This window comes from Krasilnikovia cinnamomea (assembly GCF_004217545.1).
GTDB lineage: Bacteria > Actinomycetota > Actinomycetes > Mycobacteriales > Micromonosporaceae > Actinoplanes > Actinoplanes cinnamomeus.
The window spans coordinates 5,859,309-5,916,979 of the sequence record NZ_SHKY01000001.1 but is presented as its reverse complement, the minus strand read 5'-3'; the positions used below and the strand labels follow the sequence as shown (position 1 = coordinate 5,916,979).

Here is a 57,671-nt window from a genome sequence, read left to right as displayed (position 1 = left end):
GGTTGGCCCGGGTGACCGACGGATCGTGTTTGGCGAACTCGCGAGCGAGCGCGTCGTGCAGCGCATGCCGGACGGCCTCCGCGCGGGCCCGCCCGGTTGCGGTCGCCTGGGTCTGCGCAATGCCGAACCGTGCGAGACGACTACCGTTCCCACCGGCCTCGATGCGGATCCGCAGCTCGGCCTGGCCGGTCCGCTTCCGGCTCAGCACTTCGGCGGCCAGCCGCTGGGCGAACGGTTCGAGCCTCGCACGTTCGCTGGCGCTGACCCCGTGCTCGCCCTGGGCGAAGGAGATCTGCACCCGCTCACGCGCCTCCATGCTCGTGCGTACGGCGATGGCCTCCTCGACGGTCACGTCGAAGTCCTCCGCGACCACTGCGATCCAGTCATCGACCGCCTCGATCCGATCCTCGGGGTGCGCTGACGGGCCCTCGTGAGTGCCGGAGCTGTCCGGGAGGCCCGGCGCGTCGGAGACCCCGCCCGGGTGCAGCGGCCGTCCCTGGGCGTCCAGTCCGATGGACCACACCCCGGTCAACCCGTCCCGCCAGATCGGTCCGGTGTCCGACACCATGCCGTTCTGCGGGTCGACCCACACCAGCGTGCCGCCGCTGTTCACCGCGGCCCAGGTGTGGCTCGGCGCGGCCTGCGGCGCCTGCCCCGTGGTCAGGATCAGCACCGAGGACCCCGGTCCCGCGGCGAGCAGTTGCGCCGCCACCGCGTCCAGCCCCGGGATGCCCGCGCCGTGATGGACGAACCGGGCGCCCAGGTATGTCTCCTGCCGGGCCGTGCTGCCCGCCTCGCCGAACGGCAGATTCGTGCCGGCTGGCCCGCTGGTCCGGGGCGCCGACACCTCCGGACGCCCGTACCACGTGTTCAGGAACGCCAGCCCGGTGTCGGCGCAGTTGTTCCACCGGCCCGCCACGGTGGGGCCGCCGTCGTTGACCAGTGTGGCCCAGGTGCCGACCCGCGGGTCGGGATGGACCAGGAACGATCCGCCGTCTGCCCGCGGGGTGGCCGCCTCCAACGCCCGCTGGTCGACCGGATCGACGGGCCCCAGTCCGCCGGTCCGCCCGAACGGTCGCGACGCCGACAACGGCACACCAGCGCTCAGCCCGGTGGCGGCGCCCGGCACCGTGGTGGCCGAGGCGTTCGGTGGTGGTGGCCCGATTCCGGCAGTGTTTCTCGGCGCCTCCATCGGGATGTCGGACTCCGAATCGGAGTCCACGCTGGCGCATGCCCCGCACAGGCACCCGCTGATCCACTGCCACAGGCCGCCGCTCCGGTGGGCGTGCGGGCGACGACCATCCGGTGGTGTTACCGGCGGGGCGGGCACGACAGCGGGCAACGCGGCGACCGGCGGCGGATCGATGCGGCGTGCCACCCGCATGCCGGGATCCTCGTGATGCGGCCGCACCGTCAGCGTCCCGTCGGCCTGCCGGACGATCTGCACTGCGGGCAGGCGCAGCAATTGCGACAGCCCCGGGATACCGTTCGGCTGGGTGGGTTCGGCGATGGCCGACACGTAGTCGTTGGGGTGCGTGTGGCTGTGCGCCGCGCCCACCAGCACCACGTACCGGCCCGGCGACGGACGCCCGAAACGGTCGGTGTCGATCGTGCGCTCGGCGAACACGTTCATTTTCCGGACCCGGGTGGTCAGGGCGGACGGTCCCACTCCCGGTCGCCGCGCCGTGACGTCGTCGATGCCCACCACCCGCATCCCGCTGTTACGGGCCTCCTCCAGCACCCGCCGCGGGCCGCCGTCGGGCCCGAGCCCGCGGTTCGCCTCGTACGCATTCAGGAACCTGTGCAGCGGTGCCGGCATCTCCCCGTTCACCAGGTAGCTGTCGACATCGCGCTGATAGTCGCCGTGCCGGATCGTCTCCAGGTAGAGCGTTTCCACCCCGGCGGCGCGCAGGTCCTGCATGTGCTCGGCCAGGAACCGCCACGCCGCCTCCTGGCCGTGGTGCTCGCCGATGATGAACCCGGGCACGTCCGGATCGCCCAGCAGGGCGTCCAGTGCCGCATGCGGCAGGACCGGCTCGGCCAGCGGATGCGGTGCAGGCGCCGCCGAAGTCAGGGCGAAATCCCTGACCCGCCGCGCGGATGCCACCTCCAGCGCGGCGTCGGCCGCATCCCAGTGGAGGCGGTACTCGTCGGTGGCGAAGGCGTCATGGAACCGCTCGGGCGTGGACCGCGCGTCCATCTCGACCAACCGCCCGACGTACGCGTTCATCGCATGCTTCAGCGGCGCGTAGATGTCGGTCAGCGTCTGATAACTCAGGCTCAGTACCAGCCGGTGGTTGCCGTCGTCCCACTGCACCCGCTCGTCGCCCTGGGTGGAGTCCAGATGGGTGCTCTTGAACGCCAGGTACTGCACCCTCGCGTCACCGTCCAGCCGGTGGAAGTCCAGCACCAACCACGTCGCGGGCGGGTCCGGCAACAGCGGGCCGGTGTGCGTAGCCAGCTCGGTCGAGGTGGCGCCCGACCACGGCGGCGGCAGGGCGCCCGCCCCGGTGGCCTCGCCCGCCGGTTCCCGGGCCGGGCCGCCCGGGGTGGTGTCGCCCCGCAGCGACAGCGGCTGGGCCACGGCGGTGGCCGAAAGGCGGGTGCCGGTCGTGGACTCGGTGCCGGTCGTTGACTTTGTACCGGTCGGGGCTGGATCGCCGTCCCGGATCACCCGGGTGAATTCCTCCTCGGGCAGCCTGCCGGGCACCCGGCCGTCCCCGCGTTCGGTGACCCGGCCCTCGCCGGATGGCGTGGGGTCCGGCCTGGACTGCCGCGCGGGACCGTTCACCACTCGGGGTCCGGGCACGGCGGCGGCCGGGCGCACCGGCGGCACCGCTGATCCGGTGGGGGTCACGGTGACGGGGGTGGCGGTCGGGGCCACCGCCGTTGACGACCCGGCCGGGGACACGACGATGTTCCCGGCCGGAATCGCGCCGGACGCGCCGGGCGGCGACGCCACAGTCGGCACGGCCGTCGCCGGCGCCGCGCTCCCCGAGACGGTCGTCGGCGGTGCGGCGCCGCCGACGGCCGTCCCCGGGCCTCCCGGCGCCCCGGCGCCGACCGCAACCAGCGGTCCCGACGCGCCGTCGCCGGTCGTCACCGCAGCGGCGGCGCCGACCAGGGCCGGATTGACGGCGTCGACGTCCCCGGACATCTCGGTGAAGCGGGCATCGCTCGCCGGTCCCGGCGTGAACTGGCCGGACAGCTCGAAGTGACCGGTGAGGCCGCCGGAGGCCGCCAGCCGCACCGCCACGGCGTTGTGCTCGACGGACCCGAACGCCACCGGGCCGACGGTGCCGTCGAACCGGCCGCGGAACGTGCCCGTCCCGGTGAAGGTGCCGGTGACCGAGGTCCCACCGGAGGGTGTGAACGTGCCGGTGGCGGTGACGGAACCGACGAAGGTGTCCTGGTCCACGAAATGGCCGTCAAAGCTGACGTCCCCGATGATCCGGGCGGGTCCGGTGAAGGTGTCCGGTCCGGCGCCGAGATCGATCCGCGGGGTGGTGGAGCCGCCCGGGCCGTCCAGGCCGGGGATGGTGATGTCGCCGATGTCCGGGCCCGGGCCCAGTCCCCCGTTGCGCGCGAACCCGCCCCGGGTCTTGCCGCCGAGCCAGTCCACCGCCCCTTCCACCGCCCCCGCGCTGGCGGACCAGCCCGACGGTGCCTCCCGGCGGCCGTTGTAGATCAGGTCCGACAGGCCCTCGGTGCCCCATTCGTGCAGGGCTCCCTTGGTGACCTGGCCGAAGAAGGACTGCATGAACTTGTGGCCGAACAGCTTGTTGCCGAAGCCGTGCAATCCCACGCCCAGGATCCCGGCGAGCCCGGCGGAGACCGCCGCGCCGCCGGTCTTCTTCGTGTCCCAGGTGCTGAAGGTGCGGTTGCCGGCGGCGATCTGCCCGAGCTGGATCGCCACATCCAGGCCCACCTGGATGACCATGTTCCACGCGATCGCCTTCACCAGGTTCTTGACCAGGTTCACGACGACGACGCGTGCCGTCGCGATCAGCGAGCTCATCGTCGCCGCCGCCCCGGGCGCCGTGGGCGGGAAGAACAGCATCGGCAGCAGCCACACGATCTGCGTGGCGAGAATGACCACCTGGCCGATGATGGAAGCCTTGGTGTACTCGACGGTCAGCGCGGTGTTCTCCGCGTACTGGCCGAGCTTGCGCGCGCCGTCGGTCAGCTTCTCCAGCGACCCGCTGGTGAGCAGCGCGTTCAGCGTGCTCCTGGTTCGCTGGGCGGCGTCACCCTCCCAACCGTTCGCGGCCTTGGCCGCGGCGGCGATGTCCGCGTCGACGCCGGTCAGCGCGTCGGCGAAGGTGTACCAGGCACGCGCCAGGTCGCGGAGCTTCGTCTCGTCGGCCTCGGGCCACTCTTCGCCGACGACGACCTTGAACAGGTCGCCGACCCACTCGTCGACCTCCATACCCATGCGTCGCTCCCGGATGCGCGGCTACGTGGACGGAGTGGACTTGGCGTCCCGGAGGTTCTCGTACTCGACTCCGGCGAGGAGGCCGATCGCCTTCTGCGCCCTCTCGCCTTCCTGCCGCAGCACCTTCTCCAGGTCGCGGCTGGCCTGGAGCACCTCGTCGCGGCCGGGCACGTACTGTTTCGCGAACTGCTTGGCGGTCTCGTCGGAGCTCCCCCAGCACGTGCCGGCCGCACTCAGGGCCGTCTCCAGGGTGCCCAGTGCCGCCTGCACCTTCTGGGCGGCGCCGAGCAGCAGCACACCCGCGTTCTGGACGCTGCCCTCGTCCACTGTGAGCTGCTGGGCCATCGTCGCCTCCCCCGCCTCAGCCGCGGCCGGGGGTGAGCGGCGGTGTGCCGAACTCGAGACGTTCGGGGAGCATCCGCTCGATGTCGACCCTGCCGGCCAGCACGTCCGGCAGGGCCATGCCGGCGAGGCGAGCCGCCGGCATGACCTCGGTCATCTGCTGCAGGACGCTCGCCCGGGCGCGCTTGACGGTGTCGAGGACGACGTGCGCCAGCTCGGCGGCGGCCATCCGGCGGTACTGCTGGGAGTTGAAGGTCAGCGAGGTGATCTCCGACCGGGCGTCAACGGTCACGGTGACCAGGCCCTGGGCCGAGGTCACGGTCGCGGACAGTGCGGAGATCCGCCGCTGGGTCTCCACCGCCTCGGCCCGGTGCCGGGCGTAGTCCGCGGCGACCTGGTCGGGGCGTCGTTGCGCTGTACTCATCACGTGCCTTCCGTGTCGGTGCTTCCGTGGCGTGCGTCGCGGCCGCCGTGACCCGGCGGCCGCGACGGTCACCGTCCGGTCTGGTAGTAGTGCTGCGCCGGGGCGGTCTGCGTCGCCCCGGTCTCGTCCGGTGCGGTGGCGAACGGTTCCACCACGTACTCGGGCTCCTCGTACGCATCGGGGTCGCCGCCGCGGATGACGCCGGGCGCGACGTCGGTGCCGACCCCCCAGATGTCGCGGTCCTCCTGCAGCCAGGTGGTGCGTTCACGCTCCTCCTCGTCCTGCTTGCCGCCGGGCGCCCCGGCGCCCATGCCCATCGGCGGGTACGGCATGCCGCCCAGCCCGCCCGGCGTGGGCGTGCCGCGTCCCGAGATCATCAGGTCCTGGGCGCGGGGGGACCCGGGCGGCGCCACACCGGCGGCCGGGAACCCGGACCGCACCGGTGGCGCGAACGGCGCACCGGACGACCGGCCACCACCCGGCAGCGATCCGCCGCCGGGCAGCCCGGCCTTGATGTTCGATCCACCGGGCAGCCCGGCCTTGAGGTTCGATCCGCCGGGCAGCCCGGACCGGCGGTTCGATCCGCCGGGCAGGCCCGGGATCCCCGGTGGAAGCTTTCCGGGTGGTACCCGCCCGCCGGGACGAACCGGTGGCGGGACGAAGCCACCGGGCGGAAGGATGGGAGGCGGCGGCGCTGTCGGCGGCAGCTTGACCTCCGGCGGGGGCTTGAACACATCGGACGGGTCCGGCGGCGGTTTCAGGTCCGGTGGTGCTTTCGGGTCCGGCGGGGGCTTGAGATCCGGGGAGTTGGGCGGCGGCTTGAGATTCGGCGGTGGGGGCGTGTTGGGCGGCGGCGTGTTAGGGGGTGGCGCCGCGGGCAGGTTCTTCGTCGGCTTCAGATACACCAGCGAGGCGTTCACGTCGCGGTACGCGGTCGCCAGGCGGGTCAGCACCACCCGGGCCTGCCGGGTCATGTCGTCGTCGATGTCCTTGTAGGCCGACGGGGTGTAGACGATCTCGCCCTTGCTGTTGGTGAACCAGGGCTCCTTCGGCTTCGTCCCCGTTCGGATGACATTCACCGTGCCGTGCGGACCCGCGACCGTCTTCGTGGACGCCTCGTAGGCCTTCAGGAGGTCGATGTATCTCTGCCGGGTGGCCTCCGCGCCCCAGTAGTTGATCTGGATGACGGCGTCGATGGCCAGCTTCAGCGCATCCCCGGCGACGTTGATCAGCTCGATGTAGTTCCGGTTGCGGGACAACAGGAGGTGGTTGGCGTCGAACTGGGCCTTGATCCGTCCGGTCAGCTCGTCGAACCTCGTGGCCGCCGCGCCGGTCCACGCTTCCCCGCCGATCAGGTCGCGGCGCTGCTTGGCCAGCGTCTCGATGGTGCTGGACAGGGCGTTCCGGACCGCCGCCAGCGAGTGTCCGGCACCCCACAGCGACTGCGGATCACTGGCGACCAGCTTGTTGATCTGGGTGTAGCCCTCGGCGGACACGTCGCCGACGAGGGCGGCTTCGATCTTGCGCCAGTCCCAGCCGCTCCAGTCCTTGTCGTCCGTGGGCTTTTCGTCGGGCATCGCTCACTCCTCACCGCTGTCCGGGCGCTGACCCGCCGGCTCGTCGAACCGGCGGGTCGGCCGTGAAACCCCTGTCAGGAACCCTTGGGATCGACACCGGCACTGGTGGTGTACCGGTTGTCGATCATCGTGAAGGGCTCGGTCGCCTCGCCGTCGTTCTTCTTGTCGGAGTCGGTGAGGATGACGACCGCCTTCTCCAGCCCGCCCGCCAGGTCCTCGAAGGTGAGCTGCCCCAGCTCCAGGATGCCGACGAAGTCGGTCAGGGTGCCGTGGATCGTCTTGGTCAGCGCCTCCCCCTCGGCGAACGCCCCGGCTCGCACCGTGATGTTCGGCAGTGGACCCTGTGCGGAGTCCAGGATCGGCGGCACCTCACGCAGCCGCGTCGCCGCGTTCCGCATACGCTCGTCGTCCACGGTGAGTTTCGGCTCGTGCCCGGGACCCGAGGAGTCGCCCATGTCATGTCCTTTCCGGATGCGGGCCGCATCGGCCCTTCGGGGTGCGGCATCACATGCCTTTGGCCGCCTGCGCGTCGCCGTCCTGGTAGCGGGCCACGATCTGGTACAGCCGGTGGATGTTCGTCTCGAGGTCGTTCTGCATCTCCGCCGCCTGCTTGTTCCATTTCATGTGCGCGTCGGTGTACGTCTCGACGGACATCGCATGCCACTGGGCGAAGTAGCGGTCGGCGGTCTTCCTCATGTCGCGCACCACGGCGTCGAGATTCCCGCTCTCGGTACGCAGTCGCGTGGCGGCCGAATTGACCGTCTCGTAGGTGATTCCGAATGCCATGACTTTCCTTCCGGAGGGGTCGAGGGGGTCAGCTCTTGGTGTTCGTCGCCTCGGCGTGTTCCATGATCTTGATCATGCGGTTGAACCAGGCGATCAGGTTCTCCAGCGGCACGCTGACCATGGACTGGTAGTCCCCCAGCCACTGCTGGATGGTGTGGTCGTACGCCGTTCGGGCCTCACCCCACCACCCGCCCCCGATGTTCCGGATCGAGCCGTCCACCGTCTTGCGGATCTGTTCTGCCTGCCCCTGGTAATGGTGGAAGTCCGCCAGCGCGGCCCTCAGTTCGTCCAGATGGATTTCCAGTTTCGGTTGCGACATGACCGATCACCCTTCGCGCCTGTGGACGCCGCTCATTCTTCGGCCGGAGGCCGGAATTCCGGCGGCGCCGGAACTGACAGAAACGAACGTAGCGACCGCACCCCGGCGCGGTGCAGGCCCAGAATTGCGATGAGACGGCGGCCCCGGCAGTGGGTCCGGGGGCCTATGCGCCCGCCGCCCGCGGATCGAGGGTCGGCCCGACCGGCAGCAACGACAGCAACGAAGGGGGCACGTCGAGGGCCGGCACGTCCGCGTAACCCAGCGCCGCAACGGCATCGGCGGACAGCGGGAAGCGCAGCCCCACATCGGTGATCAGCGAGAGCTGCGGGCCGGGATCGGACCGGGCCAGCACCCCGACCCCACCGGCGATCGCCACCCGGTCGAGGGCCGGCGCGCCGTCCGCACCGGGCGGCGCCGCACCGCCCGCAAGTGCCCCGGCATCGGCCCACACCAGGTCCTGACCGGCCGGGCCGAAGCCGGTGCGGGCGCACAGAGACTGGTTCCGGGCACCGGCGGGATCGATCAGCCGGGGCGGCCGCGGCGGCAACTCGCCGAGGTCCAGCCCGGCCGTGGAACGCGGCGCTGCGGCCACCCCGGCGGCGGAGACCACCGTCGCGCCCGGATCCCCTCCCGGGTACGCGCTGTGGCTGGCGGGGTCGGCGAGCACCAGACCGGCCACCGTGGTCGACAGCGGGCGCAGACCGTCGGCGAGCACGAGCCAGAAGTTCGCCGGACCCGTGCCGGTGGCGGCCTGGAGCACCTGCCCGACGCGGGTCGCCTTGCCACCGACGGTGGGTCCCGGAGCACCCCGCCCCGGGATCCGCGGTGGACTCAGGTCGGGTCCGTCCGGCCACACGCCGAGCCAGGCCGCCGTGACCCGCACCGGGGTGACCTGGTCGAGCTGCAACGCCACCGCGGCCGCCGGGCCGGCGACCCGCAGCCGACGGCCGTTCCAGATCAGATACCGGTCGGTGCCGTCGGCGACCAGTGCGGCGGCGTCGGGCTCCGCCGTCGCGGTCGTGCCGCGGTCCTGGCCGATCGCCAGGGTGACGCTGGGCGGTGCCGTGCCCGCGGCGGTGGTGACGCAGACCAGCCACGGCGCGGCGGTCAGCCGGTTCCGTGCTGGCAGGGCGTCCGGCGCGTTCGGGATGCCGAGCGGCAGGCCGTGGCGTACGCCGCGCAGTGACTTGGCGGACACCGATCGGATCCGGGCGTCGGCGCCGACCAGCAGGCGCGCGGAGGCGTGGTTGAGCACCGGTCGCAGCACCTCGTGCGCGCGGTCGTAGAGATAGCGGGTACCGGTCTCCTTCTCCACGATGATCGTGCCCGGCTCCCGCCAGGCGGTGTTCGCGCCCGGGAAGAAGAAGCCGTAGGCGCCGAAGCCCGCCACGATCAGCGCCGCGACGATGGCCCCCGCGAACGCCGCGACACTGAACCTGCGCGTGGGTGTCTCCAGAGCGTCCGCATCGCCGTGCAGCAGCGCCGACCGCAGCCGGCCCACCACGAAGTTGTGCGCCTGGAGCTGGTCACGCTTGGTCTGCATCGTCCACCCTCATCGCTTGACCTGGCCGGGCCGGGATCGGTCAGCCACCCAGGCCCCGCACGTAGGCGTACACACCGAGCACCGCGAGCACGGAAGGGACCAGCGCCACGGCCAGGGCGCTCTCGGCCAGCTCGGCGGCCCGGCCCCAGTACGGGCGGGGACGGCGGCTGTCCGGGGCCTGCGCGGCGGCGAGCAGGGCAGCCGACGTGGCCAGCGCGGCGGCCGGCAGGACCGTCAGCCGTACCGGCCAGTCCCATGCCGCGGCGGCCCGCACGACCAGCAGGGCAAGCCCGTACCCGGCCGGGACGAGCAGAGCCAGGCGCTGCCAGCCGCCGGTCAGCACCCGGAAGCGCAGCAGCAGCAGGGCACAGACGTTGAGGGCCAGCAGCGCCGACGCCCATCCACCGCCGGTCAGCGTCGTCAACGCGGCGGCCGCCACCAGCCCGATCGCCAGGTGCCCGGCGGTGACGTACCGGTCGGCGGCGGCGCTCTGGCGGGTCAGCACCGCGTCCGGCACGGGCGCCACGTCGTGGGTGATGTCGTGCGCCGTGACCGGTAGGTCGGGCAGCCGCATCCCGGCCAGGCGGAACGCCAGCGACGGCAGCAGCGGGCTGGCCAGCAGCACCGCACCGACGACGATCGCCGCGGCGGCATCCGCCGGCACGGTCCCGCCGGCCTGCAGCAGCCCGCCGACCACCGCGCAGGCGGCCGCCGGCAGCACGGTCGCCACCATGGGGCCCAACGCGCCGATGGCGATCGCCACGGCCGCGGCCACGGCGGCAGCGCAGGCCGCGGCGGCGGCCAGCCGGGCCCCACCGGCCGGAGCGGGCCCGGCGAGATCGGGCGCGAGCGCGCCGCCGAGCGCCGCGTAGGCGATGGCCGCGCCGCCGAGCAGCAGCGCGGCCGGCCGGTCCGCCAGCGTCCGCGAGGCGAGCAGCGCGCCCGCAAGCAGCACCACGGCCATGGTCAGCGCGGCCAGGATCCGCACCGGACCGGGACCGGCCATGGCGGGGGCGGCCAGGCCGAGCGCGAGCGGCACGGCCGCACCAGCCCGCAACGTACGGCGGGTGAACACCGGCGACCAGCGCATCGGGCGGTTCGCGACCGTGCCGGCCACCCCGTCGATGAGATCGTCGTGGGCGAACGTCGGCAGCGGTGTGTCGCTGGCGTTGAGGTACACGATGTCGCCGTCGTGCAGACCCAGCCCGGCGGCGGTCTGCTCCTCGTCGAGCACGCCGGAGCCCAGCCGCTGCAGCGCCAGGCTCTTGCCGGCGAACCGTTTGGTGGTCTCGGCGCCGAACAGGTCCACGATGGCGGGCAGCATGTCGACGAGCGGGATGTCCGCCGGCACGGCCAGATCCAATTGTCGTTCACCGGCCACGACGGTGATCCGGCACCGCTCCGCCGCCGCGCTGACGCTCACACCGAATCCCCTTCCGACGTCCTGGCGGCCCGAACAGTAGCCGCGGCGGCAGGGCCGAAACATGGGTCCGCGGACCCAGGTCAACGCGCCACGGCGGCACGCACAATGGCCGCGACATCGCGACGGAGCCCAGAAGGGGGTCAGGTGACCACGGTCGTCTTCCGCCGGCCCGCACGCCAGCCGGGGCCGCCGATGCCCCGGGGCGAGCTGGCCCTGCAGGAACCACCCGCCCTACCGGAGATCGCTGGTGGCGACATGTCGGCCGCCTTCACGTATCTGCCGATGATGCTGGGCTCCGCGGCGATGGCGTTGATCTTCATCCAGCCCGGCGGCAGCTCACTGTCGTACCTGGCCGCCGGGTTGATGGGGGTGTCGGGCCTGGGCATGCTGGTCGGGCAGTTGGGGCGCGGCGGTGGCGAGCGTAAGCGCCGGCTGCGCGGCGAACGCCGCGACTACCTGCGCTACCTCGCGCAGATGCGCCGCCAGGTGCAGAGCCTCGCGGCGCGGCAGGTGAAGGCCCTGGCCTGGGCTCATCCGGCGCCGCAGGCGCTGTGGTCGCTGACCGGCGAGCGGCGGATGTGGGAACGCCGGCCGAGCAGCCACGACTTCGGTGAGGTGCGGGTGGGACTGGGCAGTCAGCGCCTGGCGGTGACGCTCACCCCGCCGCAGACCAAGCCGGTGGAGGACCTGGAGCCGCTGTGCGCCCGCGCGCTGCGGCGGTTCCTGCAGGCACACTGGACCGTGCCCGAGCTGCCGATCGCGGTGCAGCTACGGGAGTTCGCCCGGATCCTGCTCCGGCCACAGGCGCCGACCGCGATTCCCACCCAGCCCCGGCTCCGGCCCTCGGCCACGGATCCGGCGCAGGCTCCGGCGGCCGCGCCGACCGACGAGGCCGTCCTGGGTCTGGCGCGGGCGCTGCTGGCTCAGCTGGTCACGTTCCACTCCCCCGACGATCTGCGCGTGGTGCTCTGCGCCCCGGCCGACCGCCAGCAGCGGTGGGACTGGATGAAGTGGCTGCCACACAGCCAGCACCCGGGCCAGACCGACGGCGCCGGGCCGGTACGGCTGGCCGCCGAGTCCCCGGCGGAGCTGGAGCGGCTGCTCGGGGCGGCGTTCATGGACCGGCCGCGCTTCAACGACCCGGCCCTGCCCGGCGTTCACGAGCCGTACACCGTGATCGTGGTGGACGGGGTGCCGTTGCCGGCCACGTCCCGGTTCGCCCTGGGTAGCGTGCGCAACGCCACGGTTGTCGACGTGTCGGGCACGCTGCGCTGGGTGGCCGACCCGCTGACCCTGCGGCTGCTGGTCGGCGACGGGAACGTGCAGATGGTCGGCGCCGATGACGAGGGCCGGGACTCCGCGAACGCGCTGGGCGCCCCGGACCACCTGAGCGCCGGGAAGGCCCGGATGCTCGCCCGCCGGCTGTCGCCGTACCGGCTGGGGTCCTCGGTGGAGTCGACCGACTCGCTCGCCGCGGACCTGGACCTGACGACCCTGCTGGGGCTGGGCGACCCGGAGACCTTCGACCCGGCCACCGTACGGGCCGGCCGCTCGCGCTGGAACCACCTGCGGGTGCCGGTCGGGGTCTCCTCCACGGGTACCCCGGTCGAGCTGGATCTCAAGGAGGCCGCGCAGGGCGGCATGGGACCGCACGGCATGCTGATCGGCGCGACCGGTTCGGGCAAGAGTGAGCTGCTGCGCACGCTCGTGCTGGCGCTGGCGGTCACCCACCCGTCCGAGGTGCTCAACTTCATCCTGGTCGACTTCAAGGGCGGCGCGACCTTCCTGGGCCTGGACGGCCTGCCGCACACCTCGGCCCTGATCACCAACCTCGCCGACGAGCTGCCACTGGTCGACCGCATGCAGGAGGCGTTGCAGGGCGAGCTGGTCCGCCGGCAGGAGCTGCTGCGTCAGGCGGGATTCAGCGGGTTGAAGGACTACGAGAAGGCGCGCGCCGACGGCGCGCCGCTGGCCCCGCTGCCCACCCTGTTCGTGGTCGTGGACGAGTTCAGCGAGCTGCTGGCGACCAAACGCGACTTCATCGACCTGTTCGTGATGATCGGGCGGCTGGGACGCAGCCTCGGTGTCCACCTGCTGCTGGCGTCGCAGCGGCTCGACGAGGGCCGCATGCACCAGCTCGAGTCCCATCTGTCGTACCGGATCGGCCTGCGCACGTTCTCGGCGGTGGAGAGCCGCGGCGTCATCGGGGTTCCGGACGCCTACGAACTTCCGTCGGCGCCGGGCAACGGCTACCTGCGGGCGGACACCAGCACCCTGGTCAGATTCAAGGCCGCGTACGTGTCGGCACCGCTGCGCCGGGCCCAGCGGCAGGCCAGGCGCGCCGAGGCGCGGCTGAGCGTGGTGCCGTACGTGGTGGGCGCCATCGCGTCGGCCGAGGAGCCCGCCGCGCCCGAGTCGCCGCAACCCGATGCGGCCGAGGAGTCTCAGCCGTCCGGCCCGCGCCTGCTCGACGTGGTCGTCGAGCGGCTGATGGGGCACGGCGCGCGGGCCCACCAGGTGTGGTTGCCGCCGCTGGAGGAGCCACCGACGCTGGACGCGCTGCTGCCGCCGGTCCTGCCCGACGCCGCGCGGGGCCTGTCGGTGCCGCGCGCTACCGGCCCCGCCGCGCTGCGGGTGCCGGTCGGAGTGGTGGACCGGCCCCTGGAGCAGCGGCGTGACCTGCTGGTCGCGGACCTCACCGGCTCCGGCGGGCACGTGGGCATCGGCGGTGGCACGCAGAGCGGCAAGAGCACGCTGGTCCGTACCCTGGTCACCGCGCTGGCGGTGACCCACACCCCGGTGGAGGCGCAGGTGTACTGCCTGGACTTCGGCGGTGGGAGCCTGGCCGGGCTGGCGGGGCTGCCGCACGTGGGTGAGGTGGTCGGCCGGCTGGACCGCGAGCGCGTCACCCGTACCGTCGCCGAGGTCTGCGACCTGCTGCTGGGCCGGGAGAAGCGGTTCGCCGCGAACGGCCTCGAGGGCATCGACACCTACCGGCAGGCCCGCGCCGAGGGCACGCTGCCCGCGGAGGCCGACGACGGGTACGGCGACGTGTTCCTGGTTGTCGACGGCTGGTCGACCCTGCACCAGGATTTCGAGGCGCTGGAGGCGGCGTTCTCCGACCTGGCCACCCGGGGCCTGAACTACGGCATCCACCTGATCGTCACCGCCTCGCGCTGGTCGGAGATCCGGCCCTGGTTGCGGGACCTGCTGGGCACCCGGTTCGAGCTGCACCTGGGCGACCCGGTGGATTCGGAAGTGGGCATGCGGCAGGCGGCGAACGTCCCGGACGTGCCCGGCCGCGGCCTGACCCGCGACGGGTTCCACTTCCTGTCCGCGTTGCCGCGGCTGGATGGGCTGGCCCGGACCGACGATCTGGCCGACGCGGTCCGGGCGACGGCGCTGCGCTGCGCCGCGGCGTGGCACGGCCCCGCGGCGCCTGGGGTCCGGCTGTTGCCGAGCCTGCTGCGCACGGCGGACCTGCCGGAGCCGGATGCGCCGCGCCGGGTCGCGATCGGCCTCGACGAGCAACAGCTCGCGCCGGTGTGGCACGACTTCGACGTGCATCCACATCTGATGGTGTTCGGCGAGGCCGAGTCGGGCAAGACGAACCTGCTGCGGCTGATCGCCCAGTCGGTCGTGCGCCGCAACACCCCCGCCGATGCCCGCGTCCTGCTGGCCGACTCCCGGCGCAACCTGTTCGACGCGGTGCCGCCCGCCAGCCAGGTGGGCTACGCGGTGTCCGGCCTGGCACTGGAGGAGTTGGTGACCGAGGCGATGGCGGCGATCCGCCCCCGGCTGCCGGGTGCGGACATCTCGCTGGAGCGGCTCAGCCGGCGCGACTGGTGGACCGGGCCGCACCTGTTCGTGGTGGTCGACGACTACGACCTGGTGGGCTCGGGCCACACCAGCCCGCTCGAACCGCTGCTCGACGCGCTGCCGCAGGGCGCCGACGTGGGCCTGCACCTGATCGTGGCCCGGACGACGGCGGGCGCGTCGCGCGCCATGATGATGGATCCGGTGCTGCGCCGGCTGTGGGATCTGGGCGGGAACGCGTTGCTGTTCTCCTGCGACCGCGACGACGGCGGATTCCTGGGCGACGCCAAGGCGCGCCGCCTTCCGCAGGGACGCGCCCAGCTGATCAGCCGCCGCCGGACGACGACGCTGGTGCAGACCGCGGTGGCGGACGACGCGGCCGCGCGAGGGGAGCACGCATGAACCGCCGGGTCCTGACCGTCTCGGCCACCGAGCCGGACTGCCACCGAAGCATCAACGCCGCGCTGGCGCTGGCGCAGCCGGGGTCGGTCATCAGTGTGCTGCCGGGCACGTACGCCGAGACGCTGACCCTCGCGGTGCCCTGCACCATCGCCAGCGAGCAAGGCCCGGGCACGGTCGTGGTGACCGCCGAGGACGGCGCCGCGGTGCTGCTGCACGCCGAGTCGGCCACGCTGAGCGGGCTGACCCTGACCAGCACCGACCCGCACGCCGCCACGGTCGACGTCGTGTCGGGCCGGCTGCGCGTCGACGACTGCGAGGTACGAGCCCGCTCGGCCGCCGCGGTGTACCTGCGCGGCGGTACCGCGCTGGCGATGAGCCGGTGCCAGGTGAGCAACCCCACCGGCGCCGGCATCATCGCCGTGGAGAACGCCACCGGGTCGATCGAGGAGACGACGATCAGCCGGATCGGCACCTCGGCGGTGGTGCTCCGCTCCGGCGCCGACCCGACGCTGCGGGACTGCACCATCGACGGGGTCGGCGGCAACGCCGTGTGCGGCACCGAGCACGCCCGGGGCACCGTCGAGCGCTGCACGATCACGCGGGTGCAGGGTCCGGCGATCGCCCTGGAGAAGCACAGCGCCACCGAGATCCGCCAGACTTCCATCACGGACACCGCGGACGCCGGCATCCTGGTCACCTCCGACGCCCAGCCGGTCATCGAGGACTGCCAGATCACCGGCACGGCCGGGGCTGGGCTGCAGGTGTCCGAGGGGGCTCATCCGCAGCTGGCCGGCTGCCGGATCAGCCGGGCCGGGAGCGGCGGGTCGGCGGTGCTGATCGGGGTCCGCGGGCGGGGCAGCCTGCGCCGTTGCCGGGTCACGGACGGCGCCGGGACCGGCGTCCGGGTCGGCCCCGACGCCGAGGTCGCGCTGGAGGACTGCCGGGTGCACGGCCACGAGGGCGACGGCGTACTGATCGAGCGGGACGGCGCCGCCTGGGTGACCGGATGTGAGGTGTACGCCAACCGCGGTGACGGGATCCGGGTGGACAGCGTCCGGCCCACCACGGTCAAGGGCTGCGCGGTGCACGACAACGGTGGTGCGGGCGTCCGCCAGGGCGCCGACGACGCCGAGCTGAGCGTGGTCGATGTGGACAGCCGCGCCAACGGCGCACCGGACACCCACCGGGACGCCACCGAGCCCGCTGCGGGAAACCGGCGGCAGCCCACGGCCCCCTCCGACGGCGAGCCGCCGCAGGCCGCGCCACACCCGTCCGGGGTGTCCCGGGCCCCGTCGGTGGCCGCCGCCGTGGACGTACTGCTGGACGAGCTGAACTCCCTGGTCGGCCTGGCCGGGGTCAAGCAGGACGTCTCCATGCTGGTCAACCTGCAGCTGCTGGCGCAGCGGCGACAGCAGGCGGGCCTGCCGTCCCCGCCGATGAGCCGCCATCTGGTCTTCGCGGGCCCGCCCGGCACCGGAAAGACCACCATCGCGCGCCTGTACGCGCGGATCCTGCAGGCGCTGGGAACCCTGCGCAAGGGTCACGTGGTCGAGGTGTCCCGGGCCGATCTGGTCGCCCAGATCGTCGGCGGCACCGCCATCAAGACCACGGAGAAGTTCGAGGCCGCCCTCGGCGGGGTGCTGTTCATCGACGAGGCGTACACCCTGTCGGCGGACAGCGGCGGCGGGGCCGACTTCGGCCAGGAGGCCATCGACACCATCGTCAAGCTGATGGAGGACCACCGCGACGACATCGTGGTGATCGCCGCGGGCTACTCCCACGAGATGCGCGCGTTCCTGGCCTCGAACCCGGGCCTGGCCTCGCGGTTCACCAAGAGCATCGAGTTCGAGAACTACGCCGTGGACGAGCTGGTCACCATCGTGGAGACGTTCTGCCGGCAACACCGCTACACCCTCGACTACGGTACGGGCCAGGCGCTGACCGACCTGTTCTCCCGGATCCCCCGCGACGCCAACTTCGGCAACGGGCGGACCGCCCGCAAGGTGTTCGAGGAGATGGTCGGCCGTCAGGCGCAGCGGCTGGCCCGGATCGAGGTGGCGTCCGCCCCCGAGCTGACCCGGCTGCTGCCCGAGGACGTCGGAGCGGTCCCGGCCGGTGGCATCCGGGCCGGTGGCACGAACCAGCGACCCGATCTCGAGCAGTTGCGGGCCAGGCTGGACGCGATGGTGGGCCTCGACGGGGTCAAGCGGGAGGTGACCGACATCGTCAACCTGCTCGCCACGGCCCGGCGGCGGGCCGCCGCCGGGCTGCCGGTCCCGTCGCTGAGCCGCCACGTGATCTTCGCGGGGGCGCCCGGCACCGGAAAGACCACCGTGGCCCGTCTCTACGGCCAGTTGCTGGCCGCGCTCGGAGTCCTGGCCAGCGGCCAGCTCGTCGAGGTCAGCCGCGCGGACCTGGTCGCCGAGTACGTCGGCCAGACCGCTGCGCGCACGCGCGACGCCTTCGACCGCGCCCGTGGCGGGGTGCTGTTCATCGACGAGGCGTACACCCTGGTGCCACCGGACCGTGGATCCGGCGCCGACTTCGGGCGCGAGGCCGTGGACACGCTGGTGAAGCTGATGGAGGACCACCGGGACGACGTGGTGGTGATCGCCGCGGGATACACCGCGGAGATGGCGGCGTTCCTCGACAGCAACCCCGGCATCGGATCCCGCTTCTCGCATACCGTCCATTTCGCCGACTACACCGCCGAACAGCTGGTGACCATCGTCGAGCAGCATGCGCAGGCCGCCGGGTACGAGCTGACGCTGGAGACCAAGGCGTTACTGCTACGTTCCTTCGCCTCGGCCGCACCGGAGCAGACGTCGGGCAACGGGCGATTCGCCCGCAAAGTTCTCGACGCCATGATCACGAGACAGGCCGGGCGCGTCTGTCAGATCCTCCATCCGACCCGGGAAGAGCTGAGCGCCCTGCTCCCCGGGGACTTCGTCACGCCCGCGAGATGACACCACGCGTCGGCGGGACCGGGGCCCGGTTCCGTCACGTCGATCACCGGGAGGCGAGTTCCCACTCCGCGTCACCGCGGGTGTGCGGTCGGTCACGGTGTGCGGTAAGCCATCGCGCGAGACGACTACGGACGGCGCACGGGCCGCATAGGATGAGCGCGAGCTGCTACCGCACAGATCGCGCTCGGCATCGTGTCCAGTGTGGACGTGCCGGTCGGCGATGTCTCAGGAGAGGGACCGGTCTCGCCCGTGGTGACGCGATTTCCGTCCGGTCAGGCCGGCATCGAGGAGTTCGGCCAGCTCGTGCTGCGCCACCGGCTGGCCTGCAAGCTCACCCAGGAGGAGCTGTCCGAACAATCCGGGCTCAGCACCCGGGCGATCAGCGACATCGAACGCGGCCGGGCCCGCCGGCCCCAGCGACGTTCCCTGGAGGCGCTGGCGGACGCCCTGCGTCTGCGCGACCTTGCCCGGGCCGAGTTCCTCGCCGCGGGCCGCAACCGTCAGGCCCGGGACACCGCGCCACCTGCCGACGGCACCGGTGAAGCCGTGGGGTCCCTGTGCGCCCTGCCGCCCGACACCGACACGCTGACCGGCCGGGACCCGCAGCTCGTACGGATCGAGGAGCTGGCGCGGGCCGCGGCGGACGGCAAGGCCGCCGTTCCGATCGTGGTGGTGATCAGCGGCCCGGCCGGGATCGGGAAGAGCGCGCTGGCCAACCACGTCGCGTACCGGCTGGCCGACCAGTTCCCCGACGGGCAGCTGTTCATCGACCTGCGCGCCATGGACACCTCGGTGCTGACCGCCGCGGAGGCGCTGGCCCGGCTGCTCTATTCGCTCGGGGTGGCCCCCGGTGACATGCCGGCCCAGGAGAGCGAACGAGCAAGCCTCTACCGGTCACTGCTGCGGGGGCGCCGGGTCCTGATCGTTCTCGACAACGTCGCCGACGAGGCCCAGGTCCGGCCGCTGCTGCCCGCCGAGCCACGCTGTCTGATCCTGCTGACCAGCCGCTACACCCTGCCGGGACTGGGCACGCCACACCGGGTCGGCCTCGAACTGCTCAGCCCAGACGATGCGCGCACCCTGCTGCGCGACTCCCTGGGCGCCGACCGGGTCGACGCCGAGCCGCAGGCCGCCGACCGGCTCATCACCCTCTGCGGCCGGCTGCCCCTGGCGCTGCGGATCGTGGCCAACCGGTTGCTGACCCGGGCCCACTGGTCGCTGGCGCAGTTCGCCGAACGCCTCAGCGACGAACGGCAACGGCTGGAGCTGCTGCAGGCCGGGGATCTGGCGGTGGAGAGCGCGCTGCACCTGTCCTACCGGCAGCTCGGCCCGGAAGCGGTGGTGTTCCGCCGGCTCGCGCTGGCCGCCGGCGGGGACTTCGATCGCCGGCTCGCCGCCACCCTGGCCGACATCTCGGAGATCGCCGCCGAGGACCAGCTGGAAGACCTGGTCGACGCCCACCTGCTGGAACCCGCCGGACGCCACGGCCGCTACCGCTTCCACGACCTGGTCCGGCTGTTCGCCGCCCGCCGGCTCGACGAAGACGACACCGTCCGCAGCCGGGTCGCGGCGCACCGGCGCATGGTCCGGTCACTGCTGCACACCGCCGTGCTCGCCGGTTCGTTCTACGAACGCGACCCGGACCGTGCCCGCCGGCTGCGCACCCGGCCCGCCGACGTACGCACGGTCCCGATCGCCGATCGGCAGCAGGCACAGAACTGGCTGGAGACGGAGTTGCCGCATTGGCTGCCGGCGCTGCGGGAGGCCGCCCGTCTGGGTCTGCACGACGAGGTCATCGAAGTCGGCGGGGCCATGCACTGGTACTCCGACGTACACGCCGGGCTGAGCGTCTGGATCGAGGTGTTCGGCCTCGCGGCGGCGGCGGCCCGGGCCAGCGGCCGCCGACACGACGAGGCCGTGCAGCTCAACTTCCTGGGCTGGGCGCACGGTGTCGTCGACGGGGGCTGGTCGGAGTGCGTCAGAACCCACGAGCAGGCGCTGACCCTGGCGCGGGAGATCGGCGACCGCAGGGAGGAGTCGTGGGCGCTCAGTGCCCTGAGCTACCAGTGCGCGCCGCGCGACCCTGAACGTTCCGAGCGGCGGGCCCGCGAGGCCGTGGAGATATCCGCCGGGCTCGAGGACAGCCACAACCATTTCCTGATCGAGGCGAACCTCGCCGCGGTGCTGTGCATGACCGGCAAGTTCGCCGAGGCCGCTGAACTGCATGGCCGCCTGGCCGCGATGCTGGCGGAGGCCGAGCGTGTCGAAGGGGCCGGCGGCACCGCGTCCAGCCTGCGCGGGGTCGTGGCGCGCTGGCTCGCGCAGGATTTGGAAGGCATGGGCCGCCATGCCGAGGCGGTCATGGCCGTCCGGACGGCGGTCGAACTCTTCGCGGTCACCGGGAACCGCTTGGCGCAGGCCCTGTCCCGGACTCTCGAGGCGGACCTGCTGCGCACGCTCGGCGACCAGGCCGGAGCCGGCGCATGCCTGCAGGAGGCGGTCGAGCTGTTCAGCGCCATGAAACGGTTCGAACGGGTGGCCGACGTCCTGCTGCGGGCCGCCGAACTCAGCGTCGCTGGGGACGACCGGGCAGCGGCCCAGACCTACGTCGACCGGGCGCGTGAGGTTCTGGTGCGGCTCGACCCCGAACCTGCGGGACGCCTGAGCGCCCGGATATCGACCCTCGTACAGCAGCCGCCGTTCGAGATGGAGCACAGGTCTTCGATGCCGTAGTGATGTTGCTCCCTGGTACCAAAGTGCTGCCTGCAACCGGTTCGTGCCAAGTGGTGCATGGGGATTGGCGGTGGATGGCCGCACTCGCGTACGGGGGCTGATAATCGGCCGATGGAGTCGGCACCGAAGGTCGTGGCCCTCTCGTTCTCGGCGCAGGATGTGGACGACGTCCGGGCGTTCTTCGAGCGGGTGGCGGTGCCCGTCTCGGCGGATTTCACCTTGGCCGATCGCCCGTTTCGGTATCGCTACGAGCAACTGGCATGCGGTCCCGTGGGCATCGCCCGCGCAGACTGCTCCGTCGGCATGCGGATACAGGTGCCGGACCTGCAAACCAGTTACGCCGTCGCGTTCGCCGACGGAGAGATCCATTCACGCCATCGGGGCATCTCCACCAGCGTCAGCAACACCTCCGCCGCGATCTACCGTCCCGTTGGCGAGGTGCGCTCGCATTCTGCATCCGGTTGCCAGTCCTACATGGTAACCATCGAGGGGCTTGCGCTGGAATCCACCCTGGGTGCGTTTCTCGGACGTAGCATTGCCGGACCGGTGAGGTTCGGCCCCAGCCTGGATCTCACCACCGGGCCGGGACTTAGCTGGGCCCGGCTCGTGCGCGCGGTGGCCATCGAGGCCGGTAGCCCGGACGGCCTGGGAGGCCAGCCTGCGGTGCTGCAGCCGCTGACTGACGCGATCCTGCGCGGGCTGCTGCTGGCCGCAGACCACCCCGACCGGCCGACGCTGCACGAACCCGCCCAGGCCTGCCAGCCAGGACCGCTGGGCCGGGCCGTTGACGCAATCCACGCCGACCCTGCTCACCCGTACACGCTGACTAGCCTGGCTGCCGTCGCGTCCGTCGGGGGGCGAGCCCTACAGCAGGGCTTCCGTGAGCAATTTGGCGTCTCTCCGATGGGGTACCTGCGGCAGGTTCGCCTCGCCCGCGCCCACGACGAGCTGCGCTCAGCCGATCCGTCCTGCACCGGGGTGGCCGCGATCGCGCATCGGTGGGGGTTCGCCCACTTAGGCCGGTTCGCGGGCTACTACCGGGCGGTTTATGGGTGTCCACCCTCTGTCACCCTTCACGGGTGACAGAGCGGTCGCCGCCATCGGTTTCGGTGGCCTGCGCCGCGACCTGTACGCAATCACCTTCAGGACGCTGTTCCGCGGCCCCGATCGGGTGGCGCACTACGGGCGTGGGCAGACCCGGCGAGCCGATGGAGGGCGTCTCGGCGCGGCTGACTCTGACCGAGGACGAGGCGGCCGTCGGTGCCGCCGTCGGAGTGCGCGCCTTCGTGCAGGCGCGTTCCACTGTCACGCGCAGCGAGCTGACCTCCGTGCACTGGAACCGGGCGACCAGCCAGGCTATGCCGTCGTCCAGGGCGAGGTGACCGTTGGGCGGCCGCAACCGTCGTGATCGGCCAGAACGGCGCCGGGAAGAGTCTGGACGGCCTGCTCGACTGAGATCAGCGCGGCGGCGAGGAGCACGGCCCTCCGCCGAGGTGACGTTGTCTTCATCGTCGCGAGCGGCTACGTTCCGGGCATGGGGAGCTCCTTCGTGGTCCGGGCGGCCCATGCGTTTGATGGAGAGGCCTTCCTTCCCGACGGGGCGCAGATCCACATCGAGGGCGATCGCATCGTGGAGATCCGGCCGCGCAACGCACCGTTACCTGAGGGTCAGCCGGTGGTGGAGCGGCCCGGTGCCACCGTGTTGCCCGGTCTGATCGACACCCACGTGCATCTGGTGGGCGGCGGCGAACCAGACGCCCTCTCGTTGGACGCCGGACGGTCCGCTGCCGAACGCGAGCACGTAATCCGCCGGGCGCTGTTGGCGCAGGTCCAGGCCGGCGTCACGACGGTGCGAGATCTAGGCGACAACCGATTCGCGGTCCTGGACCGAACGGTTCAGCACGACGAACCGTCGATAGTCGGATCAGGCCCGCCCATCACCACGGCCGACGGCCACTGCGCCGCACTCGGCGGCGGGGTGAGCGGAAGGGGTGCGCTGCGGGCCGCCGTCGCGGAGCGGTATGACCACGGCGCCCAGATCGTCAAGGTCATCGTGAGCGGCGGTGCGATGACCTCCGGTTCGGATCTGCTGCAAGTGCAGTTCGAGGTCGCCGACGTCCGCGTCGTGGTCGATGAGGCTCACCGTCGAGGGCTTCCGGTGACGGCACACGCCCACCCCGTGTCCGCTGTCGAGGTGTGTCTGGCCGCGGGCGTCGACGCCATCGAGCACTGCACGTGCCTGACCACGAACGGAATCCATACCCCGGACGCGGTGATCGCCGGCTTGGCCGCACGCCGGGTCACGGTGTGCCCGACCTTCGGCCGCCTGCCTACGCTGCCGCCGTCCCCGCAAGCGATCGAGGTGATGCGCCGCACCGGGATGACGTTGGAGGCCCGGTTCGCCCAGGTCGGCCGGCTCCACACCGCCGGGGTGCCCTTGCTCGCCGGCTCGGATGCAGGGATCCATCCGGCCAAGCCGCACGGCGTGCTCGCGCATGCGGTCGGCGAGCTGGCCGGGTCCGGGCTGCCCGTGCAAGTCGCGGTGGCGGCCGCAACCTCGGCGGCCGCCGAGGCATGCGGGCTGGCCGGCTCCGTCGGACGGCTCCGTCGAGGCATGGTGGCCGACCTGGTCGTCGTCGACGGCGATGTGGAGCGCGACGTCCTTGCCCTTACCCGGATCCGCGACGTCATCCTGCGCGGAAGCGCCGTCGTCAGCGACGCCGGGTCACGAGCACCGAGTTGACGACCTCTCCGAGCGGGTGCAGGAGCAGTTCCGGCGCCAGCCCGGCGTCCTGGACGTCGCTGATGTCGACCGTGGGATACAGCAGAGTACGCAGGCCGTCCGCACTGCGAATGAGGACGTGCGTGCCGGGCTCCACGGACCTGCCGATGGCTCGCAACGCCGCCCGCTTCTGCGCCCGGGTCGGACCGACGAGCGCGGCGACGACCACGACGTCGCAATCGGCGACTGCGCGCGCTATGTCGGACGGGGAGGCCGCATCGGCCAGGACGACGCTGATCTGCTCCGCCGGGACGAGGCGATCGACGAGGCGGCGGGAGAGCTCGACGGCTTCGCGGTCCCGGTCCACGACCGTGACACGGATCCCCAGCGCGCGGTACAGCAGGATGGCACTCAGCGGTAACGGACCGCCGCCGACGAAGCAGAGCCGGCGCGTGGTCTCGGGCCGGTGACCGGCTCCCGCCAGCGCGTGCAACTCGAGCCGGGCGAGTTGCTCGTAATTTCCGAGGTAGGGGAACTCGGCCGTCTCGGCGCCCGGGTGGTCGGCTGCGAGCACCCTTCGAGCCCATGCGTTCTCGAGCAGCGACTCGCCCTGCGCGCACAGCCGAATCAGGTCCGACCGCACCCCGGTGATCCGTGGATCGGACAGGACCGACGGAACATCCTCCGCATCGGCATGCACGCAGGCGTCGACCAGATCGGCGAACAGCGCATTGACCACAGGCGACGGAGCGAGATCGCTCTGCGCGCGCAGTTGCTCGTACAGGCGAAGAACGCGGTGGGACAGCGAACCAGCCGCAGTAACGTCCCAGTCGGGCGCGGCGGACAGGCTCAGCATCCGGGCGCCCGCAGGAACGCATCGACGTCGATCTCGAAATGCACCGTGTTGAACGGATCGGGCCGGCCGTCGTAGATCTCCCGGGTCGGCAATGAGCGCCAGAACGCCTCCGCGCCGGGGACGCCGGCATCGGTGTGCAGGTACACACGGCGGTATCCGCCTGGGCCGACGCTCCAGCCGACAGCCCGCTCGGCGAGGGCACGACCGACACCACGGCGACGCGCCCCGGCGGTGACCCACACTCGTACGAGTTGGCAGACGCCCGGCTGGTTGTACTCGCGCGCGAGCCAGTCCGGATTCGGCGGGCTGGCCAGCATGCACGGTTTGACGGCAGCGGTGCCCACGATGCCGCCCTCGTCCCGGGCAACGACCAGTACACACCCCGGACGACGCAGATAGGCCGCCTCGAGATCGTCGAGATCCCGGTGCCACGCTGCGTGGTATCCGCCGAGGTCGGCGCAGAGGACCTCCCGCATGACCGCCTCCGCCTCTGCCAAGTCCGCCGGCGCGGCAGGCGCGACGATCAGGTCCGAGGATTCGACCAGGCCCATTCTCTGAGGGCTTGACATTACTTCGACTTCTCCCATCGAGCGGTTCCACAGCTTCTGGCTTGTGCGACGCCCAGGCGAGCACGAACCTCGACCGGCAAGGTCCGGCGCAGGACCCCGCACGCCGCCGGTGACGGCACCGCATCAGCGTCGCTCATCACCTGCGTGATCGACATATCCCAAACTAGACATCAGCACCGTTAATGGCAACGATTTTCATTTGCTTAAGTGACGACGCCGCGCTGGCGCAGGATGCCGCCGGCCTGGTGGCCGTAGGCGTTGCGCTTGCGGTTCAGGGGGTCCGTACGCGTAGGCGATCAGATGCGTGGTGATGGTTGTCGATGGTGCGTGGGCGGGTCGCCTGACCCGCCCACGCGGTTGGCTCAGATCAGCTGGCCGTCGTAGTCCGGGAGTTTGAAGGTGCGCTCGGCGAATCCGCCGGACAGGTCGCTCGGGTTGTTGCCGATGTTTGCCACGATGCGGTAGCCGAGATCCTCGATCTGCTTGCGCGTCGCGGTCTTGAACCCGGCGTCGGGCTGGGTGTTGAACCACGGCCGCAGATAGGCATCGGCGACGGGGTAGCCCGCTCCCCTGAGGTTGACCGCGGTCTGCCAGCCCAGCACCTGGGGCCGGGCGGTGACGAAGAAGACGGCGGCGCCGTCGGCCGCGGCCTGCCGCGCCAGGGCCAGCACCGGCGCGGTCGCGGGCGAGACCAGGCCCGGCCGGTACGTGGTCTCCAGGGCGGTGTTGTCGATGTCGAGCACGATCGCCGGCTTCACCGACGAGTCCGGCAGGCGGTCGGCGAGGTACCGCTGCGCCGCGCTCGTCACGGCGGTCACGTCCGCGATCCAGGTCTGGTAGGGCGGCAGGCTGTGCCCGGCGATCGATGGGGCAGCCGGCGGTGCGCCATAAGCGGCGGCGGGCGCCCCGAGGGTGATCGTCGTGGTAGTGAGCAGGGCGAGCAGACCCGAACGCAGTCGTGGTGTCATGGCCAGCAACGTAGGGACATCGCCGGCATGAGCGCTGTACGTAGGCCGACGACGGAATAGATCACAGATGAATGATCATCTGTGCGCCGAACGGCCGGCATGGGTCGGCAGCGTGGTCCGGCCTGCACCAACCGTCGCCAATAGCACATATTGATGTCACATTGTCCGCTTACGCTGGGCGTGACAGTACACGTCCGTCCAATGGCGACATAGTGAACATGATGACCAGCACGGCGGGGTACACCCTCAACGCCAGCAATACCAGCCTGGAGGAGGCGGTGGGGCAGATGACCACCGAGGGGACGACGGGTAAGACGCAGCGAGGCGGTCGGCGTTCGACCGGCATCAAGTCGGCCAAGGCCCATGAGGTGAAGCAGGGCCGCTCGGAGGTGCGCAGCGACATGGCGGACGATGACGAGACCGCGGCGTCCGAGCACCCGGCAGAGACGCGGGAGCGCGGTGCCGACGGCCTTGACCAAGGCGCTGAGCACCCCGCCCGAGTGGTGCGGTTTCCGATCGTGACGGTGCAGTTCTCCACGCGCTGGGTGACAGCTGAAGTCGGCCGCTGGACGGACGCGGTCCTGGGAGGCGGACGGTGGGCCACGACGCGCGGATTCCATGGACTGGCCAAGGCCGGCGCCTGGGTCGCCCGTCTTGCCAGATCACGTTCGGAAGGACAGTCGGCAAGAGCCGCGCACCAACAGGACACCGAGGCGCATGCGACGAAGCAGGAGCCGCGGAAATACGACGCTGGCATTGCCACAACCAGGACGACCTCGCACAACGCCGCGGTGTAGAGCTGCGTGAGGTGACGATGCAGACCGCGACGCCGATCGTTGCGCCGTCGACCCATTCACCCGGAATCAACCAGGAAACGGCAGGGCCCACACCGGTCCGGGCCAGCACCCCACCGGTGTGGGCGCGCCCCGGTCGGGTCCACATCGGAGTTCCTGGCGTCAACAACGCGACGGCGGTGAAATACGCGGCGCACATGGCTACGGCCGCGCGGGGGTTACCAGGGGTACGGTGGGCCGCGGTCAACGCACCACTCGGGCGGGTGATCGTCGACTTCGACCCCCACGTGACCAGCGCGTCCGAGGTGATCGGGGCGGTGAACGGAGCCGACCACTTCCAACGCTCCGGCTCGGCGGACGCGTCCTACCCCGGGGACGTCCGGCCGGGGGTGCAGGCCGCAGGCTCGCTGGCCGGTCTGGTGCTGGGCGGGGCCACCGGGTTGCTGGGCCGAGCGCTGCGGATCCCCGCCTTACCGGGCGAAACGATGGCTGCGGTCCACGCGGTGGACGTGGTGCCAGGACTACGCCCGTGGTTGGAGCGGCGCCTCGGCGCCCGGACGGTGGACCTGGGCCTCAATGCCGCGACCGCGCTGGTGTCCGCCGTGGCACAGGCGCCCCTGACACCACTGGCGGAGGCCGCCGTCCGGGCGATGCAGGTGGGTGAGGCGCTGGCCGGCCAGCGAGTATGGCAGCGCCGGGAGCCTCGCTTGTGCGCCGACGCCGTCACGGCGGCGGCTGACCCGGTCGAGGTGGCGACCCGGCCCGCGCCGCTGCCGGACGGGCCGGTGCAGCGCCACGTACGGCGGATGAGTCGGCTGGTGCCGGCAGCGGCCGCCGCCGCCGCGTGGGGTGGGCTGCGTCGGGCCGCGCAGGCCGTGACGGTGGGGGCGCCGCGTGCCGCCACCGCCGGGCACGAGGCGTACGCCGCGCAGGTGGGTCGGCTGCTGGCCGAGCGGGACGTGGTGGTACGGGATCCCGCCGCGTTGCGTCGCCTGGACCGTATCGACACAGTAGTGATCGACGCGGCGTTGTTGCTGACCGATCGTTGGAAGGTCGTCGACGTGGGTGTCGTCGGTGGCGCCGACCAGGCCGCCGTGCGAGCCCGGGTCGCCGACATGCTGGAGGTGACGCGGCCCCGGGAGACCGTGCATCGTGGCCGGTGGCGGTTGGGGCCGCCGACCGCTGTCAGCGTCTCCGCCCCCGACACGGTCACGGCTGCTCGCCGGGCCGGCGCCCGGACCCTGGTGCTCACGCGCGAGGACCAAGTGGTCGCGGTGGCCACGCTGGAGCCGGAACTGCATCCACTCGCCGAGCAGGTCGTACAGGCGGCACGCACGGCGGGTCGCCTGATGGTGGCGGGCAAGAGCTCCGGGTTGGGAGACAGGCTGGGCGTCGAGACGGTGCCGGGCGGCTCCCGGATGGCGGCCTCGGTGCGCGAGCTGCAGGCCGCCGGAGCCGGGGTTCTGCTGGTCGCGGGCCGAAACGATGCGGCGCTGGCAGCCGCCGACTGCGGCATCGGTGTGGCGACCGCCGGGAAGCGGCCGCCCTGGGGCGCGCATCTGCTGGCCGGTGGCGAGCTGGCCGACGTGTGGCTGGCGCTGCAGGCGACGGCGCTGGCCCGCCGGTCCGATGAGCGCAGCGTCCGGCTGGCGTTGCTGGGCACCGCCACCGGGGCGCTGTTCAGCGTCGCTGGCCCGGCGGGCGGAGCGGGCCGCCGGGCCGGTGTCCCGGTGAGTCTGGCGGCCCTGGCGGCGGTCGGCGCCGCGGTGTGGTCGGTGTCCGGACTGGCCCGCCTCGCTGTCCCGGTGCCACTGGACACCACCGCGTGGCACGCTCTGCCCGTAGCGGAGCTCTGGCGCCTGCTGCACACGTCAGCGGCCGGGTTGAGTTCCGCTGACGCCGACGCGCGCCGGAGCGGCGTCCCCGGTGTCGACGGTTCGGACGCTACCGAGGATGGCCTGCTGGCCGCCACGGTCGCCGAACTCGACACACCGCTGACCGCGCCGCTGACGGCCGGCGCGGGAATCTCGGCGGCCACCGGCGCGGTCAGCGACGCCGGCCTGGTCGGCGGGGTGCTGGCCGCCAACGCGCTGCTCGGCGGCGTACAACGGCTGGCCGCCAGCCGGGCATTGCGCCGGCTGCTGCGCACCACGGCGCTGCGGATCCGGGTACGCCGCGACGGGGCGGAGGCCGAGATCGACGCCGACCAGCTCGCGCCGGGCGACGTGATCGTGGTGGCGCCCGGCGATGCGGTGCCCGCCGACTGCCGCCTGATCGAGGTTTCCGGCTTGGAGATGGACGAGTCCGCGCTCACCGGAGAGTCCCTGCCGGTGGCTAAACAGACCGCACCCAGCACGGCAACCGAGGTGGCCGAGCGGACCAGCATGATCTACGCCGGCACCACCGTGGCGGCCGGGACCGGCGCCGCCGTGGTCGTGGCCACCGGCCCGGCCACCGAGGCCGGACGCGGCGCGCACAGCGCCACCGGCCAGCAACCGGCCGCCGGCGTGGAGGTACGGCTGCAGAAGCTGACCGCCGCCTCGGTGCCGGTCGCGGTCGGTGCCGCCGGGATCCTGCTGGCCGCCGGTGCGCTGCGCGGACGTCTCGGCCGCAGTCTCGGCGAGGCCGTGGCCCTGGCCGTGGCAGCCGTCCCCGAAGGACTGCCGTTCGTCGCCACGGTGGCCCAGCTCGCGGCGGCCCGCCGGTTGTCCCGCCGCAACGTGCTGGTGCGCAACCCCCGCACCATGGAAGCACTCGGTCGCGTCGACGTCGTGTGCTTCGACAAGACCGGCACCCTCACCGAAGGCCGCATCTCCCTGCGCCGGATCAGCGACGGCCACGACGATCAAGACTGCGCGGACCTTACCGGCCACCACCGCGACGTGCTGGCCGCCGGACTGCGCGCCACCCCCGCCCCCGAGCCGGGACAACATCTACCGCACCCCACCGATCGAGCCGTCGCCGACGCGGGCGACCGCTGCGCCGTCACGATCACCGACGGCGCGCCGGGCTGGCGGATGCGCCGCGAACTGCCGTTCGAACCCGGCCGCGGCTTCCACGCCGTGCTCGGCGACGACGCCAACGGCCGGCGAATCAGCGTCAAGGGCGCCCCCGAGACCGTACTCCCCCGCTGCCTGCGCCGCTGCGACGAACACGGGGAGCGGCCGCTGACCGACGACGACCGCGCCGGCCTCGACGGGCACGTCGAACACCTCGCCCGGCAGGGCTACCGCGTCCTGGCGGTGGCCGAACGCTCCGCCTCCGACGCAGGTCACCTCGATGACGAGCGCGTCGACCGGTTGACGTTCCTCGGCCTGCTCGCCCTGGCCGACCCGGTACGCCCCACCGCCGCGGCCGCCGTACGGCAGCTGCGCGCCGCCGGGGTAGATATCGCCATGCTCACCGGCGACCACCCCAGCACAGCGGCCGCGATCGCCGCGGAGTTGGGCATCCTCAACGGCCACCGGCCGGTCACCGGAGCCGAGATCGACGCCTGCACCGACGACGAGCTGACCAAGCTGGTCGCCGAAGCCACGGTGTTCGCCCGAACCAGCCCGGCCCACAAGGTCACGCTGGTCCGCGCGTTGCGCCGCGCCGGCCGGGTCGTCGCGGTCACCGGCGACGGCGCCAACGACGCCCCCGCCATCCGCCTCGCCGAGGTCGGAATCGCCCTCGGCGACCGTGGCACCACCGCCGCCCGGGAGGCCGCCGACATCGTCATCACCGATGACCGGGTCGAAACGATCGTCGACACCGTGATCGAGGGCCGGGCCTTGTGGACCGCGGTCCGCGACAGCGTCGCGCTGCTGATCGGCGGCAACCTCGGCGAGATCGCCTTCACGCTCATCAGCGCACTGGTCTCCCCCCGCCCACCGCTCGGGGCCCGGCAATTGTTACTGATCAACCTGGTCACCGACCTGCTCCCCGCGCTGGCCCTGGCCGCCCGCCCACCCCGCAACATCAGCGCGAACGAGCTGCTGCATGCCGGCCCGGACACGGCCGTCGGCAAGGATCTCAACCGCGACATCGCCGTACGCGCCGCCGCCACGACGATCGCCGCCACCGGTGGATGGCTCGCCGCCCGCGCCACCGGAACGCATGGACGCGCCAGCACGGTCGCCCTCGCCAGCCTCGTCGGCGCCCAACTCGCCCAGACCGCCCTGGCTGGCCGCGGCGACCCGCTCGTGCTCGCCGCCGCCGCCGGGTCCGCCCTCGCCCTGGCCAGTCTCATCCAACTGCCGCCGACCAGCATCTTCTTCGGTTGCCGGCCGCTGGGCCCGGTGGCCTGGACCATCGTGCTGGCCGCCTCGGCCGCGGGTGGCGTTCTTGGCCGCCTCGGCAACCGCCTCACGACCGACCACGAACAGAAGCTGTCCGTATAGGCGAATGTCACTGAAACATTGCACACAGGTTAAGTGAACGGCGTACGGTGAGGACACCCGACCGCCCCGCCCCCGCCGGAGACCACCATGGAGCACATCCTCACCCAGGTTCTCATCCAGGTCCTCAGCGCCGCCGTTCTCGCCCTCGCCGCCGCGCTCGTCCGCCGCATCTTCAGCACCACCTGACGCTCCCACCAGCACCTGGGTTCCCTCGTCAGGACGGCGGCAGGCGTCCGGCTCACCCGGCGAGGACCAGGCCGCTGACTTCGCCGCCACCCGTCGGTCTCGATCGCGATCGTGGGTGGCGGATCGATGCGCGCTTCCGAAGAGGGTGCCATCCGCAGCGGTCTGCGCTGAGCCGATCGGTCAGCGAGGCGGGACGGGGACCGGGTCGGCGTGCCAGATCCGGTCCCGGTAATCGGCGACCGTACGGTCGGCGGAGAAGAACCCGCAATGCGCGGTGTTGCGGATCGACATCGCCGTCCAGCGGGCCGGGTCGCGCCAGGCGGCCGCCGCCGCGTCCTGCGCGTCCAGGTAGGCGCGGTAGTCGGCGAGGGTGAGGTACTCGTCGCGGCCGAGCAGCGTGTCCAGCACGTCGCCGAAGCCGGCGCCGTACCGGCCGTCCGCGATGGCCGCCAGCGCTGCGGCCAGCTCCGGGTCGGACCCGGCGATCTCCCCCGGCCGGTAGTCGCCTCGGCGCACCTCGGCCGCGCACGCCGCGTCCACGCCGAACAGGAAGAAGTTGTCGGCGCCGACGCGGTCGCGCAGCTCGATGTTCGCGCCGTCGAGGGTGCCGACGGTGACCGCACCGTTGAGCGCGAGCTTCATGTTGCCCGTACCGGAGGCTTCCTTGCCGGCCAGCGAGATCTGCTCGGACAGGTCCGCCGCGGGCACGATCAGCTCGGCGCGCGTGACGTTGTAGTCGGGCAGGAACACGACGGTGAGCCGCCCGGCGACGGCCGGGTCGGCGTTCACCACCTTGGCCACCCCGTTGATCAACTGAATGATTCGTTTGACCGCGTGGTAGCTGGGCGCCGCCTTGCCGGCAAACACCACGGTACGGGGGACGTCCGCGCCCGGGTCGGCGCGCAGCCGGTCGTGCAGCGTGATGACGTGCAGCAGCTTGAGCAGCTGCCGCTTGTACTCGTGGAACCGCTTGACGTGCACGTCGCACAGCGCGTCAGGATCGAGCACGACGCCGGTCGCGGCCCGGACGTACGCGGCCAGGTCCAGTTTGTTGTCCCGCTTGACCACCCGCCACCGCCGCTGGAACTCCGAATCGCCGGCCAGCGCCGCCAGCCCGCGCAGCTGGTCGAGGTCGGTGAGCCAGCCCTCGCCGCCGAGCCGCTCACTGATCAGCGCGGCCAGCCGCGGGTTGGCCAGACGCAGGAACCGGCGCGGCGAGACCCCGTTGGTGACGTTGCGGAAGCGCTCCGGCCACAGCCGGGCGAAGTCCGCGAGGGTGGTCTCGGCGAGCAGCCGGGAGTGCAGCTCGGCGACGCCGTTGACCGCGTGGCTGCCGACGACGGCCAGGTGCGCCATCCGGATCCGGCGCTCCGGTTCCTCCTGAATCAGCGACAGGCGGCGGCGCAGGTCCCCGTCGCCGGGGAAGCGGGATTCCACCTCGTCGAGATGGGTCTGGTTGATCGCGTACACGATCTCCAGGTGGCGCGGCAGCAGCCGCTCGAACAGGGCCACCGGCCAGGTTTCCAGCGCCTCGGGCAGCAGGGTGTGGCAGGTGTAGGCGAAGGTTCGCCGGGTGATCGACCATGCCGTGTCCCAGTCGAGCTCGTACTCGTCGACAAGCAGCCGCATCAGCTCGGGCACGGCCAGGGCCGGGTGGGTGTCGTTGAGCTGAATGACGGTCTTGTCGGCGAACACGGTCCAGTCGCTGTTGCGCAGGTGGAACCGGCGCACGATGTCCCACAGCGAGCAGGAGACCAGGAAGTACTGCTGCTTCAGGCGCAGCTCCCGGCCGAACTCAGTGCTGTCCGCCGGATACAGCACCTTGCTGATGTTCTCCGAGCGGAGCACCTCCTGCACCGCCTCGGCGGACCGGCCGGCGGCGAAGTCGGCCAGGTTGAACGCGTCGCTGTCGGCCCGTGCCCGCCACAGCCGGACGATGTTGACCGTCTGGGTGCCGTAGCCCGGGACCAGCATGTGGCTGGGCTCGCCGAGCACGGTCTCCTCGGGGATCCAGCGTCGCCGGCCCGCTTCGACCTCGACGCGTCCGTAGAAGCCCACCGCCTGCCGGTCGTCCTGCTGTGGAAACTCCCACGGGCTGCCGTCGAACGCCCAGTCGTCCGGGCGCTCGACCTGCGCCCCATCGACAATGGCCTGTCGGAACAAGCCCAGGTCGTACCGGATGCCGTAACCCACGGCCGGGATGTCCGCCGTGGCCAGCGCGTCGAGCAGGCAGGCGGCGAGGCGCCCGAGGCCACCGTTGCCCAGGCTAGGCTCGACGTCGAAGTCGGCGATCTCGTCCAGCGACACGCCCAGCCCCTTGAGCACGTCGCGGGCGACCTCTTCGGTGCCGGTGTACTGCAGGTTCTGGCGCAGCTGACGCCCCAGCATGTACTCGGCCGACAGGTAGTACACGCACCGCGGGTTGGCCGCCTGGTGAGCGGTCGCCGTGCGCGCCCGCCGGTCGACGAGCCGGTCCCGGACGGTCACCGCCAGGCTCTGGTAGACGTCCTGGGCGCTGGCCGACTCCATGGTCGTACCGCGCTCGAAGTACAGGTTGCTGACCAGGTCCCGCTCGAACTCCGCCGCGGTAGTGCCGATGGCACGCAGTGCCGGGCCGTTCGGCTGCTCCATCACGATCCTTCCCCGGCGGGTCTACCGCCGCATGTGCGGGCCAGCCGCTGCGGAACGAGCGATCACCAACGTCCACCTGGCAGTCCCGCGGCCAATCAGGCTGTCACGCATGGCGGCGTGCCGCCGCCGAGCGTACGCCGCAAACCCTGCACCGCCGTAACTGGATGCCGGCGTCCGCATGTACGGCGATCTCCGTCGCGGGGAACGGGATCTGGCGAGTGGCGTTGTCGGGCCAGCTTGACTGACCCAAGCACGAGGCGAGCGAGCACCCATCATTCATCCACTAGACACTTGCTGTTTCGTGCACGTCGGCCGCACGGCAGTGCAAGGTGAATGCGTGCGGTCGCATCCCAGTGTCGTGAGGCGACAATGCGCCACCGCCTTCCGACCAGCCATTCGATGAGAACGCCCTCCGGAGTCGTTGGACGGTTGTCACGCTGAGGCCGGCTCCGGGCCAACTCGGCGCACGTGTGGTCGTGTCGATGCCTCGGTGTTGGGTGGAGGCAACGAAGGGTGAATCGAATGGATGTGTCGACACTCGAGGTTCGCACCGAACCCGACGGGACGGTCGTCATCCGCCCGCGCGGCGTGGTCGGCGAAGCCGACGTCGTGCACCTCCAGCAAGTTCTCGTCCGCACCGTTCGCAAGGTTCGGCCTTCCCGGCTCGTCCTCGACCTGACCGACGTATTTCGCCTGGACCCGATCGCGGCGGGCACCATGTCCGCGGTTTGTGGCCTAGGCGACGATCACGGCGTCGCGGTGTTCGTCCACAACCCCTCGGAACACATCGCCGACCAACTCTCCACGGCCGGCGTGCCAGTCCAGCGGCTGCGCCGGACCGCCGCCATGGCCTGACCAGCAGGCCAGCAACCGGGCCCGGCAGAACGGCAGGTTTGGACGCGGGCTCAGCACTGTCGTTGTGCGAGGTTGACGACCCGTCGTGGGTGCCGGTCGGTGAGTGGCCATGGCCGTTGGCACGGGTTGGGTACGCCAAGTGTGTCCAGCCGGCGCAGGATCACGCCTTCGCGTAGCGCCCACGGACAAATCTCCAGCTCTCTGACCTCCAGCGCCCGCATCGCGGCCCCGGCCACCAGCGCGCCGGCCACGAGTTGGTGGGCGCGGCCGGGACTGACTCCGTCCAGGTTGGCCAGGTCGGTTGCTGCCATCCGGCTGATGAAGCCAAACAGCTGGCGCAGTCCGACTTGGGTGAGGGTCCGGCGGGCTCGCAGGCGGGCGCCGGACGGGGCGGCCCCGGCGAGGCGAGCCAGCGAGCGAAACGTCTTGGATGTGCCGACGGCGAGTTCGAATGGCCCCGCCTGCCGTATCAGCTGGGCCACCGGCCGTAGGGTCGCGTCGAGGTCATCGGCGAGGGCCTCGACGTCGCGCCGCGGGGGTGGGTCGTCGGTCAGCCGCTGCCTGGTGAGTCGTCCGGCACCCAGCGGCAGTGACAGCGCCACCTCGGGGTCTTCGTCGCGACCCGCGGCCAGCTCCAATGATCCGCCGCCGATGTCCAGCACCAATAGCTGTCCGGCCGACCAGCCGTACCAGCGGCGAACCGCGAGGAAGGTGTAACGGGCCTCGTCTTCGCCGGACAGCACCTCCAAGTTGACGCCGGTTTCGGCCCGTACCTGTGCCAGGACCGCAGCCGAGTTGTCCGCGTCACGCAGCGCCGAGGTTGCGAACGCGAGCAACTCCTCGCAGCCCGCTATCGTCGCGGCAGCCTTCGCCCGCGCTACGGCACGGACCAGCCCCCAGGCTCCCGCTCTCGTCAGCTGCCCCGCCTCGAGGTGCTCGGCGAGCCGCAACTCCGTCTTTTCCGAACGCATGGGATTGGGATGGCCGCCCCGGTGCGCGTCGACGATCAGCAGGTGCACGGTATTCGAACCGACATCCAGCACGCCGAGCCGCATAACAAGGAGGTTAACTCCCGAATGCGGTCGACCCGGATGTCACATCGTGGGATTTCATCCGTCGTTCACATAACGTTCCTCTGTGGAAGGCGGTCGAATGCGGAGTTCTTGCCCACTGTCCGCTGACCATCGCACGGATGCGGGACGCCCCTGCAAATCCCTGTCGATACCCGCCGCCGGGGTCGTCCAACTCGGCGCAGGCGACGGTATTCAAGAGGCTGCCGTCGTAGCGGCACGCCGCGGGTCTACTCCGGGTGTGTGCGCGGCGCAGGGACTGTGTTGTCGGCGAGGCGGGTCAGGGCGCGCGCGGCCTCACGTTCGACGAGTAGTGGCACGAAGTCGCGGATGCGGGCGGTGTCGAAGCGTTTGTGGATGTCGGTGACGTAACCGGCCACGGTAGCGTCGTTCAGATCCGGGAAGCGGTGCTGGAGCACGGTGACTACCTGGCGAATAGCCTCGCGCTCGATGTCGGCTGCCCGCTGCGCAACTTCGGCATCATTGGTCACACCCTGTATTCAACTCGCTACGGACCACCGTGGACAACTCGGCGACACGGTCGGGGACGGCCTTTCGGCGGACGCTCGTTCGAGGTCGCCGGAGGTCCATGAAAGGCCCGCCGCGCCCCCGCAATCCAGGTCAGGCGGGATCCGACCGGCGCTGGCGGGAGTGCCTGACAGCGGCAGCAACGAGCTCCAGAACCCATCGTTTCACCTACTGGACATCCGGAGTTCGCGCCTGCGGTGGACCTATGTGGTGGCGCGCAGCGGCCGGGGGCGCAGGTCCGCGACCATCGCGGCGAGGGCGGTGGTTATCGGCACGGAGGCAACCAGGCCGATCGTGCCGACCGCGCTGCGCAGGATCTCCTGAGCCAGCAGTTCGCTGGTCAGTAGTTGTGACACCGGTTGACGTGCGGTGGCGATCAGCACCAGCAGGGGCAGTGCGGCTCCGGCGTAGGCGAGAACGATGGTGTTGACGGCGGAGGCGACGTGAGCGCGCCCGATGCGGCTGGCGGCCCGGTACAGGTTGAGCCGGGTGGTGGGGCCGGCCGCGGCCATCTCGGCGACGGTGGCCGCCTGGGTGACGGTGACGTCGTCGAGCACGCCCAGGGCACCGATGACGATCCCGGCGAGCAGCAGCCCGCGCATGTCCAGATCGCCGCGGTTGGCGGCTAGGAACGCGTCGTCGTCACCGGCGACGCCGGTCAGCTGCATGGCGGCGGTGAAGGCGGCGCCGAGCAGGCCAGTGAGCACGAGGCTGGCCAGGGTGCCCGCGACGGCGACGGAGGTATGCACGGTGACGCCGTGGGTCAGATACAGCGCCGCGAACATGATCGCTGAGGCTCCGACCACGGCGACGAGCAGCGGTGGTGAGCCGTCGATGATGGCCGGGACGATGAACAGCAGCAGGACGGCGAAGCTGACCGCGAGGCCGGCCAGTGAGGCGACTCCCCGCAGGCGCCCGAACGCGAGGATGGCCAGGCCGGTCAGACCCAGCATCCACGCCATGGGCGTGCTGCGCTGGTGGTCGGTCACGGTGTAGTCGGGGCCACCGGGCAGGGCGCGGGGCGCGTGGAGAAGAACGATGTCGTCGTCGATGTGCAGGGCCGGTGCGCCGGGGCCGTCGGGCAGGTCGACGACTGTCGTCGTGCCCGCGCCGGGGCCGTCCGTGACGCGGACGGTCGCGGAGCCGCAGCGCTGCCGGCGGGCCGTCGGCGGGCAGCTCTGCTCGACGACCGCGATCACCGTGCCGAGCGCCCGCACCCCGCCCTGGTCACCTGCCTGTTTCCCGGACACGTCGGCGTGTCCCGGCCAGAGCAGAATCATCGCGACAAAGGTCGCCAGCGCCGCAGGTACCAGAATCGCAGTCACAATTCGGCGGGTATGCCGTGATGCGGCGGGAAGCGGCCCATGCGCGTGCACGTGCTGCCCGTCGGTCGATGCGCCGGCGAGGTGCCGCCCGCTCCGGGACGGGCGGACTCTCGAGTGCTGGCTCACCGGCGCCACTCCACTTCCCGACTCGGCCCGGCGGGCAGACTAACGCAAGCCATGGCACGGGCTGGTACCCCCGCGAAATGCGCCAGCGATGACAAGGACAAATGCGCGTTTGAACATATGCACAAATGCTCCTGTACGGCGAAGACCCGCTCATCTGTTGTGTTGTGGTTTCCGATCGCCTGGCGGGTATTTTGGTGCGCGGCTCGGAGCAGTCGTGGCAGCGAATGCGGTGAGATCGTCGGCGGGTATGGGAGCGGCTGTTGAACGCACCTCGTGCGGTGAGCGCGGAGGACATCGATTGGACCGCGCAGCTGGAGGTCGGCGCCTCTGCCGGCCCGGCCGGCCCGCAGCGGACCCGCGGCGCGTCACGGGTCGGATCGCTGGAGGTCCTTGCTGCGCTGCTGGTGCTGCTGGTGGTCTTCCGTGGGCCGTTGAGCGGGCTGGTCTCCGGCGCCCGTGCGCAGACCTGGACCACCGTGTTCGTTTCGGTGCTCGTGCAGGCGGCCCCGTTCCTGGTCTTCGGAGTCGTGCTGTCCGCCGTCATCGCGGTCTACGTGCCCCGCTCGTTCTGGGCCAAGGCGCTGCCCCGGCACCCTGCTCTGGCCGTGCCCGCCGCTAGTCTGGCCGGGATCGCCCTGCCCGGCTGTGAGTGCGGCAGCGTCCCGATCGCCGGGTCGCTGATCCGGCGCGGTGTCACTCCGGCCGCCGCCCTGGCCTTCCTGCTTGCCGCGCCGGCGATCAACCCGATCGTGCTGACCGCAACCGTGATCGCGTTCCCGGGTAATCCGGAGATGGCCGTGGCGCGTGGCGCCGCGAGCCTGGTGGTCGCGGTCGCGATGGGCTGGCTGTGGATGCGACTTGGCAGGACGGAGTGGATTCGCCTGCCGCACCGCCCGGACCTTGACGACCTGTCCCGCGCGCGGGCGTTCTGGGCGGCATGCCGGCACGACATCATGCATGCCGGCGGCTTCCTGGTGCTGGGGGCGGCCGCGGCCGCCACGATCAACGTACTTGTCCCGGACGCCTGGCTGCAGAGCCTGGCCGGCAATCCGGTCGTGTCCGTGCTCGCGCTGGCGGTGCTGGCCGTACTGCTGTCGATCTGCAGCGAGGCGGACGCGTTCGTCGCGGCATCACTGTCGCAGTTCTCGCTGACCTCGCGCCTGGTGTTCCTCGTGGTAGGACCGATGGTCGACCTCAAACTGATATCGATGCAGACCGGGATGTTCGGGCGCGCCTTCGCGTGGCGATTCGCGCCCGCCACTTTCGCCGCCGCGGTCCTTGTGGGTGCCGCATTCGGGGCGGTGCTGCTGTGAACCGGCTCAGCCAGGCCGTGGTCATGCTCCTGTTCGGGGGCGCGATCGTCAAAGCCACGCTCACCGACATCTTCCTGCGCTACGTCAAGGAGGGCTTGCGGCCGTTCCTGATCGCCGCCGGGGCGCTGCTCATCGCGGCCGCCGTCATGACCATCTGGTACGAGCTGCGTCCCGGCTCCCGGCCCGACGCCGGCGAGCACGAGCACGACGGGCACGGGCACGACGGGCACGAGCACGACGGGCACGGGCATGGGAGTCATGAGCCGCGGGTCGGCTGGCTGCTCATCCTGCCGGTACTCGGGCTGCTGCTGGTCACCCCGCCGGCGCTGGGTTCGTACTCGGCCGGGCAGGCGGGCAGCGTCGCGGTCGCCCCGGCCGACGACGCGAACTACCCGCCGCTGCCGGCGGGTGACCCCGTGCCGATCGGCCTGCTCGACTACGCCACCCGCGCGATCTTCGACGACGGTAAGACGCTCACCGGGCGTACCGTGCAACTCACCGGATTCGTCGCACCCGGACCGGACGGCGAACCGATGCTGGCGCGCATGGTGCTGAACTGCTGCGCCGCGGACGGTCGCCCGATCAAGGTGGGGCTGGCCGGTGACACCAGCGTCAACGCGCCCGCGGACACCTGGGTACAGGTCGTCGGTGTCTACAGCGACCGGGTCGGCAAGGACCCGGTGAACCAGGCCGACGTGGCGTACCTGGCGGTGCAGAGCTGGCAGCAGATCAGCGAACCGAAGCAACCGTACGAATGAGCGTCGTCCTGGATCGGCCCGCAGCGCGGCCCCGCGGAATCGGCCTCGCGTGGCTTGGCGTGTGCCTGCTCGCCGGTGGTGCGCTGCTGCTGGGCGGCTCGCCCGCGCCCACGGCGCCGCCCGCGCTGCGGCTGCCGATCGAGCAGGCGTGGCCGAAAGCCCAGCGCGCCGCCATTGCCGGGCACCTCGACGACGGCCCGCTGTTCACCCCGGGCCTGTTCCTGGACGCCACCACCGTCGTGGGCACCGCGCCCAGCCCGGACGCGCGCTGGCTGCGGCTGGTCGTGCGCACCGCCGACGGCGCCGTGCGGCAGCTGCATCGGCTGCCGTATGACCGTGATCCTGAATTCGGCGCGTTCGCCCGCTCCGGCGATGACGTGCTCTGGGCCCAGGACACCGAAGATGCGCCGGTGCAGATCTGGGCCGCGAACCTGCGCGCCGGCACTCCGGCGCGCCGGCTCACCGCGGATGCCGGCGGCGCTGTCTTCTCCAGCACCCAGTACGACCTGGTGGTGGCCGCCGGCCGGGTGTACTGGACCGCCGTGCGCGACCGGTCCACCGCGACGGAGATCCGCTCGGTCGCCCTCGGCGGCGGCACCGTCCAGATCCACACCGAGCCCGGGAAATGGGCGTTGTCGGCCTGGCCCTGGCTCAGCGCCGACAACCGGCTGCGTAACCTGAGCACCGGCCGCGACATCGAGGCGCCGTCGCCGCCGGCCGGGCTCACCACCTGCACTCCGGCCTGGTGCCGGGTGATGGTGATGACCAGCAGCGGCGACCTGCACCGCATCGACCTCATGCACCCCGACGGTACGGCGCGCCGCCGGATCGCGGGCGGCGCAGCCCGGGCCGCCGTCGCCGAGATCGCGATCCTCGACCGGTTCGAGATCCTGTACGAACCCGGCCCGGAGTCGGACCTCACCGGTACCGCCAAGTTGCTCGTCTACGACATCGGCACCGGGCAGAGCGTCGACGTCAGCGCTGCGGCCGGCCGCGTCGCCACCGGCGAGGGTGTGCTCTGGTGGGCCACCGGCGATGACACCGGCACCGTCTGGCACAGCTTGGATCTGCGGACCGTGTGAGCAGCGACTGCCCGCCGCCGCCCTTGGCGGTTCGTTGCGCCCTCAGACGCTGCGCAGGTCCAGGGCGTGCCGCAGGAAGGACTGCTGGTTCCCGGTCGACCACGACAGCACGCCGGCACGATAGGAGACGCCGAACGCGTCCGGACTGATCTCGACGGTGCGCCGCACCGCGATGTCGTACACGAGCAGCTGAACATTGCCGGTCAACCGCGAGGCGGGGGTGAGCCGCGAGAACACCTCGAAGCGGTCGAGCACGGCAACATCGGTGATGACCGTCGCGACCTCGCCGTCGGCAACCGCGGCGCGGCCGGTGCCGTCGGGATGCATCAGCTCGATCCGGGTCGTGCCGTCCCTGGTCAGGGAGACCACCCGACACCAGACGGGACTGCATGCCACCACCCCCGTGCCCGACGGGACAGCCCGCTCCCGGCCCGTGACGACGTCGCGCAGCGCGGTCGCCCCGGACGCGCTCACCACCCCGTTGACCAGCCACGGCCACGCCGACAACGCCCACGCCCCGGGGACGTCGCGGACCTCGGTCCGGCCACCGCCGAGCGCCACGGAACGGACCTCGGTGACCTCGCCGCGCGGGGCGGCGGCGACCCAATACACCCGGCCGTCCGCGACGGCCAGGTCGTACTGCGACTGGTAGAAGCGGGCGTCGCCGACCTCGGTGGTCAACCGCCGCGGCGGCCGGCCGTCGCGCAGTCCCACGGCCCACACCTCCTGACGGCCGGACACGCTCTGCACCCAGACCAGGATGTCCCCGGCCACGGTGACCGCGGAGAACACGGCGCCCCGGGCGAGCGGCAGCCGCCGCACCTCGCGGACCTGAGCGCCAGCGCCGCGCAGCACCAGCCGCAGGGCCTTGCCGTCCCGCGTCGGCGCGGTGCCGACGGACTCGGCGGCGCTGAGGAACAGAGCAGGCTGATACGCCGTGCCGTCCGGCAGGGCGGGAGGCACCGTGCCGCGGCGCGCCGCGGGCCACGCCTGCCCGGCGGTCGCCGTCGGCGACGACCGCCCCGGGCCAGCCGGGGACACCAGCAACGTCACGGCGGCCAGTAACGCCGTGATCAGGCTGAGGGCCCGGCGTCCACGGACTGCGGACCGCAGGTCAGCGAAGCCCGTCAACCTTGTTCCCCTCAGCGCGCGTGGCCGCCCGGTCGGCACCCGGACGATGCTAGCCCGCCCCAGCGCGGGTCGCCGCCCATCACGATCTGCACCCCGGCAACGGCCGCGTCGACGGCGGTGATCGCCGCGCCCGCGGACAGGCATGGCGTCCAGTCACCCTTTCGGGCGGGTAGCGGCGGCTGCGCGACCGGAGCCCCTGCCGCTCTGGCCTGGAACGCCACGGATGCACGCCGACGATGCGTGAACACATCGTCAACTTGCCATTAGACGATTCTTATTGAAAACGAATATCGTTTCGCTTGATCGATCCAGATGAAATGGAGTGGTCCGTGAAACGTTGGCGACACACCCACACCCACGCCCACACCCTCGCGGCCGTGTCCGCGACCCTGCTCGCCCTCACCGGCTGCGGCTCGCACGGCAACGCCGCCGACGCCGGGCCGAGCGCCGACGGCCCGCTCGCCGTGGTCGCCACGACACCCGAGGTCGCCGACTTCGTCCGCAACATCGGCGGCGCAGACGTCGCAGTCACCCAGATCATCAAGCCCAATGTGGACCCCCACGACTACGAGCCCACCCCGGCCGACATCCGCGCCATCGCCACCGCCCGGATCGTCGTCAAGAACGGCGTCGGACTCGAGCGCTGGCTCGACCAGAGCATCGCCTCCGCCGGCTTCACCGGTACCGTCGTCGATTCCAGCCAGGGCGTCCCGCAGCGCAAGCGCGACCCCGGCGTGCAGGAGGCGACCGGCGGCGACCCGCACATCTGGCACAACCCCCGCAACGCCAAGACCATGGTGACCAACATCGAACGGAGCCTCGCCGCCGCCGACCCGGGCCGCGCCGCCACCTTCGCCGCGAACCTCGCCACCTACACGGCCAAACTCGACAAGCTCGATGCCGACACCGAAGCCGCGTTCGCCCGGTTGCCCGCCGCCGAGCGCAAACTGGTCACCGACCACGACGCCTTCGGCTACTACGTCGACCGGTACCAACTGACGTTCATCGGTTCGGTGATCCCCAGCATGGACACCTCGGCGGAGCTGTCCGGCAAGCAGCTCACCGACCTGGTGGACAAGATCAAATCGACCGGCACCAAGGCGATCTTCACCGAGAGCGCACTGTCCCCCAAGACCGCCGAAGCCATCGCCCGGCAGGCCGGCGTCAAGGTGGTCGGCGGCGCGGACGCCCTGTACGGCGACAGTCTCGGCCCGGCCGGAACACCCCAGGGCACCTACCTCGGCGCCGAGGAGCACAACACCCGGGTCATCGTCACCGCGCTCGGCGGCCGACCATGACCGAAGCCGCCCTGCGCTTCACCGGCGCCAGTCTCGGCTACCACGGCGTACCCGTGCTGACCGGAATCGACCTCGCCGTGCCCGCCGGGCAGCACCTCGCCCTCGTCGGCCCCAACGGCGCCGGGAAGTCCACTCTGATCAAGTCCGTCGTCGGCCTCGCGCAGGTGCTCGGCGGCACCGCCACGGTCTTCGGCCGCGCCCCCGGCCGCGCCCGGGACCTGTGCGCGTACGTACCGCAGGCCAGCGACCTCGACCCCGACTTCCCGGTCACCGCCGAACACGTCGTGCTGATGGGCCGATACCGGCGCATCGGCTGGTGGCGGCCCACCCGGGCAGCCGACCGGCAGGCTGCCCGCGACGCCCTCACCCTGGTCGGGCTCGCCGGCCAGGCCGGCCGCCGCTTCGGGCTGCTCTCCGGCGGGCAACGGCAGCGGGTCCTACTCGCCCGCGCCGTCGCGTCCGAACCCCGGCTGCTGCTGCTGGACGAACCGTTCAACGGCGTCGACACGGTCAGCCAGCACGCCATCCTGGTCGCCCTGCGCGGCCTGAGCGCGGCCGGGACCGCGGTGGTGCTCAGCACCCACGACCTCGCGCTCGCCCGCGATCTCGCCGATACGGTCTGCCTGGTCAACGGCCGCCAATGGGCGGCCGGCCCGCCCCAGCACGCACTCGCCGCCGACACCCTGCGCCAGGCGTACGGCGGGAACGCCATCGACGTGGACGACAGGCGCACGGTGCTGGTGGAGCCGTGATCGAACCCTTCGCGGTGCCCTTCATGGCCCGCGCCCTCACCGAACTGGCCCTGCTGGCACTGATCTGCGGCCCGGTCAGCGTCTTCGTCTTCATCCGCCGCCTGGCGTTCGTCTCCGACGCGCTGACCCACACCATCTTCCCCGGCCTGGTCGTGGGAATGCTCGCCGCCGGCGTCGAGGGCCTGTTCCCCGGCGCATTGGCCGCCGGTGTCCTGACCGCGGTCACGCTGACCGCGTTGACCCGCGGCGGCGCGGTGTCCGACGACGCGTCGACCGCGGTCGTGCTCACCGCGATGTTCTCCATCGGAGTGGTGCTGGTCTCCCGGCGCCCGTCATACACCGCGGACCTCACCTCATTGCTGTTCGGCCGCGTCCTCACGGTGACCCCTCGCCAGATCACCGAGACCGCGATCCTGGCGGTGCTCATCCTGACGCTGCTCGCCGTCACCGCCCGCGCCCTGGTGTTCCGCGCGTTTGACCCGCTCGGCGCGGCCGCCGCCGGATACCGCACCGGCTGGCTGGACCTGTGGCTCAACCTGACCGTCGCCCTCGTGGTAGTCGCGGCGGTCCGGGCCGTCGGGACGATCCTGGTCGTGGCACTGCTGATCGTGCCGGCCGCGGCCGCCCGGATGCTCACCGACCGGCTGGCCATAATGGCGGCGGCGGGCACCGCGCTGACCCTGGCCGCCGGCTACGGCGGGCTGCTGGTCAGCTGGACCGCCTCGGTCACCTATGGCATCGCCATACCGTCCGCCCCCGCCATCGTGCTGCTCCTCGTGGCGGCCTACCTGATCCTGATCCCGCTGAACCGGCGGCCCGGCCGCCGCGTCATCCCGGCGCCGCGAAGGAGATCCCCCCATGAACTGGTGGGATGACGCCCTGCACCGCGCTGCCGCCGAGGTCGTCCTGGTCGGCGCGCTCGCCGGACTCATCGGCGTGCACGTCGTGCTGCGCCGGCTGTCCTACTTCACGATGGCGCTCACCCACGCCACCTTCCCCGGCGTCGTGGCCGCCTCGATCATCGGCGTCAATCTGGTCGCCGGCGGCACGGCCGCGGGCGCGGTGATCGTCCTCGCCGTGGCCGCGCTGAGCCGCCGACAGGGCCAGAACGCGGCGGCCGCCACCGGGGTCATGCTGTCCGCCGGCTTCGCGCTCGGCGCCGCGCTGCTCGCCACCCAGAACGGCTTCAGCCGGGACCTGTCATCCCTGCTCGTCGGCTCCATCCTCACGGTCACCCCACAGGATCTGGCCCTCACCGCGGCACTACTGGCCGCCGTCATCGTGGTGCTGGCCATCGGCGCCCGCCCGCTGCTGTTCACCGGCTTCGACCCGACCGGCGCCCGCGCGGCAGGCTTCGCCGTCCCGGCCTGGAATCTGGTCCTGCTGTTCACGATCGAGGTCGTCGTCGTCACCGTCGTCCCCGCCGTTGGCACGATCCTCGCCGTCGCGCTGATCGTGGCACCGGCCGCGGCCGCCCGCCGCTGGTCGGCACACCTGCCGACCCTCACCGCCCTGGCGGTCACTTTCGCGATCGCCGCCGGCCTCGCCGGCCTCTACGCCTCCCAGCGCCTCAACGTCGCAGCTGGCGCGAGCATCGCCCTGAGCGCCACCGGCATCCTCCTGGCCTCGACGATCCTCACCCGACACCGCCGCCGACCGGCGATGGTCGCATGAACCACCAACCCGACGACATCGCACCGCTGCTGGAGCGTGCAGTGACGACACTGCGCGGCGTGGCCCACCCACACCGGCTACACATCCTCCTGCTCCTGTGCGACGGCCAGCGCACGCCAGGCGAACTCGCGAGAATGATCGCGGCGGACCCGACCGCCGTCGCTCACCACCTCCGTTGCCTTCTCGATGCCCGGCTCATCCGCAGGCAACGCCACGGCCGCAATATCCTCTATCGCCTGCAGGGCGAAGCCATCCGGCACCTCGTTGGCGAAGTACTCGATCACGCAGCGCGCTCCACCTAGCAACTCAGCTCATGGGCCCGTGACACGCGCGAGATCGGTCACTGCGGGTATCGCCGACACGCCACTGTGGATACGGTGACAACGGTATCAATCCATGTCCTTCGATCAGTTTCGTCTGGAGCGAGCGCCGATGACGACCATGCCGACCGTGGACCTGCCGTTCCTCGACATCACCGCCCCAGACTTCCGGTTCGATTCCCCGGCGGTCGCCGCCGCACGCGAAGCGAGCTGGTGCGCGACGACACCCATGGGCCTCATCGTGCTGCGGTACGCCGAGATGCATCAACTGCTCCGCGACCCACGGCTGGCCCAGAACGGCCGACGCTACCTCGACCTCATGGGCATCTCGGACGGACCGCTGTACGACTGGTTCGTACCGATGATCCTGCACCGCCAAGGAACGGACCACGCGCGGCTTCGGCGGCTTGTGACCAAGGCATTCGCGCCGCGCATGATCGAAGACCTACGGCCCTTCATGCGCGACGTCGCGACCGAGCTGACCCGGAGGCTCGCGGATCGCGACGAGTGCGAGTTCATGGCGGATTTCGCCGACCCGATGCCGGTGCGGGTGATGTCCAGACTGCTCGGTGTCCCGGCAGAGGACTACGACCTGTTCCAGCGCTGGTCCACCGATGTCGGTCTGGTGTTCAGCTTCAATCTGCCGCAGGTGCGCGCCCGCGTGGAGGAGGCCGTTGTCGGGCTGCACTCGTATGTGGACTCGCTGATCGAGCAGCGTCGGGCCGATCCGCGGGAAGACCTCCTGTCGGCGCTGATCGCCGCCGAGGAGAGCGGGGACCACCTGAGCACGCCGGACCTGCGCAACCTCGCGGTGACCCTCGTGTTCGCCGGGCACGACACCACCCGCAACCAGCTCGGCCTGGCCCTGGCGACATTCGCCGCGCACCCCGACCAGTGGCGCCTGCTGGGTGAGCGTCCGGAACTCGTGCCGCAGGCGGTAGAGGAGGTCATGCGCTGGGCACCGTCGGTGCCGACCAGCTTCCGGTTCGCCGTCGAGGACCTCGACCTGCACGGCATCCACATCCCCGCGGGGACCTTCCTGATGCTCGGGACGCAGGCGGCCAGCCGAGACCCTCGCGTTCTCAGCGACGGCGACCGTTTCGACGTCACGCTCCCCCGCGAGACGCCACACCTGACCTTCGGCGGTGGGCCGCATTTCTGCCTCGGAGCCGCGACCGCCCGCGCCGAGATCGCAGAGTCGCTCATCGCGCTCACAAGCAGGCTGGGGCCACCGTCGATCACCGCTCCCGTGCCGTGGCGGCCGCCCACCGCGCTCTACGGGCCCGAGAGCCTGCCACTGCGGTTCGACCACCGCTGAACGGCGCCGTGGTCGCTTCATGACCCCGCGCATCCGGCTGGCAGGGTGCTGGAACGTTGCAGCGCCGCTCGGGCTATCCGGGCGGGGTGGCGTGCCCGGCGACCAGACCCCGCGCCACGGCGAGCCGGCCGACCGAGCGCCGCAGGGCCGCGACGATCCGCTGCCCGGACTCCGGGCCGAGCCGGGTGACCGGCACGGACACGCTGACCGCGTCGACGGGCGGGCGCTGCAGCGGCACCGCGACCGCGAAGCACACCAGCCCCTCGGTGTTCTCCTCGCCGTCGACCGCGTACCCGCGCTCCCGGACGGCCGCCAGGTCGGCGTAGAGGGCGGCGGGGTCGGTGATGGTGTGCGGGGTCAGCGCGGTCAGCGGCCAGGTCAGCATGCCGCCGACCGCCTCGTCCGTACGCTCGGCTAGCAGCGCCTTGCCCAGCGCGGTCGCGTACGCCGGCAGGCGCCGGCCGATCGCGCTGTAGAGCCGCAACGGGTGGACCGACTCGCGCTTGGCGAGGTAGACAACCTCGGGCCCGTCGAGCCGTCCGAGGTGCACGGTCTCCCCGAACTCCCGGGACAGCTCGTCCAGCGCGCCGTCGAGCAGCCCGACGGTGTCGTCGGTCTCCAGGTACGCGGAGCCGACCTGCAGGGCGCGCATGCCGAGCCCGAACCTCGTCCCGGTGTCGTCGGCCTCGACCCAGCCGCGCTGCATCATCGTGCGCAGAATGCCGTGCAGGCTGCTCTTGGGAATCCCCAGGGACCGCGCCAGATCGACCAGCGAACGCCGGTGACCCGAGGCGGCCAGCGCCTCCAGCACCTCCAACGTGCGGTCAGCCGACTTGACCGGCTGGAACCCGTCCCCTGACACCACTGCGTCACTGTATCGGGATTGACATCGCGCCAGACACCGCTATGGTCACGTACGTGATCAGCGTTCATAACCGTGAACGAGGGTGTGGCCTCGACGTCACCGCTACCCTCGCCACCGGCCGGATCCTCCCGGTCGTCGTCCTGCAGCAGGCCCGCGACGCCGCCCCAGTGGCCGCCGCCCTCACCGCGGGCGGCCTGCACTGCGCCGAGGTGACCTTCCGTACCGACGCGGCCGCCGACGCCATCCGGGTCATGGCGCAACAGCCCGGCTTCCTGGTCGGTGCCGGGACCGTGCTCACCCCGGCCCAGGTGGACCAGGCCGTCGGCGCCGGCGCCCGGTTCATCGTCAGCCCCGGGTTCAGCCCCTCGGTGGTGCGCCACTGCCAGGCTCTCGGCGTACCCGTCTTCCCCGGTGTCGCCTCCGCGACCGAGATCCAGATGGCGCTGGACGCCGGCCTCGACACCGTGAAGTTCTTCCCCGCGCACCAGCTTGGCGGGATCCCGATGATCAAGGCCCTGGCAGCGCCGTTCCGCTCGTTGCGGTTCATCCCGACCGGCGGGGTCAACCCCGCAAACCTGCGCGACTACCTCTCCCCCGCCGCAGTCCTCGCGGTCGGCGGCACCTGGATGGTCGCACCCGACCTGCTCGCCGGGCGCCGGTGGGACGAGGTCACCAGACTGTCCGCCGCGGCCGTGTCGGCCGCCCGGGAACACTGACGAGGAGCCATGCCACCGATCTCCCTGCGTCCCGCCGACGAATGCCGCTACGACCTGGTCTCGCTCGGCGAGGTCATGCTCCGCCTCGACCCCGGCGAGGGCCGGGTCCGCACCGCCCGCAGCTTCCGCGCCTCAGAGGGCGGCGGCGAGTACAACGTCGCCCGCGGGCTGCGCCGCTGCTTCGGGCAGAGGACCGCCATCGTCACCGCGCTCGCCGACAACGAGGTGGGCCGCCTGCTGGAAGACCTGATCCTGCAGGGCGGCGTGGACACCGCGCTGCTGCGCTGGATGCCCTTCGACGGCGTCGGCCGCCAGGCACGCAACGGCCTCAACTTCACCGAACGCGGCTTCGGCGTCCGCGGGGCCGTCGGCATCTCCGACCGCGGCCACACCGCCGCCAGCCTGCTCCGCCCGGACGACGTCGACTGGGGTCACCTCTTCGGCGAGCTCGGCGTCCGGTGGCTGCACACCGGCGGCATCTACGCCGCGCTGTCGCAGACGGCACCGGAGACGGTCGAGGCGGCCGTCACCGCGGCCCGCCGGCACGGCACGGTCGTTTCGTACGACCTGAACTACCGCCCGAGCCTGTGGCAGGCGGTCGGCGGGCAGCGCCGGGCGCAGGAGGTCAACAGTCGGATCGCCCGGCACGTCGACGTCATGCTCGGCAACGAGGAGGACTTCACCGCCTGCCTGGGCTTCACGGTCCCCGACACCGACGCGAGCCTGTCACACCTGGAGGCGGCCAGCTTCCAGCAGATGATCGCGGAGGTCGTCAAGGAATACGACAACCTCCGGGTCGTCGCCACCACACTGCGCACCGTACGGTCCGCGAGCGTCAACGACTGGGGCGCGATCGCCTGGGCGCAGGGGCGTTTCGTGCAAGCCACCCACCGGCCCGGCCTGGAGATCCTGGACCGGGTCGGCGGCGGCGACAGCTTCGCCTCCGGCCTCATCTTCGGCCTGCTGGAGACCGGCGACCTGGCCACCGCGGTGGAGTACGGCGCCGCCCACGGCGCGCTGGCCATGACGACGCCCGGCGACACCTCGATGGCCAGCCGCGCGGAGGTCGAGGCGCTGATGCGGGGCGCCGGCGCGCGCGTACAGCGCTGACCGTCGCCCCGCACCCGGCCGGCAAGGACGCGGCCGCGGCCAGTGCCTGAACGAAGGCGTCGAGGTCACGGGTCCGGATCACATTGGTCACCGCGTTGGAGAGCCCCTGCTGTCCGCGCCCGGGCCGTGCTGAAAGGTAAGGATCAGGGAAGATCGATCGGGCGCAGGATCCGGTCGACGCCGTGGGCAATCTGCCGGTTGCCCTTGTTGATGTCGAACCGGACGACGCGCGGGTTGCGGTCACTGCGATCGGCGTCGATCAGCTCGACCCGCTTCCACCAGTGGCCGTACACATTGACCGTGATGGTGGAGCCGGCGGCCGTGGTGAGCTTCGCGTTGTCCGACTTCAGCGCGGCCTTCTTCGTTATCGTGGCGCCCGGCACGACGTGGTAGAGCAGCACCGACTCGACGGTGTGGATGCCCAAACCGGCCACGGCGGCGAACGCGGCCTCCTCACCGGGCAGATTCTTGACCTTGGTGATGTCCTTGACCAGCAACTGGAACGCGCGGTCGTTGGGCAGGAACGCGGTCAGCGCGGTCCTTCCGTCGGCGATCACGGCGACAGCGCTCTTCGGCTTGGCCTCGAGAACCGCTTTCACGGCGGCGTTCAGGATGTCGTAGTCGTGGCCATTGTGGTCGAAACCGCTCTTGTCCGCGGTCAGGACCGCGGCCAGGGACTTGGTCCCCAGCGGCTTCTTGTCGGTGGCCTGCGCGGGAGCGGCGCTGAGAGCGGAGGCGACGATCGCGGCGGTCGCCACGGCGGCGGCCTGCTTGCCGAGTCGGGTGAACCTCATCTTCGAGCCTCTTTCCGATCGAGTACGGGGGTTGGCTCCGACAGCCACCACCCGTACTTCGCTCGGATACCACCGGATGGATGCAGTCAATTCGTGAGAGTTCCGCGCAGCAGGCTCTTGCCCGAGTGCGTGGCGTCGCCGTCGTGCGGTTCGTCGCTGACGTCGACCAGCCGGTACCGGGCCAGATCGGTGCCCGGCGGCACCGCGAGTTGGGCCCGCGCCGTATCGGGGAGGCTGCCGATGGCCACCATCTTGCCGGGCGTGTCCGGGTCGAGCAGCCATACCTCGTGAAAACCGGAGGTCAATGGCAGATTCCGTACGTCGATGAGCAGCCGCCCGTCGGACAGCACGCGCACGTCACCGCCTGCGCTGGCCGGTACCGTCTCCAGTGGTGCGAGCGTGGCCCGGGCCGTCACCCGGGTGTCCGGCTGCCGGTCGGTGAGCCGGTCGAAGCCGACCGTGCCGGCCACTGCGAACACCGCTGCCGCCGCCGCAGAAATCACCGGTGCCAGCCAGCGTGGCCGCGAGCGCCGTGCCTGGTGCGCCGCGAGATCGACGACCGGTGCCGGTGGTTCGGCAGGAGGGCGCGAGGATGCGACCCCGGCTTCGATGGCCTGCCACACATGCTCCGCGGGAGCGGGCAGGTCGCGCAGGCCGTCGGTCTGTGAGCCGATGCCGGCGACGTCGCGCAGTGCCTGTATCTCGTGCCGGCAGCCGGCGCAGTGTTCCAGGTGATCGAGCTCGGTAAGGTCCTCGAGTTCCTCAGAGAGCGCGAGAAGCACCAGCCGATCGGGATCCAGATGTTGCACCGTCCACCTCCCAACGGCGTCGCAGGTTCGCCATTCCGCGCCGGATATGGCTCTTGACCGTACCGAGCGGCAGTCCGGTGACCGCCGCGATCTGTGGATGCGTGAGATCGTCGTAGAACGCCAGTTCAAGCGCGCGTCGCTGCTCGTCGGGCAGCCGTTTCATCTCGTCGGCGATCACGAGGCGATCGACGATGCGCTCGGGTGATCCCTCCACCGGTGGCGCCGGCTGCTGTGCCTGCACGGTCTCGGTCGTGCGCTGCTCACGCGCCGCCGCCCGGATCCGGTCCACGGCCTTGCGCCGGGCGATGCCCAGCAGCCAGGAGGGGATCGTGCCGCGCTGCGGGTCGAAGCCGTCCCGGCCGGTCCACGCGGCCACGAACGTCACCTGGGTGACGTCCTCGGCGTCGGCCTGGTTGCCCAGCAGCCGCTGAGCCAGATAGAGCACTGCCGCGCCGTGGCGCTCGTACGCCTCACGTAGTGCCGTCTCGTCGCCGGCGCGTAACCGCTCGGCGAGCTCGTCGTCGGAGTTCATCGACCTCCCTCCTGCTCACTGGGGCTCGCTAACAGTTCGTCACAGAGGGCTTCGCCGGTTGCATCTGATCTTCTTCCGGCTGCATCCAAACACCGGCGCCGCGGCGAAGGAGAGGCGCACGCAGTCAACGACGATCATCCCAGAAGGCGCCGAAGTCACCGTGGTGCTTGCAGTGGGGCGCGCGATGGCCATCCGGCCGGTCATGCTAGCCGGTGGGGGCGGGCCGGCGCCGCCGCTGGATCGCACGTCGCCGCAGCATCTCCTGGTTCGTGTTACGCCCGAGTCGTCCTGTGGGTCTCCACCTCGACCACGTGGCAACCGGGAATTCGTGAGGAAAGCCGTGAGAGACGCTGATCACCGCTGGTGCGGGCAAATCATGGTGAACTGGGGGGACTTGATCGCTTTTCGGGTGCTTGCCGAGGAGCTCAATTTGAGGGACTGGGTCGACCACGCCGCCCCCGGAGGCGCTCACAAGGCGACGCTGAACCAGCCACCGTGTCCGGGCCGTATGGAGAAGCACCGGCCGGCGCGACACCGTGAGGACGCAGGCGGCCCGGCCGGACCGGCGGCAATGCCGGCGGGGCCCAGCGAGAACGCCGGCGAAAGTCGTCACAGGCATCGGGAAGGCTCATGATCAGATCGGCTTCATCCCGCCGTCGGCGGCGCGATGAGCGGTTCCGCCGTGAATCGGCGGCCGCGACGGCGTCGAGGCCCGGCACAGAGACCCGCCGATGACGTCCGACCGACCAGCTGCCGAGCTGATCGTCGCGGCGCAACGAGGTGACCGGGTGGCACTCGACAGGGTGCTGCGCGATCATCTGCCGTTGGTCTACAACGTCGCCGCACGCACGTTGCCGGCCGCCGACGCCGACGACGTCACCCAGGAGACCATGGTGCGGGCGCTGGCTGGCCTGCCCCGGCTGCGTGACCCCGGCAAATTCCGGTCCTGGCTGTTGGCCATCGCGATCCGGGAGACCCGGCGACGCGGCACCCGGCTCGGCGCCGATCAGCAGCGTGTCACCTTCGCCGGCACCGATGACACTGCCCCTGCGGACGTCAGCGTCGAAGACCATGCCGTGGAGCGGCTCGAAGCCGCCCGGCAACGCCGAGGGCTCGCTGCCGCCACGGCCTGGCTCGACCCGGCAGATCGCGAGTTGCTCACGCTGTGGTGGCTGACTCAGGTCGGCGCGATGCAGAGCACCGACGTCGCTGCCGCGCTGGGCATCTCCGCCGCGCACACCCGGGTCCGCCTGCAAAGGTTGCGCGCCCGGCTGCAGGCCGCACGCCTGCTCACCGAGGCCGTGTCGGCCGCGGGCACGCCGCAGGGCTGCCCGCAGCTCCGCGGCCTACTACCGAGCTGGGACGGCCGGCCGGCGCCGGTGTGGCGCAAGCGGCTGAGCCGGCATGTGGAGGGTTGCCCCCGGTGCCGCGTACTCCTGCCTTCGCTGTTGCCCCCGGAGCGGCTCCTGCTCGGCGTGCCGCTGTTGATACCGCCCGCATCGCTGCCCGATGCGGTCGGCGCCAGGTGCGGGACGGCTCTCGCCTCGTCGGCGGCGCCGCGCCACATTGGCTGGAAAGGCGCTGTGTCCGGCGGCGCGGTCCTGGCCTTCGCCGTCGCGATGGGCCTTCTCGTTGACGACCGGACGCCGGATCCCCCGGTCATCACCGCTCCGAGCGTCAGTGCGCCGGCGCGGGCGCCGGCATCACCGACCGCGTCCTCGGCCGCGACGCGGGGTGCTTCCCCCACGGCATCCGCTCCGCCGGCCGGTGTGGGGGCCGGATCCGGCGGACCGAACTGGTCAGCGCGACAACTGCCGCCCACCAACGGCGGCCGGTATCTGTATGTCTCCGGCCGGGGAGACGATCGACGCACCGGACGGTCGCGCGGGGACGCGCTGCGGACACTGCGCCGTGCCGCACAGCTCACCGGCCCCGGAGACACGGTGCTGGTGGACGACGGTGAGTACAGCGAGGCGGGCCGGAACAGCGTGGTGACCATCGAGCGGTCGGGGACACCGGACAAGTGGATCACCTGGGCGGCCTATCCGGGAGCCCGCCCGCTCGTGCGGGCCTCGCAGTGGCAGGGCATCTGGGTGCACGCGTCCTACATCACCGTTTCCGGGTTCACGATCACCGGTATGCGCACGGAGCTCACGAAGCGCCAGATCGAGGCGGCGAAGAACGGTGACGTCTCCGATCCGGCCGTCTCCAACAGCTGCATCGCCGTGTCCGAGCTGCGTAACGCCGCGCGGCCACGGCCGCCGAAACACGTGGTGCTCTGGGGCAACACCCTCACCGACTGCACGCTTGCCGGCATCTCCGTTCAGTTCGCCGACCATGTGACGGCTGCCTACAACGTCACCAGCCGGAACGGCTGGTACTCGCCGTACGGCGGGAGCGGGATCTCGTTCTCATCGTTGTGGAACTCCGACGATCGGACCGACTACAAGATGATCATTCGGGGGAACGTCACTTCCGCCAATCAGAATCTGGTGCCGTGTCTGTGCAGCGGCTCCGCCCGCAGGATCACCGACGGCAACGGCATCATCGTCGAGTCCCTGAACAACGACGATTCCCGTAGCGCCCCGATGTTCCAGCAGCCGTACCAGGGCCGGGTTCTGATCGAGAACAACGTCGCCCACCGCAACGGTGGACGCGGTATCAACGTCTTCGACGGCGCCCACGTCGATGTCGTCAACAACACGCTCTACCGCAACGCCGCTCATCCCTCCATCACCGGCGACCTGGTGGTGACCCGGGCGCGGGACGTGCGGGTGGTCAACAACATCGTCGATCCTGCCGCCGAAGGCCAGGCCGCCGCGGTGTCCGGCTCCTCCCAGGTCAGCTTCAACCACAACCTGCTGACCGGAACGACTTTCGGTCTGCGGGACCCGGCGCTGGTGACCGCGTCACCAGGCTTCCGGGATCCGCAGAACGGGGACTTCAGGCTGAGATCGGGCAGTCCCGCTGTCGACACCGCCACGACGGAGCTCGCTGCGCGTATCGACGCCGACCGCCTGCCGCGGGATCGGCCGATGGACCGCGGAGCCTTCGAGTTGCGCTGACGCGAGATGCCGTGCCACGGCGGTCGACGAACTGACAGCCGTAACGGCGCCGCTTCCTCCATCGGCAATACCCCTCGGCCCATTCGAAATTGTCCATCAGCGACCAGGCGAAGTAGCCGCGTATGTCCGCGCCGTGCCTGCGGGCCGCCGCGACCGCCGCCAATGTGTTCGGCCAGGTATGTTGTCCGATCGTCGTCGCGGACATGCCCCGACTCATCGGCGGCATCGTCGAACGCGGCGCCGTTCTCCGTCACGACGAGCGGCCGGCCCGGCACCGCCGGGCTGCACCCGGGGCCACGCCACGGAGAAGCGGTACGAGTCGACACCGAGGTTCTTGATGAGCGCCACGTCCTGCGGCATGCGATGGTAATGGTCGCATGCGACATCGCCGTTGTCAGCGTTCCGCACAGCGCCCGGCTTCCGGCAGAAGATGTCCCAGATGGACGGTGTTCGGCCGTCCTCGTCGGCTGCGCCTTCGATCTGGTACGACGAGGCCGCCACACCCCACTGAAACGACGGCGGGAAGTCGTCGGCAGAAAACGGCCGCCCGGGCACGGGCATGACGGACGGGTTCATCGTTCTCCTTCGGGTCGTGTCGTCGGGTTCGCCGAGCGTCAGCCGCAGGAGCGCCAGGGCCGGGCCGCAGGGTCAGGCGGCCCGATCAGCGGATCAGTGGGCGGTTCGCCAACCGGTAGGCCGCCGGTGATTGGCCGCACGCCGGAGTGAACGCCGCATAGAGCCGGCTGACTGATCCAAAACCGGCGGCATGGGCGATTTCCGCAGCCGTGGCGTCGGAGGTGATCAGCAGGCGCTGCGCCTCGGCTACCCGGCACTGCTCGAGATGCTGGCCGACGGTGAGGCCCACGACCCGCCGGAATATCGTCATCGCGTAGCGCGGATGCAGGTGGACGACGTCGGCCACGTCGGCCACGGTGATGCGCTCGGCGAAATGCTCCGCGATGAACCGGGCCATCGCGGTGGCACGGACGACCGCGTCGTCCCGGCGCGCTCGGCTCTCCGCGCGGGTGTCAGGTTCCGCCTCATGAAGGAGCCTGCGGGTGTACGCCTGGATCTCCAGCAGCGCGATGGCCGACAGCTCGGCGTCCGGCGACGCGAGCTCCGTCGCCCAGTCCGCGAAGCCCGGCGCCGGCACCGCGCGGCGCAACACCGTCGGCCAGGGACGCAGCAGCTGGTCAAGCAGAACCGGGCCCAGCTTCCAGGGCAGCACCATGGCCAGCGGCAGGTTGAGCCAGCGCAGCCGGGCGTCGGGGGACACTCGGACCAGCTGATGTGGCACCGATGCCCAGAACAGGGCCGCACCCGGCATTTCCACCTCCACGAACCTGCCGCCGAACAGATACGTGATGCTGCCCCGGATGACGACATTGATCTCGATGTCCTGGTGACGATGCGCCCGCGACATCGGCACCGGAATCCCTTCCCGACAGTCGAGTCCGACGTCATGGTCCCACGGTGACAAGGTCATCTGAATATCCGGGAAGCAGTGCTGACATCCGGCGAAGACGTGAACATGAAGCCAACTTATGCTGGCGTCACACACCGCGTACACGCGGGGGAAACACTACGGTGATATGCCCGAAAAATGGAACTGCCCATGCCTCAGGTACCGGGCGGAGCCGCCCGCGCACCATTCATCGGCGCAACGCACGGACGCCATTCATGTTCGGTTCGTTATAGATGAGCACGTGCAACTCGCTACAGAAACATTGACACGAAGTTTCGGTGCCGCCGCGGACCGCGGTGGGGCACGCGGTGCGCGCTGCCCGGTCATCGCCTGGTGAAGGCCGTCTATCGCAAGGAGGAATCATGCAACGACGCCTGTTGTGGAGCACGGCCCTCGCTTCGGCGGTGCTGGTCACTCTCGCCGGGTCCCCGGCCGCCATCGCAGCCCCCGCCTCGCGCATCCGGGCGCACCACTACTACGTCAGTGGCTTCGGTTCCGACAGCAACAACGGGCTTTCGCCCGCGGCGCCGTTCCGGAATATTCAACGGGCGGCCGATCTCACCAATCCGGGCGACACGGTCTACATCATGAACGGAACCTACGGCGACACCTCGACCGAGGGAGTCGTGCAGGTGACGCGCTCAGGCGCTCCGGGAAGGGTCATCACCTACCGGTCGATGCCCGGTCATCGACCGGTGCTGAAACCGGTCACCGGATGGAACGGGATCGTTCTCATCGGCGCGTCCTACATCACCATCCAGGGTCTCGAGATCAAGGGCGACAGTCAGAACATCACCCTCGAGCAGGCCACCGCCGGTGCGAGTGCGTCGCAACCGCGCTTCAACACCAATTGCATCAACACCCGCGAAGACCGCACCACCGGGGCCCTGT

The 57,671-nt window shown here is 71.3% G+C and carries 43 protein-coding genes and 3 pseudogenes (2 of these 46 cut by a window edge); 22 read left to right on the top strand and 24 right to left on the bottom strand.

Features of this window, described 5'->3' with window-relative positions; all coding sequences use genetic code 11:
- The 9 genes from EV385_RS26795 to eccD all read right to left on the bottom strand — a co-directional run.
- Positions 1–4,435 carry the 5' portion of a toxin glutamine deamidase domain-containing protein gene (locus EV385_RS26795; RefSeq protein ID WP_130511953.1) on the bottom strand. 3,968 nt of this gene lie to the left of the window's left edge, so only the first 4,435 of its 8,403 coding nucleotides appear in the window; it begins with the start codon at positions 4,433–4,435; its stop codon lies beyond the left edge, outside the window.
- A 21-nt stretch (positions 4,436–4,456) separates the two neighbouring features.
- A complete protein-coding gene (locus tag EV385_RS26790; protein WP_130511952.1) occupies positions 4,457–4,780 on the bottom strand; it encodes a hypothetical protein in 324 nt (107 codons plus the stop codon).
- A gap of 16 nt (positions 4,781–4,796) precedes the next feature.
- Entirely contained in the window at positions 4,797–5,201 is a 405-nt protein-coding gene (locus tag EV385_RS26785; RefSeq protein ID WP_130511951.1) for a YbaB/EbfC family nucleoid-associated protein, read from the bottom strand.
- Between the two features lie 68 nt (positions 5,202–5,269).
- A complete protein-coding gene (locus EV385_RS26780; RefSeq protein WP_130511950.1) occupies positions 5,270–6,778 on the bottom strand; it encodes a hypothetical protein in 1,509 nt (502 codons plus the stop codon).
- 74 nt (positions 6,779–6,852) lie between these two features.
- On the bottom strand, positions 6,853–7,233 hold the full coding sequence (locus EV385_RS26775; RefSeq protein WP_130511949.1) for a hypothetical protein: 381 nt from the start codon (positions 7,231–7,233) through the stop codon (positions 6,853–6,855).
- A 49-nt stretch (positions 7,234–7,282) separates the two neighbouring features.
- Positions 7,283–7,564 (bottom strand): WXG100 family type VII secretion target, encoded by a 282-nt coding sequence (locus EV385_RS26770; protein ID WP_130511948.1) that lies wholly within the window; start codon positions 7,562–7,564, stop codon positions 7,283–7,285.
- A gap of 28 nt (positions 7,565–7,592) precedes the next feature.
- Positions 7,593–7,883, bottom strand: coding sequence for a WXG100 family type VII secretion target (locus tag EV385_RS26765; protein ID WP_130511947.1), 291 nt, complete (start codon positions 7,881–7,883; stop codon positions 7,593–7,595).
- Between the two features lie 163 nt (positions 7,884–8,046).
- Entirely contained in the window at positions 8,047–9,426 is a 1,380-nt protein-coding gene (eccB, locus tag EV385_RS26760; RefSeq protein ID WP_130511946.1) for a type VII secretion protein EccB, read from the bottom strand.
- 40 nt (positions 9,427–9,466) lie between these two features.
- Complete coding sequence (eccD, locus tag EV385_RS26755) at positions 9,467–10,849, bottom strand: type VII secretion integral membrane protein EccD (RefSeq protein ID WP_165449617.1); 1,383 nt, start codon at positions 10,847–10,849, stop codon at positions 9,467–9,469.
- Positions 10,850–10,954: 105 nt separating this feature from the next.
- On the opposite strand from eccD, the gene eccCa reads away from it, so the two are divergent.
- The 6 genes from eccCa to EV385_RS26725 all read left to right on the top strand — a co-directional run bounded on the left by eccCa (position 10,955) and on the right by EV385_RS26725 (position 23,509).
- On the top strand, positions 10,955–15,067 hold the full coding sequence (gene eccCa, locus EV385_RS26750; protein ID WP_242625090.1) for a type VII secretion protein EccCa: 4,113 nt from the start codon (positions 10,955–10,957) through the stop codon (positions 15,065–15,067).
- Complete coding sequence (locus tag EV385_RS26745) at positions 15,064–18,033, top strand: right-handed parallel beta-helix repeat-containing protein (RefSeq protein ID WP_130511944.1); 2,970 nt, start codon at positions 15,064–15,066, stop codon at positions 18,031–18,033. Before eccCa ends, EV385_RS26745 begins: the two co-directional genes overlap by 4 nt.
- A 249-nt stretch (positions 18,034–18,282) precedes the next feature.
- The gene (locus EV385_RS26740; protein WP_207229963.1) at positions 18,283–20,766 is read left to right on the top strand and encodes an ATP-binding protein; all 2,484 of its coding nucleotides are present in this window, start codon (positions 18,283–18,285) and stop codon (positions 20,764–20,766) included.
- A gap of 111 nt (positions 20,767–20,877) precedes the next feature.
- Positions 20,878–21,849, top strand: coding sequence for an AraC family transcriptional regulator (locus tag EV385_RS26735; RefSeq protein WP_165449616.1), 972 nt, complete (start codon positions 20,878–20,880; stop codon positions 21,847–21,849).
- 104 nt (positions 21,850–21,953) lie between these two features.
- Positions 21,954–22,148: a hypothetical protein gene (locus tag EV385_RS26730; protein ID WP_130511941.1), complete on the top strand. Its 195-nt coding sequence runs from the start codon at positions 21,954–21,956 to the stop codon at positions 22,146–22,148.
- Between the two features lie 152 nt (positions 22,149–22,300).
- The gene (locus EV385_RS26725; protein ID WP_130511940.1) at positions 22,301–23,509 is read left to right on the top strand and encodes an amidohydrolase family protein; all 1,209 of its coding nucleotides are present in this window, start codon (positions 22,301–22,303) and stop codon (positions 23,507–23,509) included.
- On the opposite strand, the gene EV385_RS26720 is transcribed toward EV385_RS26725, so the two are convergent.
- The 3 genes from EV385_RS26720 to EV385_RS26710 all read right to left on the bottom strand — a co-directional run bounded on the left by EV385_RS26720 (position 23,478) and on the right by EV385_RS26710 (position 25,881).
- The gene (locus tag EV385_RS26720; protein WP_130511939.1) at positions 23,478–24,344 is read right to left on the bottom strand and encodes a nicotianamine synthase family protein; all 867 of its coding nucleotides are present in this window, start codon (positions 24,342–24,344) and stop codon (positions 23,478–23,480) included. The two genes, EV385_RS26725 and EV385_RS26720, sit on opposite strands and share 32 nt — an antisense overlap.
- Positions 24,338–24,895 carry a GNAT family N-acetyltransferase gene (locus EV385_RS26715; protein ID WP_165449615.1) on the bottom strand — a complete coding sequence of 186 codons (558 nt, stop codon included), beginning with the start codon at positions 24,893–24,895 and terminating at the stop codon, positions 24,338–24,340. The genes EV385_RS26720 and EV385_RS26715 overlap by 7 nt, the downstream gene beginning before the upstream one ends.
- A gap of 380 nt (positions 24,896–25,275) precedes the next feature.
- Entirely contained in the window at positions 25,276–25,881 is a 606-nt protein-coding gene (locus EV385_RS26710) for an HAD family acid phosphatase (RefSeq protein ID WP_130511937.1), read from the bottom strand.
- 221 nt (positions 25,882–26,102) lie between these two features.
- Between EV385_RS26710 and EV385_RS26705 the strand changes: the two genes are divergently transcribed.
- Complete coding sequence (locus tag EV385_RS26705) at positions 26,103–26,678, top strand: hypothetical protein (RefSeq protein ID WP_130511936.1); 576 nt, start codon at positions 26,103–26,105, stop codon at positions 26,676–26,678.
- Between the two features lie 194 nt (positions 26,679–26,872).
- Complete coding sequence (locus EV385_RS26700) at positions 26,873–31,057, top strand: HAD-IC family P-type ATPase (protein WP_130511935.1); 4,185 nt, start codon at positions 26,873–26,875, stop codon at positions 31,055–31,057.
- Positions 31,058–31,423: 366 nt separating this feature from the next.
- Here the strand turns inward: EV385_RS26700 and EV385_RS26695 are convergent, their stop codons facing one another.
- Positions 31,424–33,874, bottom strand: coding sequence for a glycogen/starch/alpha-glucan phosphorylase (locus EV385_RS26695; protein ID WP_130511934.1), 2,451 nt, complete (start codon positions 33,872–33,874; stop codon positions 31,424–31,426).
- A 522-nt stretch (positions 33,875–34,396) separates the two neighbouring features.
- Between EV385_RS26695 and EV385_RS26690 the strand changes: the two genes are divergently transcribed.
- Entirely contained in the window at positions 34,397–34,729 is a 333-nt protein-coding gene (locus tag EV385_RS26690; protein WP_130511933.1) for an STAS domain-containing protein, read from the top strand.
- 137 nt (positions 34,730–34,866) lie between these two features.
- On the opposite strand, the pseudogene EV385_RS26685 reads toward EV385_RS26690, so the two are convergent.
- From EV385_RS26685 to EV385_RS26675, 3 genes and pseudogenes are all read right to left on the bottom strand, one after another.
- Positions 34,867–35,784: pseudogene (locus EV385_RS26685) on the bottom strand (Ppx/GppA family phosphatase); the annotation flags it as partial.
- Between the two features lie 245 nt (positions 35,785–36,029).
- On the bottom strand, positions 36,030–36,290 hold the full coding sequence (locus tag EV385_RS26680) for a three-helix bundle dimerization domain-containing protein (protein WP_130511931.1): 261 nt from the start codon (positions 36,288–36,290) through the stop codon (positions 36,030–36,032).
- Between the two features lie 240 nt (positions 36,291–36,530).
- Positions 36,531–37,607: a YibE/F family protein gene (locus EV385_RS26675; protein WP_130511930.1), complete on the bottom strand. Its 1,077-nt coding sequence runs from the start codon at positions 37,605–37,607 to the stop codon at positions 36,531–36,533.
- Positions 37,608–38,038: 431 nt separating this feature from the next.
- Here EV385_RS26675 and EV385_RS26670 point away from each other — a divergent pair, with 431 nt between their 5' ends.
- Genes EV385_RS26670 through EV385_RS26660 form a run of 3 tightly spaced genes read left to right on the top strand, consistent with a single transcriptional unit; the run spans position 38,039 to position 40,931 of the window.
- Positions 38,039–39,091: a permease gene (locus tag EV385_RS26670; RefSeq protein ID WP_423203086.1), complete on the top strand. Its 1,053-nt coding sequence runs from the start codon at positions 38,039–38,041 to the stop codon at positions 39,089–39,091.
- A complete protein-coding gene (locus tag EV385_RS26665) occupies positions 39,088–39,849 on the top strand; it encodes a TIGR03943 family putative permease subunit (RefSeq protein ID WP_130511929.1) in 762 nt (253 codons plus the stop codon). The genes EV385_RS26670 and EV385_RS26665 overlap by 4 nt, the downstream gene beginning before the upstream one ends.
- Positions 39,846–40,931: a hypothetical protein gene (locus EV385_RS26660; RefSeq protein ID WP_130511928.1), complete on the top strand. Its 1,086-nt coding sequence runs from the start codon at positions 39,846–39,848 to the stop codon at positions 40,929–40,931. The genes EV385_RS26665 and EV385_RS26660 overlap by 4 nt, the downstream gene beginning before the upstream one ends.
- 42 nt (positions 40,932–40,973) lie before the next feature.
- Here the strand turns inward: EV385_RS26660 and EV385_RS26655 are convergent, their stop codons facing one another.
- A complete protein-coding gene (locus EV385_RS26655; protein ID WP_242625089.1) occupies positions 40,974–42,062 on the bottom strand; it encodes a hypothetical protein in 1,089 nt (362 codons plus the stop codon).
- 329 nt (positions 42,063–42,391) lie between these two features.
- Between EV385_RS26655 and EV385_RS26650 the strand changes: the two genes are divergently transcribed.
- The 6 genes from EV385_RS26650 (at position 42,392) to EV385_RS26625 (ending at position 47,424) form a co-directional block, all read left to right on the top strand.
- A complete protein-coding gene (locus tag EV385_RS26650) occupies positions 42,392–43,360 on the top strand; it encodes a metal ABC transporter substrate-binding protein (protein WP_242625088.1) in 969 nt (322 codons plus the stop codon).
- The gene (locus EV385_RS26645) at positions 43,357–44,112 is read left to right on the top strand and encodes a metal ABC transporter ATP-binding protein (RefSeq protein ID WP_130511926.1); all 756 of its coding nucleotides are present in this window, start codon (positions 43,357–43,359) and stop codon (positions 44,110–44,112) included. Before EV385_RS26650 ends, EV385_RS26645 begins: the two co-directional genes overlap by 4 nt.
- On the top strand, positions 44,109–44,987 hold the full coding sequence (locus EV385_RS26640) for a metal ABC transporter permease (protein ID WP_130511925.1): 879 nt from the start codon (positions 44,109–44,111) through the stop codon (positions 44,985–44,987). Before EV385_RS26645 ends, EV385_RS26640 begins: the two co-directional genes overlap by 4 nt.
- Complete coding sequence (locus EV385_RS26635; protein ID WP_130511924.1) at positions 44,971–45,786, top strand: metal ABC transporter permease; 816 nt, start codon at positions 44,971–44,973, stop codon at positions 45,784–45,786. Before EV385_RS26640 ends, EV385_RS26635 begins: the two co-directional genes overlap by 17 nt.
- Entirely contained in the window at positions 45,783–46,088 is a 306-nt protein-coding gene (locus EV385_RS26630; protein WP_130511923.1) for an ArsR/SmtB family transcription factor, read from the top strand. Before EV385_RS26635 ends, EV385_RS26630 begins: the two co-directional genes overlap by 4 nt.
- A 130-nt stretch (positions 46,089–46,218) precedes the next feature.
- Positions 46,219–47,424: a cytochrome P450 gene (locus EV385_RS26625; RefSeq protein ID WP_130511922.1), complete on the top strand. Its 1,206-nt coding sequence runs from the start codon at positions 46,219–46,221 to the stop codon at positions 47,422–47,424.
- Between the two features lie 73 nt (positions 47,425–47,497).
- Here the strand turns inward: EV385_RS26625 and EV385_RS26620 are convergent, their stop codons facing one another.
- Positions 47,498–48,289, bottom strand: coding sequence for an IclR family transcriptional regulator (locus tag EV385_RS26620; RefSeq protein ID WP_242625087.1), 792 nt, complete (start codon positions 48,287–48,289; stop codon positions 47,498–47,500).
- A 53-nt stretch (positions 48,290–48,342) separates the two neighbouring features.
- Between EV385_RS26620 and eda the strand changes: the two genes are divergently transcribed.
- Positions 48,343–49,005, top strand: coding sequence for a bifunctional 4-hydroxy-2-oxoglutarate aldolase/2-dehydro-3-deoxy-phosphogluconate aldolase (eda, locus tag EV385_RS26615; protein WP_242625086.1), 663 nt, complete (start codon positions 48,343–48,345; stop codon positions 49,003–49,005).
- A 9-nt stretch (positions 49,006–49,014) separates the two neighbouring features.
- Positions 49,015–50,115 (top strand): sugar kinase, encoded by a 1,101-nt coding sequence (locus tag EV385_RS26610; RefSeq protein WP_130511919.1) that lies wholly within the window; start codon positions 49,015–49,017, stop codon positions 50,113–50,115.
- A 143-nt stretch (positions 50,116–50,258) separates the two neighbouring features.
- On the opposite strand, the gene EV385_RS26605 is transcribed toward EV385_RS26610, so the two are convergent.
- The 3 genes from EV385_RS26605 to EV385_RS26595 all read right to left on the bottom strand — a co-directional run bounded on the left by EV385_RS26605 (position 50,259) and on the right by EV385_RS26595 (position 52,250).
- Entirely contained in the window at positions 50,259–50,909 is a 651-nt protein-coding gene (locus EV385_RS26605; protein WP_130511918.1) for a fasciclin domain-containing protein, read from the bottom strand.
- 86 nt (positions 50,910–50,995) lie between these two features.
- On the bottom strand, positions 50,996–51,718 hold the full coding sequence (locus EV385_RS26600; RefSeq protein WP_130511917.1) for an anti-sigma factor: 723 nt from the start codon (positions 51,716–51,718) through the stop codon (positions 50,996–50,998).
- A complete protein-coding gene (locus tag EV385_RS26595) occupies positions 51,672–52,250 on the bottom strand; it encodes an RNA polymerase sigma factor (protein WP_130511916.1) in 579 nt (192 codons plus the stop codon). Before EV385_RS26595 ends, EV385_RS26600 begins: the two co-directional genes overlap by 47 nt.
- A 788-nt stretch (positions 52,251–53,038) precedes the next feature.
- Here EV385_RS26595 and EV385_RS26590 point away from each other — a divergent pair.
- Positions 53,039–55,315: a sigma-70 family RNA polymerase sigma factor gene (locus EV385_RS26590; protein WP_165449614.1), complete on the top strand. Its 2,277-nt coding sequence runs from the start codon at positions 53,039–53,041 to the stop codon at positions 55,313–55,315.
- 61 nt (positions 55,316–55,376) lie between these two features.
- Here EV385_RS26590 and EV385_RS35355 read toward each other — a convergent pair.
- The 3 genes and pseudogenes from EV385_RS35355 to EV385_RS26575 form a co-directional block, all read right to left on the bottom strand.
- A pseudogene (locus EV385_RS35355) lies at positions 55,377–55,520 on the bottom strand (family 1 glycosylhydrolase); the annotation flags it as partial.
- A 59-nt stretch (positions 55,521–55,579) separates the two neighbouring features.
- Positions 55,580–55,891: pseudogene (locus EV385_RS26580) on the bottom strand (family 1 glycosylhydrolase); the annotation flags it as partial.
- Between the two features lie 85 nt (positions 55,892–55,976).
- Entirely contained in the window at positions 55,977–56,885 is a 909-nt protein-coding gene (locus tag EV385_RS26575) for a helix-turn-helix domain-containing protein (protein WP_130511913.1), read from the bottom strand.
- A 257-nt stretch (positions 56,886–57,142) separates the two neighbouring features.
- Between EV385_RS26575 and EV385_RS26570 the strand changes: the two genes are divergently transcribed.
- Positions 57,143–57,671, top strand: partial view of a right-handed parallel beta-helix repeat-containing protein gene (locus EV385_RS26570; protein ID WP_130511912.1) — the beginning only. It continues 815 nt past the right edge of the window; 529 of the gene's 1,344 nt are visible here — the first part of the coding sequence; the start codon lies at positions 57,143–57,145; its stop codon lies beyond the right edge, outside the window.

What these genes read in the sequence shown, in the direction of transcription:
- EV385_RS26790 (WP_130511952.1), bottom strand. Translation starts at nt 4,780, where the DNA reads ATGGCCCAGCAGCTCACAGTGGACGAGGGCAGCGTCCAGAACGCGGGT.
- EV385_RS26785 (WP_130511951.1), bottom strand. Translation starts at nt 5,201, where the DNA reads ATGAGTACAGCGCAACGACGCCCCGACCAGGTCGCCGCGGACTACGCC.
- EV385_RS26780 (WP_130511950.1), bottom strand. Translation starts at nt 6,778, where the DNA reads ATGCCCGACGAAAAGCCCACGGACGACAAGGACTGGAGCGGCTGGGAC.
- EV385_RS26775 (WP_130511949.1), bottom strand. Translation starts at nt 7,233, where the DNA reads ATGGGCGACTCCTCGGGTCCCGGGCACGAGCCGAAACTCACCGTGGAC.
- EV385_RS26770 (WP_130511948.1), bottom strand. Translation starts at nt 7,564, where the DNA reads ATGGCATTCGGAATCACCTACGAGACGGTCAATTCGGCCGCCACGCGA.
- EV385_RS26765 (WP_130511947.1), bottom strand. Translation starts at nt 7,883, where the DNA reads ATGTCGCAACCGAAACTGGAAATCCATCTGGACGAACTGAGGGCCGCG.
- eccB (WP_130511946.1), bottom strand. Translation starts at nt 9,426, where the DNA reads ATGCAGACCAAGCGTGACCAGCTCCAGGCGCACAACTTCGTGGTGGGC.
- eccCa (WP_242625090.1), top strand. Translation starts at nt 10,955, where the DNA reads ATGGCCGCGACATCGCGACGGAGCCCAGAAGGGGGTCAGGTGACCACG.
- EV385_RS26745 (WP_130511944.1), top strand. Translation starts at nt 15,064, where the DNA reads ATGAACCGCCGGGTCCTGACCGTCTCGGCCACCGAGCCGGACTGCCAC.
- EV385_RS26735 (WP_165449616.1), top strand. Translation starts at nt 20,878, where the DNA reads ATGGAGTCGGCACCGAAGGTCGTGGCCCTCTCGTTCTCGGCGCAGGAT.
- EV385_RS26725 (WP_130511940.1), top strand. Translation starts at nt 22,301, where the DNA reads ATGGGGAGCTCCTTCGTGGTCCGGGCGGCCCATGCGTTTGATGGAGAG.
- EV385_RS26720 (WP_130511939.1), bottom strand. Translation starts at nt 24,344, where the DNA reads ATGCTGAGCCTGTCCGCCGCGCCCGACTGGGACGTTACTGCGGCTGGT.
- EV385_RS26715 (WP_165449615.1), bottom strand. Translation starts at nt 24,895, where the DNA reads ATGGGCCTGGTCGAATCCTCGGACCTGATCGTCGCGCCTGCCGCGCCG.
- EV385_RS26710 (WP_130511937.1), bottom strand. Translation starts at nt 25,881, where the DNA reads ATGACACCACGACTGCGTTCGGGTCTGCTCGCCCTGCTCACTACCACG.
- EV385_RS26705 (WP_130511936.1), top strand. Translation starts at nt 26,103, where the DNA reads ATGACCAGCACGGCGGGGTACACCCTCAACGCCAGCAATACCAGCCTG.
- EV385_RS26700 (WP_130511935.1), top strand. Translation starts at nt 26,873, where the DNA reads ATGGCTACGGCCGCGCGGGGGTTACCAGGGGTACGGTGGGCCGCGGTC.
- EV385_RS26695 (WP_130511934.1), bottom strand. Translation starts at nt 33,874, where the DNA reads ATGGAGCAGCCGAACGGCCCGGCACTGCGTGCCATCGGCACTACCGCG.
- EV385_RS26690 (WP_130511933.1), top strand. Translation starts at nt 34,397, where the DNA reads ATGGATGTGTCGACACTCGAGGTTCGCACCGAACCCGACGGGACGGTC.
- EV385_RS26675 (WP_130511930.1), bottom strand. Translation starts at nt 37,607, where the DNA reads ATGATTCTGCTCTGGCCGGGACACGCCGACGTGTCCGGGAAACAGGCA.
- EV385_RS26660 (WP_130511928.1), top strand. Translation starts at nt 39,846, where the DNA reads ATGAGCGTCGTCCTGGATCGGCCCGCAGCGCGGCCCCGCGGAATCGGC.
- EV385_RS26645 (WP_130511926.1), top strand. Translation starts at nt 43,357, where the DNA reads ATGACCGAAGCCGCCCTGCGCTTCACCGGCGCCAGTCTCGGCTACCAC.
- EV385_RS26635 (WP_130511924.1), top strand. Translation starts at nt 44,971, where the DNA reads ATGAACTGGTGGGATGACGCCCTGCACCGCGCTGCCGCCGAGGTCGTC.
- EV385_RS26630 (WP_130511923.1), top strand. Translation starts at nt 45,783, where the DNA reads ATGAACCACCAACCCGACGACATCGCACCGCTGCTGGAGCGTGCAGTG.
- EV385_RS26625 (WP_130511922.1), top strand. Translation starts at nt 46,219, where the DNA reads ATGACGACCATGCCGACCGTGGACCTGCCGTTCCTCGACATCACCGCC.
- EV385_RS26610 (WP_130511919.1), top strand. Translation starts at nt 49,015, where the DNA reads ATGCCACCGATCTCCCTGCGTCCCGCCGACGAATGCCGCTACGACCTG.
- EV385_RS26605 (WP_130511918.1), bottom strand. Translation starts at nt 50,909, where the DNA reads ATGAGGTTCACCCGACTCGGCAAGCAGGCCGCCGCCGTGGCGACCGCC.
- EV385_RS26595 (WP_130511916.1), bottom strand. Translation starts at nt 52,250, where the DNA reads ATGAACTCCGACGACGAGCTCGCCGAGCGGTTACGCGCCGGCGACGAG.